Origin of the sequence: Acinetobacter sp. YH12058 (assembly GCF_013419805.1) — a bacterium.
In the GTDB taxonomy this organism is placed as follows: Bacteria; Pseudomonadota; Gammaproteobacteria; order Pseudomonadales; family Moraxellaceae; genus Acinetobacter; species Acinetobacter towneri.
In genome coordinates, this window is sequence record NZ_VOZL01000008.1 from 57,672 (window position 1) to 107,427 (window position 49,756).

The 49,756-nt window shown below is 42.3% G+C and carries 46 protein-coding genes and 1 tRNA gene (1 of these 47 running past the window's edge); 18 read left to right on the top strand and 29 right to left on the bottom strand.

Annotated features, from left to right (window positions below):
• The 3 genes in view from FTU09_RS06880 to coaE are tightly spaced (at most 9 nt apart) and all read left to right on the top strand, a layout consistent with a single transcriptional unit that may run on beyond the window.
• On the top strand, nucleotides 1-366 hold the final stretch of the coding sequence (locus tag FTU09_RS06880; protein ID WP_179997302.1) for a type II secretion system F family protein. It extends 861 nt beyond the left edge of the window; only the last 366 of its 1,227 coding nucleotides appear in the window; its start codon lies beyond the left edge, outside the window; it ends in the stop codon at nucleotides 364-366.
• On the top strand, nucleotides 366-1,226 hold the full coding sequence (locus FTU09_RS06885) for an A24 family peptidase (RefSeq protein ID WP_180079879.1): 861 nt from the start codon (nucleotides 366-368) through the stop codon (nucleotides 1,224-1,226). The genes FTU09_RS06880 and FTU09_RS06885 overlap by 1 nt, the downstream gene beginning before the upstream one ends.
• A 9-nt stretch (nucleotides 1,227-1,235) precedes the next feature.
• Nucleotides 1,236-1,835, top strand: a complete 600-nt coding sequence (gene coaE / locus FTU09_RS06890; protein ID WP_179997300.1) for a dephospho-CoA kinase — start codon at nucleotides 1,236-1,238, stop codon at nucleotides 1,833-1,835.
• A gap of 5 nt (nucleotides 1,836-1,840) precedes the next feature.
• Here the strand turns inward: coaE and FTU09_RS06895 are convergent, their stop codons facing one another.
• From FTU09_RS06895 to FTU09_RS06905, 3 genes are all read right to left on the bottom strand, one after another.
• The gene (locus tag FTU09_RS06895; protein ID WP_004975858.1) at nucleotides 1,841-2,770 is read right to left on the bottom strand and encodes a DMT family transporter; all 930 of its coding nucleotides are present in this window, start codon (nucleotides 2,768-2,770) and stop codon (nucleotides 1,841-1,843) included.
• A 43-nt stretch (nucleotides 2,771-2,813) separates the two neighbouring features.
• Nucleotides 2,814-3,563 (bottom strand): 23S rRNA (guanosine(2251)-2'-O)-methyltransferase RlmB, encoded by a 750-nt coding sequence (gene rlmB / locus FTU09_RS06900; RefSeq protein ID WP_004975856.1) that lies wholly within the window; start codon nucleotides 3,561-3,563, stop codon nucleotides 2,814-2,816.
• A 188-nt stretch (nucleotides 3,564-3,751) separates the two neighbouring features.
• Nucleotides 3,752-4,075 carry a pyrimidine/purine nucleoside phosphorylase gene (locus tag FTU09_RS06905; protein ID WP_004975854.1) on the bottom strand — a complete coding sequence of 108 codons (324 nt, stop codon included), beginning with the start codon at nucleotides 4,073-4,075 and terminating at the stop codon, nucleotides 3,752-3,754.
• Nucleotides 4,076-4,568: 493 nt separating this feature from the next.
• Between FTU09_RS06905 and recN the strand changes: the two genes are divergently transcribed.
• The 4 genes from recN to FTU09_RS06925 all read left to right on the top strand — a co-directional run bounded on the left by recN (nucleotide 4,569) and on the right by FTU09_RS06925 (nucleotide 8,265).
• Complete coding sequence (gene recN, locus FTU09_RS06910) at nucleotides 4,569-6,230, top strand: DNA repair protein RecN (protein ID WP_180072341.1); 1,662 nt, start codon at nucleotides 4,569-4,571, stop codon at nucleotides 6,228-6,230.
• A gap of 111 nt (nucleotides 6,231-6,341) precedes the next feature.
• On the top strand, nucleotides 6,342-6,896 hold the full coding sequence (locus tag FTU09_RS06915) for a YqgE/AlgH family protein (RefSeq protein WP_004975844.1): 555 nt from the start codon (nucleotides 6,342-6,344) through the stop codon (nucleotides 6,894-6,896).
• Nucleotides 6,889-7,332, top strand: a complete 444-nt coding sequence (ruvX, locus tag FTU09_RS06920) for a Holliday junction resolvase RuvX (protein WP_104852952.1) — start codon at nucleotides 6,889-6,891, stop codon at nucleotides 7,330-7,332. The genes FTU09_RS06915 and ruvX overlap by 8 nt, the downstream gene beginning before the upstream one ends.
• 150 nt (nucleotides 7,333-7,482) lie before the next feature.
• Nucleotides 7,483-8,265: an IclR family transcriptional regulator gene (locus tag FTU09_RS06925; RefSeq protein ID WP_180060574.1), complete on the top strand. Its 783-nt coding sequence runs from the start codon at nucleotides 7,483-7,485 to the stop codon at nucleotides 8,263-8,265.
• A gap of 89 nt (nucleotides 8,266-8,354) precedes the next feature.
• Here the strand turns inward: FTU09_RS06925 and FTU09_RS06930 are convergent, their stop codons facing one another.
• Nucleotides 8,355-8,972 (bottom strand): alpha-ketoglutarate-dependent dioxygenase AlkB, encoded by a 618-nt coding sequence (locus tag FTU09_RS06930; RefSeq protein ID WP_180079880.1) that lies wholly within the window; start codon nucleotides 8,970-8,972, stop codon nucleotides 8,355-8,357.
• 142 nt (nucleotides 8,973-9,114) lie between these two features.
• On the opposite strand from FTU09_RS06930, the gene FTU09_RS06935 reads away from it, so the two are divergent.
• Nucleotides 9,115-10,917 carry an ABC transporter ATP-binding protein gene (locus FTU09_RS06935; protein ID WP_154321120.1) on the top strand — a complete coding sequence of 601 codons (1,803 nt, stop codon included), beginning with the start codon at nucleotides 9,115-9,117 and terminating at the stop codon, nucleotides 10,915-10,917.
• Nucleotides 10,918-10,966: 49 nt separating this feature from the next.
• Here the strand turns inward: FTU09_RS06935 and pgsA are convergent, their stop codons facing one another.
• The 3 genes from pgsA to uvrC all read right to left on the bottom strand — a co-directional run bounded on the left by pgsA (nucleotide 10,967) and on the right by uvrC (nucleotide 14,478).
• Entirely contained in the window at nucleotides 10,967-11,554 is a 588-nt protein-coding gene (gene pgsA / locus FTU09_RS06940; RefSeq protein ID WP_004975835.1) for a CDP-diacylglycerol--glycerol-3-phosphate 3-phosphatidyltransferase, read from the bottom strand.
• Between the two features lie 105 nt (nucleotides 11,555-11,659).
• Nucleotides 11,660-12,454 carry a thioesterase family protein gene (locus tag FTU09_RS06945; protein WP_096901351.1) on the bottom strand — a complete coding sequence of 265 codons (795 nt, stop codon included), beginning with the start codon at nucleotides 12,452-12,454 and terminating at the stop codon, nucleotides 11,660-11,662.
• A 224-nt stretch (nucleotides 12,455-12,678) separates the two neighbouring features.
• Nucleotides 12,679-14,478 carry an excinuclease ABC subunit UvrC gene (gene uvrC, locus FTU09_RS06950; protein ID WP_004975832.1) on the bottom strand — a complete coding sequence of 600 codons (1,800 nt, stop codon included), beginning with the start codon at nucleotides 14,476-14,478 and terminating at the stop codon, nucleotides 12,679-12,681.
• A gap of 185 nt (nucleotides 14,479-14,663) precedes the next feature.
• On the opposite strand from uvrC, the gene FTU09_RS06955 reads away from it, so the two are divergent.
• Nucleotides 14,664-15,728, top strand: coding sequence for an AAA family ATPase (locus FTU09_RS06955; protein ID WP_180079882.1), 1,065 nt, complete (start codon nucleotides 14,664-14,666; stop codon nucleotides 15,726-15,728).
• 358 nt (nucleotides 15,729-16,086) lie between these two features.
• On the opposite strand, the gene FTU09_RS06960 is transcribed toward FTU09_RS06955, so the two are convergent.
• Entirely contained in the window at nucleotides 16,087-16,503 is a 417-nt protein-coding gene (locus tag FTU09_RS06960; protein ID WP_131260939.1) for a PH domain-containing protein, read from the bottom strand.
• Between the two features lie 114 nt (nucleotides 16,504-16,617).
• Nucleotides 16,618-17,532: a lipid A hydroxylase LpxO gene (gene lpxO, locus FTU09_RS06965; protein WP_178318334.1), complete on the bottom strand. Its 915-nt coding sequence runs from the start codon at nucleotides 17,530-17,532 to the stop codon at nucleotides 16,618-16,620.
• Nucleotides 17,533-18,017: 485 nt separating this feature from the next.
• Between lpxO and fadB the strand changes: the two genes are divergently transcribed.
• Together fadB and fadA are read left to right on the top strand one after the other, a co-directional pair.
• A complete protein-coding gene (gene fadB / locus FTU09_RS06970) occupies nucleotides 18,018-20,171 on the top strand; it encodes a fatty acid oxidation complex subunit alpha FadB (protein WP_179993495.1) in 2,154 nt (717 codons plus the stop codon).
• Between the two features lie 12 nt (nucleotides 20,172-20,183).
• Complete coding sequence (gene fadA / locus FTU09_RS06975) at nucleotides 20,184-21,356, top strand: acetyl-CoA C-acyltransferase FadA (RefSeq protein ID WP_004975824.1); 1,173 nt, start codon at nucleotides 20,184-20,186, stop codon at nucleotides 21,354-21,356.
• A gap of 145 nt (nucleotides 21,357-21,501) precedes the next feature.
• Here fadA and FTU09_RS06980 read toward each other — a convergent pair whose 3' ends face one another.
• Together FTU09_RS06980 and FTU09_RS06985 are read right to left on the bottom strand one after the other, a co-directional pair.
• Nucleotides 21,502-21,774, bottom strand: coding sequence for a hypothetical protein (locus tag FTU09_RS06980; protein ID WP_004975814.1), 273 nt, complete (start codon nucleotides 21,772-21,774; stop codon nucleotides 21,502-21,504).
• A gap of 108 nt (nucleotides 21,775-21,882) precedes the next feature.
• Complete coding sequence (locus tag FTU09_RS06985) at nucleotides 21,883-22,632, bottom strand: hypothetical protein (RefSeq protein ID WP_104852942.1); 750 nt, start codon at nucleotides 22,630-22,632, stop codon at nucleotides 21,883-21,885.
• Nucleotides 22,633-22,885: 253 nt separating this feature from the next.
• On the opposite strand from FTU09_RS06985, the gene FTU09_RS06990 reads away from it, so the two are divergent.
• Nucleotides 22,886-23,587 (top strand): DsbA family protein, encoded by a 702-nt coding sequence (locus FTU09_RS06990; protein WP_004975810.1) that lies wholly within the window; start codon nucleotides 22,886-22,888, stop codon nucleotides 23,585-23,587.
• Nucleotides 23,588-23,759: 172 nt separating this feature from the next.
• On the opposite strand, the gene FTU09_RS06995 is transcribed toward FTU09_RS06990, so the two are convergent.
• Entirely contained in the window at nucleotides 23,760-23,960 is a 201-nt protein-coding gene (locus tag FTU09_RS06995) for a dodecin family protein (RefSeq protein WP_004975809.1), read from the bottom strand.
• A 374-nt stretch (nucleotides 23,961-24,334) separates the two neighbouring features.
• Here FTU09_RS06995 and FTU09_RS07000 point away from each other — a divergent pair, with 374 nt between their 5' ends.
• The 4 genes from FTU09_RS07000 to FTU09_RS07015 all read left to right on the top strand — a co-directional run bounded on the left by FTU09_RS07000 (nucleotide 24,335) and on the right by FTU09_RS07015 (nucleotide 27,756).
• Nucleotides 24,335-24,499, top strand: coding sequence for a hypothetical protein (locus FTU09_RS07000; RefSeq protein WP_019836107.1), 165 nt, complete (start codon nucleotides 24,335-24,337; stop codon nucleotides 24,497-24,499).
• Nucleotides 24,500-24,826: 327 nt separating this feature from the next.
• Nucleotides 24,827-25,006, top strand: coding sequence for a hypothetical protein (locus FTU09_RS07005; RefSeq protein ID WP_104852940.1), 180 nt, complete (start codon nucleotides 24,827-24,829; stop codon nucleotides 25,004-25,006).
• Nucleotides 25,007-25,016: 10 nt separating this feature from the next.
• Nucleotides 25,017-26,516, top strand: a complete 1,500-nt coding sequence (locus FTU09_RS07010) for a hypothetical protein (protein WP_180079884.1) — start codon at nucleotides 25,017-25,019, stop codon at nucleotides 26,514-26,516.
• A 94-nt stretch (nucleotides 26,517-26,610) separates the two neighbouring features.
• Complete coding sequence (locus FTU09_RS07015) at nucleotides 26,611-27,756, top strand: hypothetical protein (protein WP_180079886.1); 1,146 nt, start codon at nucleotides 26,611-26,613, stop codon at nucleotides 27,754-27,756.
• A 141-nt stretch (nucleotides 27,757-27,897) separates the two neighbouring features.
• Here the strand turns inward: FTU09_RS07015 and htpG are convergent, their stop codons facing one another.
• From htpG to FTU09_RS07040, 5 genes are all read right to left on the bottom strand, one after another.
• A complete protein-coding gene (htpG, locus tag FTU09_RS07020; RefSeq protein ID WP_180050049.1) occupies nucleotides 27,898-29,814 on the bottom strand; it encodes a molecular chaperone HtpG in 1,917 nt (638 codons plus the stop codon).
• 94 nt (nucleotides 29,815-29,908) lie between these two features.
• A complete protein-coding gene (locus FTU09_RS07025; RefSeq protein WP_180060566.1) occupies nucleotides 29,909-30,253 on the bottom strand; it encodes a lysozyme inhibitor LprI family protein in 345 nt (114 codons plus the stop codon).
• Nucleotides 30,254-30,428: 175 nt separating this feature from the next.
• Entirely contained in the window at nucleotides 30,429-31,022 is a 594-nt protein-coding gene (locus FTU09_RS07030; protein ID WP_180079889.1) for an OmpW family protein, read from the bottom strand.
• Between the two features lie 572 nt (nucleotides 31,023-31,594).
• Entirely contained in the window at nucleotides 31,595-32,971 is a 1,377-nt protein-coding gene (locus tag FTU09_RS07035; RefSeq protein WP_179989533.1) for a Na+/H+ antiporter family protein, read from the bottom strand.
• Nucleotides 32,972-33,062: 91 nt separating this feature from the next.
• Nucleotides 33,063-33,953: an alpha/beta fold hydrolase gene (locus FTU09_RS07040; protein ID WP_180079895.1), complete on the bottom strand. Its 891-nt coding sequence runs from the start codon at nucleotides 33,951-33,953 to the stop codon at nucleotides 33,063-33,065.
• 120 nt (nucleotides 33,954-34,073) lie between these two features.
• Here FTU09_RS07040 and FTU09_RS07045 point away from each other — a divergent pair, with 120 nt between their 5' ends.
• Nucleotides 34,074-34,559, top strand: a complete 486-nt coding sequence (locus FTU09_RS07045) for a DUF4442 domain-containing protein (RefSeq protein ID WP_180079891.1) — start codon at nucleotides 34,074-34,076, stop codon at nucleotides 34,557-34,559.
• A gap of 208 nt (nucleotides 34,560-34,767) precedes the next feature.
• Entirely contained in the window at nucleotides 34,768-35,619 is an 852-nt protein-coding gene (locus FTU09_RS07050) for an alpha/beta hydrolase (RefSeq protein ID WP_096902328.1), read from the top strand.
• 102 nt (nucleotides 35,620-35,721) lie between these two features.
• On the opposite strand, the gene FTU09_RS07055 is transcribed toward FTU09_RS07050, so the two are convergent.
• The 12 genes from FTU09_RS07055 to FTU09_RS07110 all read right to left on the bottom strand — a co-directional run.
• The gene (locus FTU09_RS07055; RefSeq protein ID WP_004975789.1) at nucleotides 35,722-36,078 is read right to left on the bottom strand and encodes a hypothetical protein; all 357 of its coding nucleotides are present in this window, start codon (nucleotides 36,076-36,078) and stop codon (nucleotides 35,722-35,724) included.
• A gap of 111 nt (nucleotides 36,079-36,189) precedes the next feature.
• Entirely contained in the window at nucleotides 36,190-36,750 is a 561-nt protein-coding gene (locus tag FTU09_RS07060; RefSeq protein WP_179989537.1) for a hypothetical protein, read from the bottom strand.
• A 151-nt stretch (nucleotides 36,751-36,901) separates the two neighbouring features.
• Nucleotides 36,902-41,101 (bottom strand): DNA-directed RNA polymerase subunit beta', encoded by a 4,200-nt coding sequence (gene rpoC / locus FTU09_RS07065; protein ID WP_096902331.1) that lies wholly within the window; start codon nucleotides 41,099-41,101, stop codon nucleotides 36,902-36,904.
• 157 nt (nucleotides 41,102-41,258) lie between these two features.
• A complete protein-coding gene (gene rpoB / locus FTU09_RS07070; protein ID WP_131260966.1) occupies nucleotides 41,259-45,347 on the bottom strand; it encodes a DNA-directed RNA polymerase subunit beta in 4,089 nt (1,362 codons plus the stop codon).
• Nucleotides 45,348-45,654: 307 nt separating this feature from the next.
• On the bottom strand, nucleotides 45,655-46,026 hold the full coding sequence (gene rplL / locus FTU09_RS07075) for a 50S ribosomal protein L7/L12 (protein WP_004975779.1): 372 nt from the start codon (nucleotides 46,024-46,026) through the stop codon (nucleotides 45,655-45,657).
• A gap of 48 nt (nucleotides 46,027-46,074) precedes the next feature.
• A complete protein-coding gene (rplJ, locus tag FTU09_RS07080; protein WP_096902333.1) occupies nucleotides 46,075-46,581 on the bottom strand; it encodes a 50S ribosomal protein L10 in 507 nt (168 codons plus the stop codon).
• Nucleotides 46,582-46,902: 321 nt separating this feature from the next.
• Nucleotides 46,903-47,598 (bottom strand): 50S ribosomal protein L1, encoded by a 696-nt coding sequence (gene rplA, locus FTU09_RS07085; RefSeq protein ID WP_004975774.1) that lies wholly within the window; start codon nucleotides 47,596-47,598, stop codon nucleotides 46,903-46,905.
• A gap of 3 nt (nucleotides 47,599-47,601) precedes the next feature.
• The gene (rplK, locus tag FTU09_RS07090) at nucleotides 47,602-48,030 is read right to left on the bottom strand and encodes a 50S ribosomal protein L11 (RefSeq protein WP_004975771.1); all 429 of its coding nucleotides are present in this window, start codon (nucleotides 48,028-48,030) and stop codon (nucleotides 47,602-47,604) included.
• Between the two features lie 116 nt (nucleotides 48,031-48,146).
• Nucleotides 48,147-48,680, bottom strand: a complete 534-nt coding sequence (gene nusG, locus FTU09_RS07095) for a transcription termination/antitermination protein NusG (protein WP_004975770.1) — start codon at nucleotides 48,678-48,680, stop codon at nucleotides 48,147-48,149.
• A 7-nt stretch (nucleotides 48,681-48,687) separates the two neighbouring features.
• Nucleotides 48,688-49,128, bottom strand: coding sequence for a preprotein translocase subunit SecE (gene secE, locus FTU09_RS07100; RefSeq protein ID WP_004975769.1), 441 nt, complete (start codon nucleotides 49,126-49,128; stop codon nucleotides 48,688-48,690).
• A gap of 73 nt (nucleotides 49,129-49,201) precedes the next feature.
• A tRNA-Trp gene (locus FTU09_RS07105) sits at nucleotides 49,202-49,277 on the bottom strand.
• A 51-nt stretch (nucleotides 49,278-49,328) separates the two neighbouring features.
• Nucleotides 49,329-49,756: EF-Tu/IF-2/RF-3 family GTPase (locus FTU09_RS07110; RefSeq protein WP_218951312.1), on the bottom strand; the 428-nt coding region annotated here is incomplete at its 5' end.

Below are 49,756 nucleotides of genomic sequence, written 5' to 3' on the forward strand. Positions count from 1 at the left end.
GCTGGTGTACCCTTAATTGATGCTTTGGAATCGACCGCTGGGGCAACCAATAACGTGGTCTATGAAGAAGCGGTGATGAAAATCCGTGATGATGTCGCGACAGGACAGCAGCTACAATTCGCCATGCGTGTCACCAATAAATTCCCTTCTATGGCGGTGCAAATGGTAGCCATTGGTGAAGAATCAGGTGCGCTAGATGCCATGCTAGATAAAGTCGCAACCCACTATGAAAACGAAGTCGACAACGCAGTAGATGGCTTAACCTCAATGATGGAGCCGTTGATTATGTCTGTCTTGGGTATTTTAGTGGGTGGTTTAGTTGTCGCCATGTACCTTCCAATCTTCCAAATGGGTTCTGTGGTTTAATGCAAGAATTAATCGCGTACTTTATCCAAAATCCAACTGCGCTCTATATCGCAGTTGGACTTTTTAGTTTATGTATTGGCAGTTTTTTGAGTGTGGTGATTTACCGCACCCCAAAAATGATGGAACAGGAGTGGCGTAATGACTGCCAAATGTTATTACATCCTGAACAAGCCATTATTGATGAAAGTAAAATCACCCTCAGCAAACCTGCATCGACCTGTCCCAAATGTCACAACCCAATTCGTTGGTATCAAAATATTCCTGTGCTGAGTTGGTTGGTATTACGCGGTAAATGTGGCAACTGCCAAAACCCGATCAGTATACGTTATCCACTGATTGAGGTATTAACTGCTATTTGCGCTCTGATTGTGCTTGCGGTATTTGGCCCAACCGTACAAATGCTATTTGGCTTGCTACTCACTTATACCTTGATTGCGCTCACCTTCATTGATTTCGATACACAACTCTTGCCAGACCGTTATACCCTGCCTTTGGCTGCACTGGGTTTGGCCGTCAACAGCTATGCCATCTATACCTCACCAACCTCGGCAATTTGGGGCTATGTGATTGGCTTCCTATGTCTATGGGTGGTGTATTACCTATTTAAAATCGTCACAGGCAAAGAAGGCATGGGCTATGGCGACTTCAAGCTCCTTGCCGCTTTAGGTGCATGGATGGGGCCGATGATGTTACCCCTGATTGTGCTGCTATCGTCCTTAGTTGGGGCGATTATTGGCATTATTCTGTTAAAAGTACGTAAAGAAAATCAACCCTTTGCGTTTGGTCCGTATATCGCCATTGCGGGCTGGATTGCCTTTTTATGGGGCGAGCCAATCATGAAAGTATATTTGGGACAATAAGGACAGCACATGCGTTTTGTTTTGGGTCTAACAGGAGGAATTGGCAGTGGCAAGTCTGCAGCCAGTGCGTGGTTTGAGACCCAAGGCATTGTTGTGGTCGATGCAGATGTGGTTGCACGTGAAGTAGTCGAAAAAGGACAGCCTGCCTTAAAGCAAATTCGACAACACTTTGGCGATTGGGTTTTACTTGAGAATGGTGAGCTTGATCGTCGTGCCTTACGTGAACACATTTTCAAAGAACCAAGTGCACGACAAGCACTTGAAAAAATCACCCACCCTGCAATTCGTGAATCGATTATTCAACAATTAAATGCTGCCAATAGCCCCTACGTGGTTTTGGTTTCACCACTCTTGTTTGAAACCAATCAACATCAATTGACCCAACATACATTATTGATTGATGCTACTGAAGCACTACAAATTCACCGTGCCTCACAACGTGATGGTCAAACGGTTGAGCAAATTCATAAAATTATTCAAGCACAAATGCCACGTGCTGAAAAACAACGCCTAGCTGATGACATTGTGCTAAATGATGGGCATTTAGATCATTTGTATAGCAAACTTGAAGTATTGCATCAGCAGTATTTAAAGCGAGCGATGCAGTAAGCAAATTAATCTGACTGTTGTTTTTGCTGTTCAAGTTGAGCTTTTAAGCTGTCAGGTCGGGCCCACCAACGCCAAGGTTGCAAAGCACCAATCCCCATACCCACCAAGCCACATAAAATTGCTAAACTCAAAGGTTCACCCAATAAAGGGACAGCAAGAATCGCAGCGATAAACGGCGCCAAGGTCACAATACTGCCAGTTTTGAATGCTCCCAAACGCTTAATTGCCTCGACATAGCTAAGTGTTGCGATGATCACCACAAACACTCCATGAAAAATAGTTTGCAGCAATAAATGAATCGGTTCAGGTGTGCTGAGTTGTTTCGGGAAAAACAGTACGTAAATCGGGACATAGACGATTGCCGACCAAATTGCGACACCTGCCATAGCATGCCAAGCGGAGAGCTTCCATTGTCTTAATAAAACCGTAAACACACCCCACCAAATAGCGCTGATAAAAAACAGTCCATCCCCAAGTCCAAAGGCAACACCTGTTTCTTGATACATCAGCGCACTCATACCCGCAATGGCGGTCAGCATAATTACAATACTGATCCATGTATGGCGGTCAAAAGGCACTCGAAATAACATCCAAGCAGCAATGGCGGTACAAACAGGAATACAGCCATTCAAAAAAATGGCAGCATGCGCAGCAGGTACATAATGAAAAGCACTATACGCAGTCAGGCAATAGCCCACTCCACCAATCATTGCCAAAATAAAAGGCTCTTTTTTCCATAAAAATGCCGTATCTTTTTTCCAGATAAGAATCGGCATTAAAATACAAAAAGCCAAAGCAAAGCGTAAGGCGGTAATATCCCAAGCACTGATCTGCCATTGTGCATTCAGCCGAGCAGTTAGGGTAAAACCACCCCAAATGCACATGGTAACAAGCACCAAAGCATAACCTTGCTTTTGGGGAGATAGACGAATCACGGTGTTGAAAGCATCAATAAAATAGCAAATACAAAATCAGCAATTAAGCCTGACGCTGACGACAAGCTTCATACAAGGCCATACCTGTTGCAACACTGACATTCAGACTTTGCAGATTTCCTGCCATTGGAATAAATACGGTTTGATCACATTGTGACTGGGTAATTGGGCGTAAACCTGTATCTTCTGCGCCCATCACCACGCATACTGCTGTGCCTGTAAAGTCAAATTGCTGAATTGGCAAAGCTTTTTCATCCAGCATCGTACCCACCACGCGCACATTAAACTCTTGTTTCAAATGCGCCAAAGTACGTGCCAAATTGGTCACTTGGATAAATTTGACTTTTTCTGCACCACCTGCAGCTACTTTGCGTGCAGTTGGGGTCAAACTTGCTGAACGATCACGCGGCACAATCACGGCAGTAACCCCCATCGCAGCGGCAGTACGGATACACGCACCCAAGTTATGCGGGTCGGTGACTTGGTCGAGCGCCAAAAGTAAAGGCTTGCTATCAGCCTGCAACAAGGCATCCAAGTCTTTTTCATTCAGAGTTGGATGTGGGCGTACTGCAGCCACCACTCCTTGGTGAAAAGGCAAACCTGCCAGTTTTTCCAAGCTGTCACGGCTGGCTTTTTGCACACTAATGCCAAATGGTTCGGCAAGTTCTAAAATCTTTTGTAAACGCTGATCATCACGCCCTTTTAAGGTAAAAAGAGTTAAGACGCGCTCTGGCTCAAGCTCCAATAATGACTCCACCGAGTGAACGCCATAATAATATTCAGGTTTTGCCATGAACGACCTCTAATTAATGCACCAATAAACCAGCGAAAACGAAAAATCCTGCAAAGCTGACTTTACAGGATTTCAATAAGATCTAGTTTAACCGATTCGGGTGAAAATTTCTTGATTCAATTCCGCTTGATTGAGTGCTCAAGCAGGAGAAAAATGAAATCTTAATTCAATACCCTATTATCGGCTGATTAGCCTTCTAAGTGGCACACGTAATCGAGCACTTCATCGGTTTCGATGCTGAAACGGCTATTGCCAGGCACATAGAACGATTGACCCGCGCGGAATAATTCACTTTCTTCGCTATCGGCAATTTTGACACGACATTCACCTGAAATAATTTCCATACGTTCAGGTACATGCGTTTCGAAAGTCAAGGCTTGTTCAGTCGGTAAAATTACCCCTAAGGTTTTTTTGGTACCGTCTTCAAATTGCACCGTGTGACTGATGCATTGCCCACCAAAATAGACATTCGACTTTTTCACAACTGATACATGATCAAACTGAGCTGACATGCGTATTCTCCAGGTAACGCGTTTTTATATTTTTGACTGATGTAGTTTAATTCTGTCCTCAGAACTAATCAATCTGTGTTTACAGTGGGCTTTGCGTAAATTGAACAATGTTTCAATACGCAGCATGCAACACGCTGACAGCACAGTCTAAGCCAATGCCAGAGGCATGCAAAGTACTCTGCTCTAGATTCTTCCCCACTAAAGTGCTAAATCTGAATGTGAAACAGATCACAAATAGTATGTGTATCATTTAAGTTTCACCCGATCAGGCAGCACCTAAAAACTTCCTAAGCGAATATACTGCAATTTGATGACTATCAAATGAAATGGTCAACGAGTCTTGCGTTTTATATAGGATGCTTATCGGGTACATTTTTTGTTGTTTGTGCTGCAATTTAAGCTAGAATTAAACAGACGAAAATAACAGCCTTGTTATGGCATTTCCAAAACTTAACTCTCTTTCACTGACACTTTTCGCAGCTTGGATGCGTTTATGCTGACTCATTTAACACTGATTAACTTTGCCCTTGCCGACCACTTAGCACTGGATATTGAAACAGGTTTTAACGTTCTAACAGGGGAAACAGGTGCCGGTAAATCCTTACTATTAGATGCACTCTCTGCCTGTTTAGGTGAACGTACCGATACCAATTATGTGCGTTTTGGCTCAGATAAAGCCGATGTGACTGCGAGTTTCAGTTATCAGGACAATAGCCCTGAAGCACAATGGCTAAAAGAACATGAATTAGATGATGAGTCTGGTGAAATCCATTTACGTCGGGTAATTTTTGCCACAGGGCGCAGCAAAGCATGGATTAATGGTCGTCCAAGCAGTTTGGCAGAGCTGAAAGAAATTGGACGCTTACTGGTACAGTTATACAGTCAGCACAGTCAGCAACAATTGCTCGAACCGCCTTATCCAAAGCACTGGCTTGATCGTTATTATAATTTTTATACCCCTGCCCAAGCAGTACGTGATGCTTATAGTACCTGGCAAAAAAATATCCGACAGCATCAGGCGGCGCTGGATGCACAGGCAACTCGCAAGCAGCGCATCGAAACTCTAAACTTACAGCTCGAAGAACTCGAAGAACTGGTACAAATCGATTATAAGGAGATTGAACAAGAGTTTGATCGCCTAAGCCATCATGAACATATCATGCAGGATTGCAGTTATAGCTTAAATGCCTTAGACGAAGCCGAGCAAAACATCACTCAGGAAATTGCTTCGATTATTCGCCGCTTGGAATCGCATGCGGGGCGCAGTGAGCAATTATCGGAAATTTATAATTCATTGTTAAATGCGCAAAGTGAATTAGATGATGCGACAGCCAATTTACGTCAGTTTATTGATCGTCAAAGCTTTGATCCAGAGCGCATGGAAGAACTGAATCAGAAGCTGGAAGTTTTTCATCGTTTGGCACGTAAATACCGCACTCAGCCTGAATTACTGAAACAAGAGTTCGATACTTGGCAAGCCGAACTCACGGCTTTACATGAACTGGAAGATCCTGAAACTTTGGCAGAACAAGTAGAAGTGGCACATCAGGACTTCTTAGCCAAAGCACAACATTTAGATGATATCCGTCGTGAAGCAGCTGCACCGCTCGCTAAACAACTAACCGAGCAAGTTAAACAATTGGCACTGCCTGAGGCACATTTTGAATTTAAATTTGAACCTTTAGAGCAGGTTTCTGCGGAAGGGTTAAGTTTTATTCAATTATTGTTTACCGCCAACAAAGGTATTCCTGCACAGCCATTGGCACGCGTGGCTTCTGGTGGTGAATTATCGCGGATTGCCTTGGTTATGCAAGTCATGAATGCCGAAAAAACCGAAGCCGAAGTCTTGGTTTTTGATGAAATTGATGTCGGGATTAGTGGTGGTACCGCAGAAATTGTGGGGCGCTTACTCGCAGGTTTGGCGCAACACGTTCAAATTTTATGTATTACCCACCAAGCACAAGTGGCAGCACAGTCTGATCAGCACCTTTTGGTGAAAAAGCGTCAGACCGACCCTGCCAGCAGCACCATTGTTGAATTAGAAGAAGATGCGCGTATTTTAGAATTGGCACGCATGACAGGCGGCGTTGAAATTAATGACACCACCCTGCAACACGCCAAACAATTACGCCAATTGAAGTTTCAACAGGCTTAAAAACCAACGCTGTCACAAAAAGAGCTTGGTGAAATCACAAAGCTCAAGTAACGTGTATCCTAAAGGAATAGGTTTTTCTAGAAGCAACTGTTTTTAAGGAGAATTGCTTAGGTGACTAAACAATATCTGACGCATCGCTGTCTCATAGCCCCGCCCGATATGAATGATGAGTTTTTTGCAAACACCGTCATCTATTTGGCACGTCATGATGAAGACGGTGCGCAAGGCATTATTATCAACCGTCCATCGGGTATCCAAATCAAAGAATTACTCAATGATTTAGATATAGACGCAGATAATGTGCATCCTCACGAAGTTCTACAAGGTGGTCCATTACGACCTGAGGCAGGTTTTGTTTTACACACAGGGCAGCCAACTTGGCATTCATCTATCGCTGTTGGTGAAAATGTCTGTATCACCACCTCTAAAGATATTTTAGATGCGATTGCCCACAACGAAGGCGTTGGACGTTACCAAATTGCCTTGGGCTATGCCAGTTGGGGCAAACAGCAACTGGAACAAGAAATTGCCCGTGGCGATTGGCTCATTTGTGAATCGGACATGGACTTGATTTTCAATTTACCTTATGACGACCGTTGGGATGCCGCTTATCGTAAAATGGGCGTAGATCCAACATGGTTATCTTCCGAGATTGGTCATGCCTGAAACAACACAAGCCCAAACCATTATGGCATTTGACTTCGGTACGCAAAAAATGGGCATGGCTGTGGGGCAGGCACTGATTGAAAGTGCGACCCCTCTCGCCCTCTTTCCCATGAAAGATGGCATTCCGCAATGGGAAAACTTGCTAAAAATTATCAAGCAACATCAGCCACAATTATTTCTAGTGGGCTTACCTTTAAATATGGATGATAGCGAGTCAGAACTGTCTACCCGTGCGCGTAAGTTTGCTAGACGCTTACGCCATCAAAGCAATATCAACACCCTAATGGTCGATGAACGCCTAACCACACGTGAAGCACGTGATGAGCTTGATCATTATCAAGCCCAAGGGCGTGGTAAAAAACTCGCTGCCGATAGTCTTGCCGCAGCACTATTGATTGAAAGCTGGTATCGTGAGCCTCACGGCATTCAGCCTTAAATCCTGTTTCTGAATAGATAACAACGACAAACGAAAGAATTGGGAGATTGATCGTTAGAATGCCTAAGATCATCTTTAAAAAGTCTATTGGTCTGGCGATTTTTTGATATAAAGTGACACCATCCTTTTGGTGTGAATGGGTAAATCCGCATGGCACTGTCTAGCTTTGGCAAGATTCTCACAGTCTTAGACTTATTTTCAACCGCACGTCCTGTCATTAATGTAGATACCATTAGTGAGGAACTTGGTTTATCTAAGCCTACCAGTTACCGCTATTTAAAAGAGTTGGTTTCAGCAGAGTTGTTGCAGCGCATGAGTGGCACATCGGGAGATTACACCCTTGGGCCAAAAATTGCGGTATTGGATTTTATCTCTCGCACGACCGATCCATTGGTCACCATCAGTATTCCGTTTATGAAAAAAATTGCGGAACGTACTGAATTTTGCTGTTTGCTGACCCAACTCAATCAAGATTCCTGCATTGATGTGCATCACGAAATCTTTAAAGATACGCCTTTGCTGTCTTATGGTCGCGGCTGCCCACGTCCTGTTTATGTCGGCTCATCGCCAAAAATTATTATGGCACATCTGCCTAAAGCTAAAATTTTAGACTATTACCAACGTTTTTCTAACGAATTGGCACAAGTCAATTTTGCACAAGATGAAGATGACTTTTTGCAGCAAATGCGCAAAATCAAAAAACAAGGCTATTATTTTTCTAACGGCGAACTCGATGCAGAAATTGCAGGTTTATCTGTACCGATTCGTTTTTCATCGAAAGATGCGCCTTATGCCTTGACGCTGTTGGCATCTAAAAACCGTTTTGAATTTGTCAATTTGCAAAAGCTGATTGAAATTTTGCAGGACAATGCAGAGCAAATTGAAAAACAGGTGGAAGTACTGAATACCAGTTTTAATATAGAGCTCTCTTAAATTTTTAGGTTATCGACACATTAAAGCACTGAATTTAAATACAATTAAAATTTATTTCTGAATAAGGATTTAGAGTGCTAAATCAAGTCTTATTCAGTAGCCGCGTGAAAATAGCGAAAGGTCAGATTAATTCTGGGTTGTATAATTTTATTGGACTTCATTAAGGCATGTTTCCAATGGTGTTGTGTCGTGCCACGCATGACCAACAACTGACCGCTGTGCAACAGTAGCTCAACCTTGTTGGCGCGGTGTTTATGCTGAAAACAAAATTTACGGGTTGCCCCCAAACTCAAAGATGCAATGACAGCGTGTCTGCCTAAATTCGGCTCATCATCACTGTGCCAACCCAAGCCCTGCGTACCATCTTGATATAAATTGGCCAAACATGAATTAAAGGGATGCCCGACCCATTGTTCAATTTGCTGTTTCAATCGCCACAAAGCAGGCTGCCATAGCAGTGCCTGCTTAACTGCTCCCGAATAACGATATTGATACTGCTCATCGCCATACCATGCCACTTGGCGCTGTGTCCGATAATACTGACCAAAGAGCAGACCTTCATCAGGCTGCCATGCCAAATGTTGCAGAAAATACTGCAAATAACGCTCACTATGCTCCGCACTCAGCACCAAACCATAGTCCTGCACAATGCCGTCATAAGGCAGTACGTTGTCACAACGCTCAGGTGCAAACAATTCTAGATTCATGGTCATTCCTATGCTGAATAGCTTATTGTTTAATCTAAAACAAGGATCAGGACTGCTCACAAAATGACACAGCTTTTTGGCTTGTGAGTCGTGAAGTTCATCCTTAGACTTAAAATCATCGTTCTTATAACAATAATAGCTTATGAATTTATGGCATTTATTTCAAAAATTGCGTCCCTTCGTTCGACCTTATCAGCTCTTGGTGATTGCTACCTTAGTTTTAACGCTCATCGGCTCATTAACAGCTCAAGTCAATGCACTAACTTTACAATACGCTGTTGACCGTATTAACGCCTTAATTGAGGCAGGACAAGGTCTGTCTGCAGGCTGGCACATTTTAATCACCATTTCAGCCATTTTGCTGGGTAAAGAAATCATCAATGCCTTTGTGCAGTTTGGACAGAAGTTTTATGGTGAAAAACTACGCATTTTTGTGTCACAAGATTTGGCACAGGGCATTATTGAGAAATTTTTGCGTTATCGACTGGCCTTTTTTAATCAGGACAACAACCAAGCAGGTAAATTACAAACACGTATAGATCGTGGCATTGGTTCGCTCACCCGCTTAGTGCAAATTTTCTTTATTGATATTTTGCCACTCTTTACCAGTGCAATTGTGGCTTTGGGCTTAATGTATTATGCCAATTTTTATGTGGGCTTGGTCGCGACACTCATTGTGCCTATTTATTTTTGGCTGACCTATCAGCAGGCACAAAAACTAGGAAGCTGGCGACGTAATTTACGTGATGGACGTGAGAAAAAAAGCCAAGGGATTCTCAGCATCATCAACTCAATTACCGTGATTAAATCATTTAACAGAGAAAGCATCGAAGCAGAAAAACAACTCACCCTGCAGAAAAAACTGACCCACAATCAAATGCAGACCCGCCAAACCAGTTTTTTATTTGATGGTTTAAAAAGCTTTATTGAACAAATTGGCGTGGTGCTGATTATTATTTTAACTGCTTATTTTGTGTTAGATAGACAAATGAGCATCGGCATGATCATGTATCACGTGTTGCTGTTTGGCAATGTTTCTGCCCCAATTCGCTCATTGCATCGTATTTATGATGAAGTCAATGATGCAATGATCTATTCAGAAAGCTTCTTTCAAATTTTGGAAGCCGAGCATGAAATTGAGCCAAGTGGTACGCTTAAACCAGTTATTCGAGGGCAGTTTGATCTGCAACAGGTAAACTTTTTTTATCCGAATGGACATCATGCACTCAAAGACATTCAAATGCAGATTCAGCCCAATAAAATTACCGCATTGGTGGGATTGTCGGGAGCAGGAAAATCTACCCTGATCAGTTTATTAGATAAATTCTATGAACCACAACAGGGAACAATTCAGCTCGATGGGATTGATATTAACCACATCGACACTCAATATTTGCGTGACCATATCGGCTTGGTTTTGCAAAAAAATCATATTTTCCAAGGCTCTATTTTTGAAAATATTCGTTATGGCAAAACTGATGCAAGCTTGGAAGATGTGATTCTGGCAGCCCAAAAAGCCTCTATTCACGAACAAATTTTGCAATTGCCTCAGGCTTATGACGCAGATGCCCTCATGCTTTCAGGCGGTCAACAACAACGGATTGCCCTTGCACGTATGTTCCTGAAAAATCCACCTATTATTTTTTTAGATGAACCGACTGCTAGTCTGGATGCCATTGCAACCGAACAAATCAAACAAAGCCTCGATGAAATTAAACAAGGGCGTACGGTCATCATCATTTCACATAGCTTATCGCAAATTATTGATGCCGATTACACCTATGTCATGAAAGATGGCAGGATTGCAGAACACGGCGAACATGATGCGCTTTATCATCAAAATGGGGTTTATAAAGAAATTTTTGATGCGATGGCAAAAAGTTTAAATATTGAAAAAATTGCCAAAACTTATGAGGATGATGCCGAGGAAGAAACCCATAGTTAATCAAAAAGTGCTTCAATCAGAAGCACTTTTTAATGAAGAATCACGATATTTAAGGTTGTTTCAAATATGGCCATGCCGCTTTTAAATAAATAAACATCGACCAAAGCGTTAGAATTACAGCAGTATAGAGCAACAAATAAGCCACCATTTCCAATGGTTGCCAGTTCAATAAGAACACTGAAATCGCAATCATTTGGAATGCTGTTTTATATTTCCCCACTGTAGACACCGCCACACTGGTACGTGCGCCGAGTTCAGCCATCCACTCTCGTAAGGCAGATACGGTAATTTCACGGGAAATAATTACAATCGCGGCAAAAGCCATAGAAATAGTCGGTTGCCATTGCACTAAAACAATCAATGCCGCAGCGACCATAAGTTTATCGGCCACAGGGTCTAAAAAGCGCCCAAATGCAGAGGTCTGATTCAAAGTACGTGCCAAATAGCCATCAAACCAGTCGGTCACAGCAGCAATCACAAAAATAGACGTCAAAATAATATGACGCGTCATGCCACCATCATAACCATTTACGCCCATTGCAGGCGGCCAATACGCCACCAACAAAAAAACAGGAATCAAGGCGATTCGAGCCAAAGTTAATATATTTGGAATGTTCAGGATACGACCTGTTGTCATAGACACCGCCAATGTTTCCCCTCTTTACGCTGCATATTCACAAGTTTTTTGAGGATTTGTCATCGTGAATAGGCTTCACTTTATACGAAATGCTAGTAGGTGTCACTAGGCAAACACGGTGATGGTCTGTCGGGCAATCGCTATTAGCCGATCCTGATCATCCCATAAGTGCGCATATTCTGTGGCATAACCACCGCTAGCATGATCGGTAAAAACTTTATATTTCATCCAATCTTGCAGCTGATTTTGCAAAGGATTGACATAGGTCACATGCCAAGTCAGTGAACTGGCAGGAGCGAGCTGCTCAAACATCGGCAGTACTCCAGGCGGCCACATATCAAAAGCCACCATCAAATCGGCAATGGTCATGGCACGATTCGTATGCTGTTTTGGGTTAAAACGCATCCAGCCTGCAAAATCAGGTTTATGACTAGCAGTAAACGGATATTGTCCTTCAGACCAAACCAAATCCATCTGCTGAAAACATTCAGGTGCTAAAGGATGATGCTGTGTAACAGGCAATTCCGTTGCAGGTGGAAAATTGGGCGCAGTACGTTCTTGTTGCACCACAATGCTGGATTCACGTGCCGCACCAAAACTGGCAATTAAAATGCTTTGTACTGCATCATCCTGCCATAAACGAACTTCGACACTGGTCACAGATTTGCCTTCACGCAGAATTTCCGCCGTGAGCCGTGCCCGACCTTGTTGCACAGGTCCGACAAACGTGACACTGCTGCTTAGCAAGCGCTTTTTCGGATCGGCAATACAAAGCTGGGCTTTTTGCATCATCAAACCTGCCACCAATCCACCATAAATAGTGCGCCCCTGTAACCACCCAAGCGGGATGTCTATCCATTCTTGCTCGGCAATGGCTTGATAGGTCTGTAGCAACGACATAGCTTTTCCTTAAACAATGTTGTGGTTGATATTACAGGGTTTCGATCTGATGTGAATGTTCAATGACGACAGAGTCAATGCACTTTTTTGCTATTTACCTTTGTAGAAAATACTGCTTTTTATGCAGTAAATAGGGTCTGTTGACAATTCGTCTATGTTTGCGACGTGAGAGATATATCTCGCAAGATTTTTAGCTAATATAAGGCATGAGGCAGGAAATTTAGTCATTCATGCAGCACTTTATAAATCGTACGCGCCATTACTTCACCCAGTCCAGGCACCAAAGTCAGCTCTTTTTCTGAAGCTTTGAGTACGCCTTGTATACCACCAAAATGAGTGAGTAAATCACGACGCCGTTTTGGCCCCAAGCCTGGAATCACCTCAAGTATCGATGAACCACGTTTTTTATCACGTTTGGCACGGTGCTTGGTAATTGCAAAACGGTGTGCTTCATCACGTACCTGCTGAATCAGATGTAGCGCCTTATGATCTTCAGGCAGCTGAATTTTGCTGCCATCGGTAAAATGTAGCGTTTCTAGACCAGGTTTGCGTCCTTCGCCTTTGGACACCCCAATCATAAAGGCATCCAATCCTAACTCCTGCATGACCTCCATCGCCATATTCAACTGCCCTTTACCGCCATCAATCAGCAATAAATCGGGCAGCATGGCTTTTTTATAACGGCGCGTTAAAGCTTGGCGCATGGCAGCATAGTCATCTCCAGCCTGAATATCCTGAATTGAAAATTGTCGATAATCACGTTTGCGAATACCACCACTGTCAAATACCACGCAAGATGCCACAGTGTCTTCGCCCATAGTGTGCGAAATATCAAAACATTCAATCCGATCAATCGGGCGTCCAACCACTTGCTCTAACTGATGAAAACGCTCATTTAATTCAAAGTGATTGGCGAGTTTACCTTTAATGGCATGCTGCACATTCATTTGTGCCAATTCTTGCCACTCGGCACGGGTTTCACGCACTTTATGTTTAATTTGAATTTTTTTATCGAAGTGTTGCTGTAAGGCTTGTTCCAACTCTTTGCAATCTGCCACTTCCACATTAACAATCAATTCCGCTGGAATTTCATCGGCCACCTGAAAGTAAAAGTTGGCAATAAAATCGGCCAACATTTGCCCCAAATCATCGCCCAACATATCAGGAAAATAGCTTTTACCACCCAGCATTTTGCCATTGCGCACATGCATAATTTGCACACAGGTCACACCTGCCTGATAAGCAATTGCGATAATATCGGCTTCGCCTTTGAGTTTATAAATGGCTTGCTGTGCCTGCACATCACGCAACAAAGCCATACGGTCACGGTAAAAGACTGCTTTTTCAAATTCCAACGCTTCGGCTGCAGCTTCCATTTTAGCAATCAATTGCTGATTCAGTTCTTTACTATCGCCCTGTAAAAATCGAATCGAATTATTAACATCTTCTTTATATTCTTCGGGCGAAATCAATCCTACACACGGTGCCGAACAGCGTTTGATCTGATATTGCAAACACGGACGCTGCCGTTGAGCAAAATAACTGTTTTCACACTGCCGCACATTAAACAGTTTTTGTAACACCACCAAAGTATCGCGGGCATTGTACGCACTCGGATAAGGCCCAAAAAACTTGCCTATCTGATGCTTGCCTTTGCCGCGTCCACTGGCAATACGCGGATAAGGCTGATCTGCCGACACAAAAATATAAACATAGGACTTATCATCGCGCAGCATAATATTGTACGGTGGACGATGCAGCTTAATCAGATTTTGTTCAAGCAATAACGCTTCAGTTTCGGAACGCACCACCAAAGTTTCAATATCATAAATACGCGCCACTAAAGCCTGCGTTTTAGGATGCTCGATGGTTTTGACAAAATAACTCGACACTCGGTTTTTTAAATTTTTGGCTTTGCCGACATATAACAACTCCCCGTCTTTACCCAACATACGGTAAACCCCTGGCAATTGGGTCATATTTGCCAAAATTTTCTCGATATGCTCACCTGCGTTTGGGTTCACGAGTCATCCTATTCTTGCTACATTCTTTACATGATGTGCTGCTTTATCTGATTTTTTCAAGCTTTATCCTGTGGCATAGCGCATGATCTATCCACTAAAACGATCAGCTCAGTGCTAAAAACGATCAGTCGGCAACACAAGATTTGCTATGCTCAGGCATCTTGTCAGCAGAAGGAAAGTGCAGGATGACGACCGCACCACACGGCATACCGACCATTCAATCCGCAACGTCCCAGCCGATCAGTACACATCAGTATGTATCCGCCAAAGACCGTTTGATTGGCAAGCCGCGCTTTCATTTTGAACCTACACAAGTCATGCAATTGTTACGTCAACGGATTATTGGACAAGATGCAGCGCTGAATGAAATCGAAAAAATGCTGTATGTGGTCAAGGCCGATTTCTCCAGCACAGAGCGACCACTTTCAGTGACTTTAATGCTTGGCCCGACAGGTGTTGGCAAGACCGAAACGGTGCGCCTGATTGCCGAAGCCATTTATGGTCGCCCCGATGCCTTCTGCCGCATTGATATGAATACCTTGGCGCAGGAACACTATGCGGCTGCACTCACAGGCGCGCCTCCTGGCTATGTCGGCTCTAAAGAAGGCCATAGTTTATTTGATGAAACTACGATTGCAGGTTCGCACACCCGCCCAGGCATTATGTTATTTGATGAACTGGAAAAAGCCTCAAGCGAAGTGATACGTGGCTTAATGAATGTGCTAGATACAGGCAAACTGACCCTGACTGCAGGCACCAAAACCATCGACTTTCGCAATTGCATGATTTTTATGACCAGCAATGTGGGTACTCAAGCCGCACAACAATACTTAGATAAATTGAATCTGTTGCCGCAAAAAGTACAACAACTGTGCTTAAAACGCATGCCCACACAACGGATCATTGAAAAAGTCATGCAGCGTAAATTTGACCCTGAATTTTTAAATCGGATTGACCGTAGTTTGCATTATCAAGCGGTATCTGCTGATGCCCTGCCGCAATTGGTTGAAATTGAATTGGAAAAGTTAAACCATCGCCTGCAGCATCAACAGCGCCAAGTCGAACTCACTGCAGCAGCTAAAGCCTATTTTTATCAGGGGCATGATATTCGTTACGGCGCGCGGCATTTGGGGCGTAAAATTCGTACTGAACTTGAACCCATTTCAGCTTTATATTTTTTAAAGTATCCTGAAAAATCGGAAATATGTGTAGATTGCAGTGCAAATCAATTGCACCTCAAAATAGAATAAGCCCGCGACTTATGCTGCGTGAATCTTGAGAATGCCGCTCTGCTCATCCTCAAAGTTTTGATGCTTATTTTTGCTTAAAAAGCCTAGGGTCTGTTGACAATTCGTCTATGTTTGCGACGATGCATATTTTTTAGCTGATATAAGGCATGAGGCAGGAAATTTAGTCATTCTAAATGACTGACTCATAACGCAATAGCAGCAAAAAATATGCTCGTCCTGAAAGGCTGTGGCTAAAACTTTCTCAGATTGCGTTATGAAACTTGGCAATAGTCTCGCTATTCCCTGCGTTTCATGCCTGATCTGCTCAGTTTTAGCCTACAGCGCAAGCCATTTATGAAATGTCAACAGACCCTAGGGATTAGTCGGTAATTTCCATTCCCAAGGCTTGACTAAATTTGGTCTGATCTTTAGGTGAAACCAATACAAATTTTGGCTGCCCCGCTAGAAGATAATCAATTTTTAAACGCTTCAGCGACAAAGCAGGTGACGCTACCGAATTATTGGTTTTAGATATTTTTTGAATACTGTCGCGTGGAATGTCCCATTTTAAAAACATGCAACGGATCTGCAAGCGTTCTGCATCGACCTGATAGCGCGTATTGAACACAGGCCACCACAACACAAAAATGGTAATGAAATACACCCCTGTGTGCACAGGAAATGCTGGCATCGTGCCTTTGGCGTACATGGTCAGCAATAACTGAATCAATAGACCAGACATACAAATCACAAAAGCCAAAACCCACCAATCTTTTTTAGAACGAAACGTTTGCATAAAAATTCCCCTATTTACTTCATTCTATACATAAAAGTAGGTCTGGATTAAAGCTCGTTGCTGAAATTGCTCAAAAATGTCATAAAAAAACGCCCCGAAAGGCGTTGTAATACTCTAAAACACATAAGGGCGAATAAAAATTAAGAAGAAAATCCCGAGCATTAAAAACCATTTTAAGAAATAGTACACACGACTATTTTTAGCTTTTAAAGCCTTGGCTTTTAAACGCACTTGATAGACATAGCCAAAGACTTTATTTAAGCCACCCGTCTGATCGCCTGCTTCATTCGGAGAGCTTGCTGCGGTCATCACATTTTTGCCAAACCAGTGATTAAACTTTTGCATCCAGCGAGATTTTAACGGACGCTCGACATCGGCAAAGAAAATAATACGGTTTTGAGAAGTGCCATTTTCAGCATAGTGAATATAGGTTTCATCAAACACCACACTTTCACCATCACGCCATGAATACCGCTCACCATCGACATCAATAAAACAACGGTCATCATTTGGTGTCATCAATCCCAAGTGGTAACGCAATGAACCTGCGTACGGGTCGCGATGACGCACTAAACGACTGTCGGGCGCTAGTTCAGTAAACATCGCCGCCTTAATGCTAGGCAAAGTTTTTAATAATGCTGTGGTTTTTGGACATAATTCTGCTGCTGATGGATGCGCGGAGTCATACCATTTTAAGTAAAAGCGCTTCCAGCCTGTTTTAAAGAATGAGTTAAAACCCAAATCATCGTAAGTACTTGAAGCTTTAATACCACCCTGTTCATATAAAGCTTTGGCTTCATCACGAATCATTTCCCAATTGTCATCCAAAACCTTTAAATCTTGAAAGTGCTGGGTGTCGATATACGGTTGATTTGGTACTTTAGAGAACAAATACATTAAATAGTTGATCGGTGCGAGGATGGTAGAATGGTCAAAAAACTGACGATAAAAACTATGACGCACCTTGCCGCGCTGTTGAATATACAGCGCTGAAGCGATAAAAATCGCCAAAATAATCCACTTCAACATAGAACAACCTAAATTGCTGAAAACAGCTAAAATTCAAAATGTCGCATATTCTACTCAATTTCAGCGCATGAGGTCATAGCAGAAAATAGAACACAGCATTGCAAATCGCTATCCCCCCTATCCAGCTTCACGCTTTAAAACATCACCATCCAAACGATGGATTTACTTTTCTGTCCAAAACAACCCACTGATAACATCTATTTATCAAGCTTTTCTAAATCGAAAATGCAATACAACCTGATTAAAAATAAAAGAGAAAACAATCACTTTCATCTTGCTTTAAACATAGGATTTTAAAATCGGGTCAAAAAGCAATTCCGCGCTATGAGAAAAATCATGACCCTTGCGTCACGGCTTGATACAACTTGCTATATTTTTTTTCGATATAGTTATCGTAAGATTAGCGAGGCATATATGTGTGCAGGACTATCGCACACGCTTCATAACATCAACTTAGAAGTCCTCCAAAATAAAGGAGATCAGGCATGATCCACGCTGGCAATGCCATTACCGTCCAAATGCTTTCGGACGGAATTGCAGAATTCCGCTTTGACTTACAAGGTGAGTCGGTCAACAAATTTAACCGTGCAACGATTGAAGACTTTAAAGCTGCGATTGAGGCTGTTAAAGCAAACAATGAAGTGAAAGGTTTAATCGTCACTTCTGCGAAATCAACCTTTATCGTGGGTGCAGACATCACCGAATTTGGCGCAAACTTCGCTCAAGGCGAACAAGCCATTGTGGATTGGGCATTGCCTGTTCACGACATCTTCAATGCTTTTGAAGATTTAGAAATTCCTAAAGTTGCTGCAATCAATGGTATGGCATTGGGCGGTGGCTTTGAAATGTGTTTGGTATGTGACTACCGTGTCATGTCAGACCAAGCACAAGTGGGCTTACCAGAAATCAAACTCGGTATTTTCCCAGGCTTTGGTGGTACGGTTCGTTTAAGCCGCGTTATTGGTATCGACAATGCGGTTGAATGGATGGCAATGGCCAACCCTAAACGTCCTGATGCTGCACTTAAAGACGGTGCTGTAGATGCTGTAGTTGCTGCAGATCAATTACAAGCGGCTGCGCTTGATTTGGTTAAACAAGCCATTGCAGGTCGTTTGGACTGGAAAGCAAAACGCCAAGAAAAATTAGACCCAGTGAAATTGAACCCACTTGAACAAATGATGGCGTTCAACACTGCAAAAGGTGCGGTATTAGCCAAAGCGAATCCTGCACAATACCCTGCACCAAAACTCATGCTTGATTCTTTACAAGCAGGTGCAAGCTTGCCACGTAATGACGCACTCAAAGCGGAAGCGGAAGGCTTTGCTAAAGCTGCGGTAACGCCACAAGCAGGCGCGTTGATTGGCTTGTTCATCAACGACCAAGTGGTGAAGAAGACCTCGAAAAAATATGAAAAAGGTGCGCATCCTGTTAACCAAGCGGCTGTACTCGGCGCGGGTATCATGGGTGGTGGTATTGCTTACCAAGCGGCAAGCAAAGGCACACCAATTATCATGAAAGACATTGGCAATCCACAATTGGCATTGGGGATGTCTGAAGCAAACAAATTGCTGACCAAGCAAGTTGAACGTAAAAAAATGACACCTGCCAAAATGGGTGAAACTTTGGCACGTATCCGCCCAACTTTAAGCTATGACGAGTTTAAAGAAGTAGATATCGTGATTGAAGCCGTGACTGAAAATCCGAAAGTCAAAGGCATTGTGTTGGCTGAAACTGAAAAATCAGTACGTGAAAACACCATTATCGCGTCAAACACATCAACCATTTCGATTACACGTTTGGCAGAAAACCTACAACGTCCAGAAAACTTTGTCGGCATGCACTTCTTTAACCCAGTGCACATGATGCCATTGGTAGAAGTGATTCGTGGTGAAAAAACTTCACCTGAAGCGATTGCGACTACTGTGGTGCTTGCTCAGAAAATGGGTAAAACACCAATCGTAGTGAATGACTGCCCAGGCTTCTTGGTGAACCGCGTATTGTTCCCTTACTTTGGTGCATTCGACTTGTTACTTAAAGATGGCGCAGACTTCCAGCAAGTTGACAAAGTCATGGAAAAATTCGGCTGGCCAATGGGTCCTGCTTACCTGATGGATGTTGTTGGTATCGACACGGGCGTTCACGGTGCAGAAGTCATGGCAGAAGGTTTCCCAGACCGCATGAAGCCAGACTATAAAGGCTCAATCCAAGTCATGTACGAAAACAAACGTCTTGGTCAAAAGAATGACGTAGGTTTCTACAAATATGAATTGGATCGTAAAGGCAAAAAAGCCAAAGTGGTCGACCCAACTGCGTATGAGCTTGTAGCATCTGTAGCAACATCTGAAAAACGCGAATTTGATGCACAAGAAATCATTGACCGTATGATGCTTGCGTTCTGTAACGAAACTGTACGTTGCTTAGAAGACAACATCGTGGCGACACCATCTGAAGCAGATATGGCGATGATTATGGGCGTAGGTTTCCCTCCATTCCGTGGTGGTCCATGCCGTTACATCGACCAAACAGGTGTTGCTGAATATGTTGCGCTTTGCGACAAGTATGCACACTTAGGAAAAGCTTATGAAGCGCCACAAATGTTGCGTGACATGGCTGCTAACAACAAAAAATTCTACGGTTAAGGAGCAACGTGAATGGCTACTTTAAATCCACGTGACGTTGTCATCGTTGATGGCGTACGTTCTGCAATGGGTAAAACCAAAAACGGTATGTTCCGCAATGTACGTGCTGACAGTCTATCGGCTGAATTGGTTCGTGCTTTAGTTGCTCGTAACCAGTTTGATGTCAACGAAGTTGAAGATGTGATCTGGGGCTGTGTTAACCAAACCCTAGAACAAGGTATGAACATTGGTCGTAATATTGCTTTATTGGCTGATCTTCCAAAAACAGTAGCGGGTCAAACTGTAAACCGTCTGTGTGGTTCTTCAATGCAAGCGATCCACACCGCTGCGGCACAAATTGCAACCAATCAGGGTGATATTTTCATCATTGGTGGTGTAGAGCACATGGGCCATGTGGGCATGATGCACGGTATCGACATCAACCCTGCTGCATCGAAGCACTATGCCAAAGCCTCAAACATGATGGGCTTAACTGCTGAAATGTTGGGTCGCATGAACGGTATTTCTCGTGAAGAGCAAGATGCCTTTGGTGTGGAATCACACCGTCGTGCATGGGCTGCAACGCAAGAAGGCCGTTTTAAAAACGAAATCATTGGCATTGAAGGTCATGATGCAAACGGCTTTAAACAACTATGCGACATCGACGAAGTGATTCGTCCAGATGCTAACCTTGAAGCATTCCAAGCTTTACGTCCTGTATTTGATCCGAAAGGCGGTACCGTAACTGCGGCGACATCTTCAGCATTGTCTGATGGTGCTTCTGCGATGTTGCTTATGTCTGCTGAACGTGCACAAGCATTAGGTTTGAAACCACGTGCGGTGATTCGCTCTATGGCCGTTGCAGGCTGTGATGCAGCAATCATGGGTTATGGCCCAGTACCTGCAACGCAAAAAGCACTTAAACGTGCGGGCTTGTCAATTGCAGACATTCAAACCTTTGAATTAAACGAAGCGTTTGCTGCACAAGGTCTATCTGTTCTAAAAGGCTTAGGCATTTATGATCAGCAAGATCGTGTGAACTTGAACGGTGGTGCAATTGCACTCGGTCACCCATTGGGTTGTTCAGGTGCGCGTATCACCACCACGTTATTGAACGTGATGGAACAACAAGACACGCAAATTGGTCTTGCGACCATGTGTATCGGTCTTGGTCAAGGTATCGCGACAATTATTGAGCGTGTGTAAAAAGTCTTCGTAATAAAAAAATCCTCGCATCATGCGGGGATTTTTTATTTTGTTGTTTTGAGCTGTTCTAATTTTTAAATTTTATTCTTTTGCATTGTTATCTTGAAGACTAGATGGCTGATCAGTTGTGATTTACCTGCACGGCTTAAACCAACAACTCCCCCATCAACCAGGTCATATAGCGTTCTTTATCCATAAAGTCTGGGGCGCTGCCTGTATCCAAGCAATAATATTGTTGATTAAATTCAATCACAATTTGTTCAGTCTGATGCCAATCTTCAACCAAACGAAAGTGCTGATTAAAGAAGTAACGGTTCTTGCCCCAATTATTTAAATTTTCGAGTTTCGGGTAGTTTTTATTTTCTAAGAATTGCAAATACAGTTGTTGAATATCATCAAAGACTTGAATGCTGTTCATATTGGACCTGCCTAGCTGAGCAATTAAATCAACAGGCACAGTTTAGGCAAGAGATTTGAATGGCAGATGACATTCTTTTGACAATTTGATGTAAGGATTTGCCAGACCTTACAACTTGCTTTCCAGTGCCCGCTGATGCTGCTGAGTGATCTCTTGCATTTGCGTATTGAGCTGCACCATCTCTTGATATACCGCATTAAATTCTTTCAAGGCTGCATCTTCATAGAACATGAAGGTATTGTTTTTGAGCTCCCATTTATTGTTTTTTAAAATTGCAAACAACACATACGCCTTACCCAAATTTTTCTTTTCCAATTCAAATAATGCGTGTCCTTGGTCATTATGGCGGCTTTCTAGCAAAGATTCTGCTAAATGACGGCGCAAATTATGATTGATTTCAAGATTCTCAATCTGCTCCAAAGCCATCGCTTCATGCTGTTCTAAATGTTCCTGATACAGCTCTACCATGGCACGTACTTGCACCAACATGGCTTCGGTATCGGCATAGTCTTGTTTTTTATCTGCAGCAAGTCGTTGAGGATCTAAAAACTGATCCCAATTCAAGGCTTTTAATTCACGTAAATAGCTATTGCGCGCTTCGGCACTTTGCACCATGTGACTCAAGACAAAACTCGCCATAATTTGATAGTCGCCATCTAAACGATTATCTTTTAAGTCAATTTGAATCGGCTTAGACCAATCCTGTGCCTGTACAAAAATTTGTTCGGCTTTTTCATAAATCACATTTTGATAAGCATGCAATTGAGTGACTTGTTTTTGCTGCTGTTGATATTGATAAAACATCCCGCCAAAAATCAGCAGCGTTGCACATCCTATAATTAGCACTATACGTCGCATGCGTGCCCTCTTATTTTTTAGTATTTGCAATATCTTAGCGTGAAGCCTGTCACATTTGTATAGCATTTTATGCTTATTTTCTAATGCAGCCATTAGAATATAGTGAAATAAATCAATTCATTTATACCTTTATATGATTCTGTATCCATGACGCTATTTGACCAGATGCTCAAAAATAAGTTTAGCATCGCTTTATGCTTTAAATTTTATGTAACATCCCCATCTTAGTAAAAAACAGAATTTGAGATTGTTCATGCGCGTTGATATTTGGTCAGATATTGTTTGCCCGTTTTGCTATATCGGCAAAAAACGTTTAGAGGCTGCTGCTGAAGAAGCAGGTGTAGAATTAGAAGTGCATTGGCACAGTTTTGAACTCGATCCAGATGCGCCACCGCGTCAGGAAGTGTCCAATTCAGAGCGTTTGGCACAAAAATATGGGCGCAGCCTTGCCGAAGTAGAAGACATGCAGCGTAATATTGCCGAAATGGCAAAAGCTGAAGGCATTGACTTTCAATGGGAAAATGCCAATTCAGGCAATACCTTTAATGCCCATCGTTTGGTGCATTTGGCGCAAAGTAAAGGCTTGGGCAGCGAAGCCAAAGAAGCTTTTTTCTATAGCTATATGACTCAAGGTTTGGCAATTGGCGAGCGTGAAACACTAGAAGATGTTGCATCACGTATTGGGCTGAACCCTGTAGAAGTGGATGATGTTTTGGATTCTGACGAATATGCCGACTTTGTAAAATTTGACCAAGAAGTTGCACGTGAACAATTAAACGTCACTGGCGTACCGTTCTTCGTATTTGATCAGCGTATTGCTTTAGCAGGTGCGCAGCCACGCGAAGTTTTTGTGCAAGTTCTGCAAAAAGCCCTTGAAACAGCAAGCGAGCTAGAGCTTGAAGATGCAGCAAGCTGCGATGCAGAACAATGCGATGTATCTGAACCTAAAGCTTAAGATTGAAATACAGACAAGGCTGAATAGTGTTCTTCCGGCTGATTAGACGCACAAAAAAATCCCATTACGGGATTTTTTTGTGCTTTTAAAATGGGTCAAAGTTCCAGCTTTGCCCCGCAACCATGCTTCGGTTAGTTGTCATCTTACTATGCTTCGTTAATGAAGCGAGGTGTTATTCAACCAAGAAGCTGATTTTTAAATTGACCCGATACTCCGTGATTTGATTGTCTTTAACCACCACTTTTTGTTCGTTAATCCACGCCCCTTGGACATTTTTAATTGTTTCTGTCACTTTAGCGATTCCAGTCTGAATCGCGTCTTCAAAACTTTTTGTACTGCTTGAATTAACTTCAACTACTTTTGCAATTGCCATGATTTTCTCACTGTCCTTTATCGTTATTGGAATTCCATCATAGATTAAAAAAACCGCATTTTTAGACTGTTTAACCAATCACAGCCAAAACATTACATGATTTCACACTGTCAAAAACTGTCACCATTCACCCGCATTTCAGACTTATCTAAATACAAATTTTGCAGACATCTCAACCATTTAAGCCTACACAAAAAACTAGAGCTAAAACTCTAATATATTGTTTTATATTGCTATTTTTAAAATAATTGCCGAAATGATCATTTTGTAAATTTTAAACTTTGTTATGATTCATGTGAATTTTTTATTTCGTTTGATCTCCCTACGATGTCTATTCTTCTGCCTAGACATTAACACTTTGGATGGATATTCCCATGAATATGTTTAAATCTGTTTTGATGGTTTCACTTTTAGCAATTGCTGCAAATGTATCTGCTCAAATTGTGCATGTACCTGATTTTCCAACTCAAAAAGTGAATACAGAATCGGCTGCATCTGAAGCTGTTGTAAATGAACCAACTTCGCAAAAGGCAGCTTAAGTTACGCGTTTTATCCACTAATTTTAGCTGTATTAATCTCTCCCATTTCTCTCCCCAAACAGCAGTCTAAAGCAGGCTGCTGTTTGTTTTTCTAATGCTAAATTTGCTTTAAATCGTCCATGCAACATCTAAAAACTGTGTTCTACCCAATTGCTAATACTTTTTTGGCACTGCGATTTAAATTTTTTTGATTATTTTTCATATAAAAAGCGCATTTTTTGTCAATAATGTCTAAAAAAGCACAAAAGCTGACAATTTTTAGCATGTATTTTTTAATTAAATCCATATAATTAAAGTGATTTTTTTTCATTGCTATAGCAGATGCCTATGCAACAACTTCAAGCACTTATACAAAGAAAAATTCCACCTCAAGCGATTGAGGTCAACCATTTAATAGAATTAGCCAAACACTATCCTCAACCACAATCGGCAGAATATAAATTGATTGAATTGGCTCTGAATATTGTCTTGGCAGATTATTTGGAAAAAGCACAACAACATATTTAAGTATGCATCAATGAATACACTAGAAAAATCACTGTTGATTAAAGAATTACGCGACTTAATTGATGCTTTAACGCATAAAAGACTCAGTCTGTATGAAACAGCCAAAGCCAAAGCACGCATTAAAGAAATTTTTATGCTGTGCGATAAACCGATTTTTCAAAAACAGTTGCTCACATTTAAAGCCTCACAAAATCCAATTCAAACTGCGGTAACTTTTGCAGAACAAAGTTTATATGCACAATCTTTTCGTGGCGTATTTACACAACTTGAAGCACTTGAAACAGTACTTTATCAACAGCCTGAAGCAGGTTGGGCGATTTTGTATCAACCGAGAGCAGGTTGGCAAATTTGGTTAATTCCTGCTGCAGACCGCACTGCTCTGCTAAGCGAATTTCAAGATTTAGAGCAGGTCTATCGCTGGATGTTGGAACAGCAGCAACAGTATCACTGCCTTCAAACCGATGCAGAACTGAAACAAGCTGCAGTTCTAGAAGCTGCGCAAACTCAGCCAGTCTTTGTCACTGCAGACTTGGAAGAAAATAAAGCTGTAGATTCGCCAATTCAATTTGAATTCATTACAGACCACATCGCTACAGAAGAAGTTGCCTCGTCTGATACTCAAGTTGTGGACGTGGCTAAAGATGAACTTACAATTGAACCGACAGCAGACCAAACGATCATTTCCAACGCAATACTGAATACAACTCAGCCTGACACAACGACAATAGATACTGCCCCACCAATAACAGCTGTCACGCCAAAACCAAACGCCAACTCAGCTTATAACCTATTGTTAAACCAATATAGCTGCCCAATTTCTGCGCTCAATCTTAGTCAAAATGAGTCAGCACAGTTGTATCGGGTCTTTTTGCCTGAAGCGCCAGAAGTCACGCAATATGCCGATGTGTTAGTGCATTTGTCTGATCCCGAAGAAGATCAGCAACAGGTGTTGGCGCGTGCGGTATATTTGGCAGAACAAACCAATACGCAAGGACGCTTTATTAAATATGTGGTACTGCTTGGCGCATTAGATCAAATGCAAGCGATTCGTTTGACTCAAAACTTTTGCCAACAGTTTGAACATGAAATTGCAGCAATACGTGAAATTTCTTGGGAAAAATTACAAGAACATTTATTTGATTTCGATCAGCTTTTTCAATGCTATAGTCATGATGCTCAAATCGTGTGGCAGCAAGAGCATTATTTTCCTTTCATTCCGATACAGCACATTCAAACTACTAAGTTTATTCAGTTTGAAGAAAGTGAAGCACAGAGTCATACCCCTTTGATTTTACTGAAAGAACGACAAAAAATTCGTGTGATTCATGGTCAAAAGCGCTTACAACTGTCCCGTACTGAACAAGCTATACCGCACATTTTATTAGATCGACAACAAGGTATTAGTTGGCAAATGATTCAAAAAGTCATCTCCCAATTACAGCAACCGATTGATGCTTTGCAGTTATGCCAAGCACTTCAAATGTATCAAGAAAAAGAGGTTTCTGCCTAAAAACTGCCGTTTATATTATGATTTTGTAGCCAAGTCTTGCTTTTATCTCATAGATTTTCAACACTAACAAAAATGGCTTAAAGATCAGTAAATAATGTCAAGAATAAAGCACACATCGCCTTTTATATTAAGCTGTCTCTTAAGTGGGGTCGCAGGCATCACTTTTGCACAAGAATCAACTCAAGCAGTGGATCAAGCCCATACGTCACTGCCACCTTATGAATTGCCTGTCGCTCCGCCAAGTGCAGTAGATAAAAGCAGTTTTTATTACACGATTCCACGTTGGATTGATGCTACACCGACGGTGTTACCCGAACAATCCAATGAACCCATTGTACCTGCCACCGCAGAAACGGAACATTTAACTTGGTTCGATCAACGTCAAAAAAATATTCGCAACTGGGCAGATAAAACAGCACATAAACTGGATAACTGGTTTGGTGAACCAAGTCCTGAACAGCCTGCCTCAGCCACTTTGCGGGTTTTGGTCGATAGCAGTTGGGATAAGCATAATGAATATGAAGTCAAACCTCGTATTCGCGGGAAAATCAAACTGCCTACGCTTGAAAATAAACTCAGTGTGGTCTTTGGTGATGACTCGCTCGATAACGAATTGCAAAATAACGTCGCCATTACCAACGAAAACCCAGCGCATGATGCAGACAAAACTGTAGACAGCAAACGTAGCCGTGAAGACAACAGCTCTTTAGCTCTGCGTTGGTCTAATTTTGCCGAACGCCTGCCTTTCGAGACTGATGCCGATTTAGGGGTACGTTCTGGCGATGATATTTATCTGCGTTTAAAAGCCTCTAAAGACTGGACTTTGGAAAATGATTTCTCTTTTCATGCCGAACAAATTTATCGTTATGGCATCGACAGTGAAAATTATCTCAGAACCAACTTGGAGCTCACGCACGCACGCCCCAATCAGGCTTTCTTGTCCAATCAATTTAGCCTGACCTATGCCGATGAACAAGATGATGATTTGGTTTGGGACAACTACACCTTTAGACAACATCAATTCTTTGCAGGCAACCGCTTTAACTATGGCATTTATACAGGCGGTTATTATCACGATGATGACTTACGTTTAAATCGTTGGGGGCCATTTGTCTCTTGGCGTCAACCATTTTTACGTGAATGGTTCTTTATTCAGGGCGATGTCAATTATTTAAATGATGATCGCGCAGATCGTAATCATTATCTCGGTGCTTTAGTGCGTTTAGAAGCCATTTTCTAAACAGGTAACATCTACAATCAAGCCAAATTAAAAAAACCAAGTCTTGCGAACAGGACTTGGTTTTTTTGCAAGATGATCTTGCAAGATGACGATGCATTATTTGTACAACGCATCATCGATCATGTTCATGCGAAAGCAGACTTACTTTAACAGTAAGCTATTAATACGTTTCACATATTCCGCTGGGTCTTCAGGCAAGCCACCTTCAGCAATCACAGCTTGATCAAAAATCACATGCGCCAAATCATCAAATTGATTGGAGTCCTGTAATTTTTTCACCAAAGGATGCTCTGGGTTGATTTCCAAAATTGGCTTCATATCAGGTACAGCTTGCCCTGCATCCTTCAACATACGAATCAATTGTGGTGACAGTTCACCTTCACCTGTTACCAAACAAGCAGGGGAATCAACCAAACGTGTAGTCACACGCACTTCTTTGGTTTTACCGCTTAAAGATGCAGACAATTGCTCAACCACAGGTTTAAATTGTTCTGCAGCCGCGTCTAAAGCTTTCTTCTCTTCAGCATCTTGTAGATCGCCTAAATCAACCGCACCTTTAGATACGTTTTGCATTGGCGTGCCATCAAACTCCTGCACAAAGTTCATCGCCCACTCGTCTACGCGTTCTGCCATCAACAACACTTCAATGCCTTTTTTCTTAAACAACTCCAACTGTGGAGAATGCTTTGCTGCGTTCAAGTTGTCTGCCGTAACGTAGTAAATGGCTTTCTGACCTTCTTTCATTCGCGCTTTATAGTCCGCCAATGAGGTACTGATGTCATCATTACTTGAAGTAGCGTAGCGTAATAATTTCAGGATACGTTCACGGTTGCCAAAGTCTTCGCCTAAGCCTTCTTTTAAAACTGAACCAAATTCTTGATAGAATTGCTTAAATTTTTCTTGGTCTTTTTCATCTTCAGACTTGGCTAAATTGTCCAACATGGTCAACACACGACGGGTATTGCCTTCGCGGATGGTTTTAACATCACGGCTTTCTTGCAATAACTCACGGCTCACGTTCAATGGCAAATCGGCGCTATCCACCACACCTTGCACAAAGCGCAGATAATTTGGAATCAGGTTCTCTGCCTCATCCATAATAAATACGCGCTTCACATACAATTTAATCCCCGCTTTGGCTTCACGAGTAAAAATGTTGTGCGGTGCTTTACTTGGCACATACAACAACTGGGTGTATTCAGTACTGCCTTCAACACGGTTATGCGCCCATGCCAATGGTGCGTCAAAATCATGACTGAGGTTTTTATAAAATTCGATGTACTGTTCTTCACTAATTTCGTTTTTATTGCGCGTCCACAACGCACTGGCCGAGTTAATTGCTTCCCATTCATCAGTTTTCACATACTGACCTGCTTTCGGCGTTTCACCTTCAGCTGCTTCTTCTTGCTGCCACACTTCTTTCTGCATTTGAATTGGCAAACTGATGTGATCAGAGTATTTATTGATGATCTGCTTAACTTTGTAGCTTTCTAAATAATCCAGTGCATCTTCACGCAAATGCAAAATAATATCGGTACCCCGTTCTGCTTTGTGAATTTGCTCGACATCAAACTCGCCCGTACCCGCACTGCTCCAACGCACGGCTTCATCTGCAGCCAATCCCGCACGGCGTGATTCAACGGTGATTTTATCCGCCACGATAAAACCCGAATAGAAACCCACACCAAATTGACCAATCAATTGCGCATCGGCTTTTTGATCGCCCGTTAATTTAGACATAAAGTCTTTGGTGCCGGATTTGGCAATGGTACCCAAATGCTCAATTGCTTCCTGTTGGCTTAAACCAATGCCGTTATCTGAAATGGTTATGGTTTTCTGATCTTGATCTAAACGAATACGCACACGTAAATCAGGATCATTTTCATAATATTCAGGATGATTGATACCCTCAAAACGTAATTTGTCGCAGGCATCTGATGCGTTAGAAATCAGTTCACGTAAGAAAATTTCAGGGTTGGAATAAAGAGAATGGGTCACCAAATGTAATAACTGCGCCACTTCGGCTTGGAAACTGTGTTTTTGGCTTTGCTCGCTCATTCATCACTCCTTAAATTCATAAACATGGTTATTGTTGGATGTGTTAATGAATTGGAGTGATTACCAGATTTTTCAAGCCTAAACCCAGAAAAATTTAAAAAGGCGCACGTTGATAGACCTGATTTAAATGATACTCTAATTTCTGCTGACGCAAATTATACACTTGGGTTAAACAATCGACGGAAGCGCCACAACGATCACGCAACTCTAACCAACGCAGTTGTTCATCACGAATTTGTGAGCGCGTCCCCATAGCGACCAAACGGCTGACGATACGATAGGTGGTGGCCATTTTCACATCGGCATCATTGACCGCACGATGTTCACAAATGGCATGTTCCGTTTGTGTTTTGGCTTTCTCACAAGAAAAACTTGCCGCATGCCCCGCAACACTTAGCATTAAACCAAGACACACTAACCAACCATATTTGATCGACATGAACGAATTCCTTCTTTATTGTTCTTTACTTTATCTTTCAGACTGTAAATGAACATGGCATATGCTCTCAATTTTTTCATTCGCTACATTTGTTATTTTTTTGCAATAAAAAAAACCCCACCCTAAAGATGGGGTTGCGCTGATTTTTATTATTATAAAGAGCTACATTTTATAATTAGAATTTGTAGCTATAACCGATGGTGTATACCATTGGGTCGATGTCTAAATCGAATTTATGGTTACCTACATCAACTAAAGTTACTTCAGGACTCAATTGTGCATAACGTGCATCAACGAATACGCCCCAGTTTTTCGCATCGGCTGGCTGAAAGTTAAAACCGATTTGACCTGCAAAACCAAAATCTTCTTTAACTTTAACTTTACCTAATGCATCTGATTTTTCATCCCATGCAACAAATGCTGTACCACCCACACCGATATATGGCGTAAAACCAGTTGAATTTTTAAAGTGATATTTAGCAGTTAACGTTGGCGGTAAATGCTTAATCTTAACAGCAGAATCACCATTCACTAACACATCGTGGCTAATTGGCGTAGCCAACAATAATTCTGCAGAAATATTGTCATTAAAGAAATATTCTACAGATGGTGTAAATGCATATTCATGATCAGCCTCAACATTAAGACCTAATGTTGTACTATCTTGAGTTGGAGAAATAACCGAGCCACCAACTTTAACTTGCCATTGACCTGCCATAGCAGAAGCAGACATTCCCATTAATGCAATTAGAGCAACTTGCTTTAACATTTCAAAACCACCTTTAGAATAAAAATCTTAACGCTTAATTAATATTAAACACGACCACTATTAATATGCAACACATATTAAACATAATATTTTAATTATTTTATAAGCTATTCATTATTATATAAATTTATTTTAAATAGACCAAATTACTTGGTTTTAAAATCCGAGTTAATTAATAGAGTTTATATTATTATTTCCCGACTATATTACTCAATTTTATTTTAAAAATATATTAAAAGATTTATTTAAAATACATCTTATATTTATTTAAAAACTAACACAAATTTATTTTAAATAGATTAATTCACTCAGACTTTCTATTTTTAAATCATAGAAAATCAATAAAATTATCCAAATTAAATAAAGAGAATTAAAATCATCTTCATTCTAATATTAGAAGTTGATGACAACGAAAAATGGATCATTTTGTTAGAGAGTTTGAATTTTGTATTGGGTTTCAATCGGCAGATGTAAGGATGAACTTGAGGAAGATTCTTCTTGTCGTTTTAGCACGATGCTGCAACGTGCCCAGTCTATTCTGAACACGTGCGCTTAAAAATTTTGGTGATAATTTACAGCACCATCGCTGCAATCCAACCAAAAATCATCAATGGAATATTAAAGTGAATAAAAGTCGGTACCACACTGTCCTTCATGTGGTCGTGCTGCCCATCCATATTTAAACCCGAAGTTGGCCCCAAGGTTGAATCCGATGCTGGAGAACCCGCATCTCCTAAGGCTGCTGCTGTACCAATAATCGCAATGGTTGCTGCAGGGCTAAAACCGAACTGCAAACATAAAGGCACATAAATAATCGCTAAAATAGGCACGGTAGAGAAAGATGAGCCAATCCCCAAGGTGATTAACAAACCAATCAATAACATTAAAAATGCAGCCAAAGCTTTGCTATTGCCAATCCATTCCACCGACGCTTCTACCAAAGCAGGCACTTGATTAGTCGCTTCAATCACTGAAGCGAAACCTTGTGCAGCAATCATAATAAAGCCGATGAGTGCCATCATACGCATACCTGTAATGATCACATCATCTGCTTCTTTCCATTTGAAAATTCCCGCACAGCTTAAAATGGCAACACCCACCAAACCTGCCAGAATCATCGAATCTGAATACAATTGCACCGCCAAGGTTGCAATAATCGCAAACACTGCCATCCACAAGGTAAATTTTGCAATCTGAGGCGCTTGTAGGGTTGGCGCGGCGGTATTTGCATTGAGCTCACTCGAAATGCTTTGGGTACGCTCTACCTGCACATCTTGATAATGTCGAGGCTTACGATAGCTCACAAACAACGCGATCAATAGCCCAATAAACATCCCAAACACAGGAATAAACATGGCAGCAGGAATATCTTCATTTTGAATGGCAAAACCATACGGAGCACCAAAGGTGTTGATATTGTGCGCCAAAATATCATTCAGAAAGATTGCACCGAAACCCACAGGAACAAACATATAGGTGGCAACCAAACCAAAAGTCAGCAAACAAACCACTGCACGACGGTCTAGGTTTAAATGATTGAAAACACTTAATAAAGGTGGAATCAATACAGGAATAAATGCAATATGTACAGGGATTAAGTTTTGTGAAAATACCGCTGCCAAAGCCACAGTAAAATAAATCAGATATTTAACGCGGTTCTGTACCTTAGTATTACTGCTACCTGTTAAAGTGCGAATCAGCTTATACGCCAATAAGTCTGGCAAACCTGAACGTGCCAAAGCCAAAGCAAATGCACCTAAAATACCGTAAGCAAGAGCAATTTTAGCGCCACCACCTAAACCATTATTAAACGCATCTAAAGTGCCTTGTAAGCCTAAACCAGCCAGTAAACCACCTGAGACTGCACCAATAACCAAGGCAAAAACCACAGGCACACGAGCCAACGACAATCCGAACATGATTGCAATGGCAGCAAGAATTGCGAACATAAGAGATGAAAATTCAAAAAAGAAGCTATTTTATCAGAGATTATGCAGATTGGAGTTGACCAAACATTCAACTCCGACAAGCGTTTCTGATTTAAATTGCTGCAGCATGTGAATTTGCATGACCTAAAGCAAAATCACGGATGGCAGTAGCAACTGCTTGCGGCTGACTAAGAATCGCCCAGTGATTAGCTGCCAATTCCACACGTTGAAAATCATCTACCCAAAGCGACATTTCATCAATCAATTCAGCACCCACAAATTGATCATATTTCAAGACAATAGCTTGCACAGGACAAATTGCATAACGTTGACGCGGCTTTAATAAACGTGGGATAAAATTGGCACGATATAAATTGACGCCATAGCGCCCATCTTTGCGGATATTAGGATTGATCGCAATATCTTGATCGCGTTCTAAGCGCATCACTACCTGACGCCATTGTTCAGGTTGAAAGAACTGCCAAACTGTAGGCGCAAGTGCAGGAAGTTGAAAGGCAGCAATATACCAAGATTTACGCATTTGTTTGAAAAATTTAATTTTATTTTCAGAAAACTGCTTACGCATCCAGAACGCTGCATGATCCAAACATGGGCCTGAAATACTGCTGTACGATAAAATTCGTCCCTTTAATTCTGGATCCGTCACTGCTTCCCAAGACTGAATTGAACCCCAGTCATGAGCTGCCAAGTGAAATGCACGCTGCCCCAAAACGGCATTAGCAACAGCCATTAAATCTGCAGCCAATTGAGCCAAGCTATAGACACGAATGGATTTAGGAATGGAGGATTGTCCCGCACCACGTACATCGTAACTCACCACATAAAAATCTTGCACCAACACGGCAATCACTCGTTCCCAGACTTCTTGGTTATCTGGATAGCCATGCAGCAAAATCAATGCAGGTGCTGTTTTTTCACCCCAAGTTTTGACATAAAGCTGTTGATAATCTGAGGTTTCAATCCATTGCGTTTGTGCTTGCATAAACATCCTGTTGTTTATTGTTGACATGATTGCTCTTGAGAATAATAAAATATGCCATTGGCTTGCTCAAATTTCATACTAATATAAGAAAAATCTACTTAAGGCTCTATAAAATTTCCCATGAACCTCATCAAAAAATTGCAGCAACTTCCTATCGTTTCTAAATACTTTTTAAATCGGTACCCACCCTATCGCGGTGCAGGTATTGAAATTGATCAAATCGATTTAGCCAACCACCATGTCCGTGTCAAAATGCCACTCACCCGCAAAAATCAAAATATTGTCGGGGTGCATTTTGGCGGCAGCCTCTATTCCATGGTCGATCCCTTTTATATGTTAATTCTGATGCATCACTTGGGTTCAAAATATATTGTTTGGGATAAAGCTGCGACGATTCATTTCCTAGCCCCTGGGCGCAGTACAGTCTATGCCGATATTCGCCTGAGTGCCGCTGAAGTCGACGAAATTAAACAACTCGCAGAAGACTATGCGCCTGTTACACGTCAATATACGCTCAATATTGTCGATGAATCAGGCGTACGAATCGCAGAAGTGCATAAAACGTTATATATCCGACGTAAAAAGCCCAAAGCCGTAGCAACGTAATTTTTAGCTCACATAAAAACGCAGAATCTAATGATTCTGCGTTGTTGGTAATATTATTTTAATCAAAAGACAAAAAGATCAATGTCACCGACAAACTTCTCTACTCTTTTTGAGCAGGTATGAATTAATTAACGTATTACTGTTGATACATCAGTGGATCATAAAAATTATAAACATTGATAGTATTTAAAATTAAAGGATCATTAAAATGAAAAAAAATCTTGTGCCAATCTTTTCCCTACTTTGTTTCTATTCATCGACATCCCTCCATGCTTTGGTGCCGAATACATTTACCAAAGTCCAGACTTTGAAAAATGTGGCTTATGGATCTCATCCTCAACAAGTGATGGATGTCTATTTCCCTGCCAAAGTACTCACAGATCAAACACCAGCCCCGCTCATGATGATGGTCCATGGCGGTGCTTGGAAAATGGGTGATAAAAATCATGCTGCTGTGGTCAAAAATAAGCTGAGTTACTGGACCAAGCAAAACTGGATTTTTGTGTCTATCAACTATAGATTAGTTCCAGATGTGACCGTACAGCAGCAAACTCAGGATATCGCCCAAGCGCTTATTTATATCCAAAATCAGGCACCGCATTGGCATGCTGACTCAAAACGCTTGGTGCTGATGGGACATTCTGCGGGCGCACACCTGGTCAGTCTATTAACCGTTCGCCCCCATTGGCTGGCACCCCAGCCACAGCCTTGGCGTGCTACAGTTGCTTTAGATAGCGCGGCTTATGATATAGAAAAGATAATGCAAACACGTCATGCACGTTTTTATGATCAAGCCTTTGGTGATCAACCTTCCAACTGGAAAGCCCTTTCTCCGATAGCTCAGCTACATCAAGCTTTACCTGCATTTCTCGCGGTGTGCTCAACCATCCGTGCAGATCAACCCTGTACTCAAGCTCGACAATTTATTCAACAAGCACAGAAATTCGGAACTCAAACCCAGTTATTGCCTGTCCGACTTTCACATGCTGAAATCAACAAGTCATTGGGACAAAATAATGCTTATACTCAAGCAGTCAATCAATTTATCCAAACGCATTAATTTTTCAGCTAGCGCATAAAAAACGCAGAATCATAAGACTCTGCGTTGGATGTACTGAAATATAAATACTTCAGTAGGATGGCATGGCTGTTCGTATTCAGATTAACGCTTTTGCTCGATGGCTGCACCAGCACCACCACCAACAGCACCACCGATTGCAGCGCCTGCATTACCACCTATCACTTCTTTACCTAAAATTGAACCAATCGCACCGCCAATTCCACTATAGGTTGCGTTACGGTTAGAACCATCTTGGGTTTTACTTCCAACTGCTGCACCTGCACCTGCGCCTGCTGCTGCACCAACACTACCACCTACGCTGTTACCCGCTGCGCCACCAACGGCACCGCCTAATGCTGCAGCACCAATACGTTGGTCATTAGAACTCATGCTTTCACAACCCGCCATAAGCATGGTCGATACTGTGGCAATTGCCAATACACTCAATACTTTTTTCATGGTGATCACTCCCCCTCGGTCTATTCGCTCTCAGCTTAGTGCATATTGCGGTAACAACTTTGAAAAAACTGTTACCAAGCACAGCAAGATGAAGGTATTTCTGTAAAAGACTTAAGGCTGAATAGATGATTCAGCAACATCTTCTTCCAAAAGCACGACATCTCTTGTGGTTTGTCCATCTTCAGTAAACACAGCATGAGAAACTGTTTCTTTGCTTTCAGGCGTTTTGACCCGATCCAGTTTTAATGTGCGATGAATTGGCGCCTGCCCCTGCTTATATTCCATGCCTTCTGCATCAATCGTTTTCACTTCAGAAATGACTTTACCATCCTGCTTTAGGGTTTTATTCAACTCAATTTTTGAGGTTGGTACAATCACCCCACCTTTTTGAATCACAGGAATACCCAATTGTTTCTCTGAAAACTGTGCTTGATCATCATCAAAAACAACTTCCTTTGCCACAATATCTTTACCCTGATTGCTCACTTCAAAAATCGTGGCTTCTACATGGCGTATAGGCTTTTCACCTGTCACTGTACGAATCACTTCAGTTTTTAGAATAGGCACAATGGCTTTGTCTTTCACCACAATGCTGTTTGGCATTGGTGCAGCCGAAACAGACACACTCAGTAGCATTGCCGATAAACACAGTGTCAGTCCTCTAAATTGCATAAGCTATCCCCTTAGTTTTCTTGATATTTTTAAATTGTTCTTAATTCACTATATGCAATATTGCGGCTTTATTAAAGCAAAATATGCAACTAAAACGTTGGCAAAAAAAAGACGCCTCGAAAGGCGTCTTTAAATGATGCTTTAAAACGAATTAGAGATCGTTAAATTCATCGCTAAATGCTTGGCTTAATGCTTGATCTACATCAGAGAAATCATTCACTAATGCCAATTCAGCAGCTTCAGCTTCTTGACGACGACGCTCTAAGTGGTAAGCAAGACCCGTACCTGCTGGGATCAAACGCCCCACAACAACGTTCTCTTTCAAGCCACGTAAATCATCTTCTTTACCTGTTACAGCCGCTTCAGTTAACACACGTGTAGTTTCCTGGAACGATGCAGCAGAAATGAACGAGTCTGTTGAAAGCGATGCTTTGGTGATACCCATCAATTGACGTTCAAACTTCGCTGGGAACTTGTTTTGTGCAAGTACAGCTTGGTTTTCTTGTACCACGCGAATGTAATCCACTTGTTCGCCTTTGATGAAGCTCGTATCGCCACCATCGGTGATTTCAACTTTACGCAACATTTGACGCACGATGACTTCAATGTGCTTATCGTTAATTTTTACACCTTGTAAGCGGTAAACGTCTTGAACTTCGTTCACGATGTAGTTGGTTAATGCCACTTCACCTTTCAAGCGTAAGATGTCATGTGGGTTTTGTGGACCATCAGAAATGGTTTCACCACGGTTCACATGCTCACCTTCAAACACGTTGATGTTACGCCATTTTGGAATCAACTCTTCGTAAATCTCAGAGCCATCATCTGGTGTAATCACTAAACGGTTCTTACCTTTGGTTTCTTTACCAAAGCTCACGATACCTGACACTTCTGCAAGAATCGCATGCTCTTTTGGTTTACGTGCTTCAAATAAGTCTGCAACGCGTGGTAAACCACCGGTAATATCACGAGTACGTGAAGATTCTTGTGGTACACGACCAATAACGTCACCCACACCGATATTTTCGCCATCACGGACAGAAAGAATCGTGTTCTGTGGCAAGAAGTAGAACTGTTCGCCACCATCCACAGTGTCTAATACCACAGCAGGACGTAAGTCTTTACCTGACGCAGGACGTGAAGTCACTGGCAAGATTTCAACTGTGGTCATACCTGTTGCATCATCAGTTTTCGAGGTTGCAGTCACGCCATCAGCAATTTGGCTGAAACGGATTTTACCCGCAACTTCGGTCACAAGTGGATGCGTGTGTGGATCCCAAGTCGCCACAATACCGCCAGCTTCTACCGCTTCGCCATCTTTGAGCAAGATTGACGCACCGTATGGCAGTTTATAACGCTCACGCTCACGACCTAACTCATCGGCAATACCAATTTCACCTGAACGTGAAACAGATACCAAGTGACCTTTAGCGTGTTGTACAGTTTTCACGTTATGGAAACGTACTGAACCTTTGTTACGCACTTGTACGCTATTGGCTGCAGAAGTTCGGCTTGCCGCACCACCCACGTGGAATGTACGCATGGTTAACTGTGTACCTGGCTCACCAATCGATTGAGCAGCCATTACACCCACAGATTCACCTGGATTCACCAAGTGACCACGTGCTAGGTCACGACCATAACACTTCGCACATACACCAAAGGTCGATTCACAAGATACCACTGAACGTACTTTTACTTCATCGACACCTTGCTCTTCTAAGAAGTTAGCAAGTTTTTCATCAATGAGTGTGTTACGTGGCAGAATAACTTCGTCTGAACCCGCTTTCTTCACATCTTCTGCAGTTACACGACCTAATACACGCGTACCAAGGTTTTCAATGACATCACCACCTTGAATGAATGGTGTCATCACTAAACCGCCATAAGTACCGCAATCTGGCTCAGTAATTACCAAGTCTTGTGCAACGTCAACCAAACGACGTGTCAAGTAACCTGAGTTCGCTGTTTTCAATGCGGTATCGGCCAAACCTTTACGCGCACCGTGAGTTGAAATGAAGTACTGAAGTACCGTCAAACCTTCACGGAAGTTCGCTTTAATTGGCGTTTCAATGATCGAACCATCTGGTTTCGCCATCAAACCACGCATACCCGCCAACTGACGAATCTGTGCCGCACTACCACGCGCACCTGAATCCGACATCATGTAGATCGAGTTGAATGATTTTTGCTTCTCGTCTTCACCCTGTTTGTTTTTCACAGTTGTGAATGACAAGTTGTCCATCATCGCTTTAGCAACTTGGTCGTTGGTACGTGCCCAAATATCGACCACTTTGTTATAACGCTCACCCGCAGTTACGAAGCCTTGCTCGAACTGTTGTTCAATTTCACGAACTTCAGTTTCTGCTTTTTCAATAATTGCTTGTTTTTGTGGTGGAATAACCATATCTTCCATACCCACAGAAACACCTGAACGTGTCGCTTGACGGAAGCCCAAGTACATCAATTGGTCTGCAAAAATAACCGTGTCTTTTAGACCTAATTTACGGTAGCAAGAGTTGATTAACTTTGAGATGTTCTTTTTGTTCATCTCTAGGTTAATTTGCTCGAAGCTTAAACCTTCAGGCACAACTTCCCAAAGCAAGCAGCGACCTGGTGTCGTATCTACAACAATAGTTTGTTGCTCACGCTCACCATTTTCATTGATTACGGTTTGGTGTACACGTGCTTTTACGCGAGCGTGTAAGTCAACTTGACCCGTTGCAAGTGCACGGTTTACTTCGTGCGTATCTGCAAACACCATGCCTTCACCTTTGGCATTGATTGCATCACGCGTGATGTAATACAAGCCCAACACCACGTCCTGAGATGGTACGATGATTGGTTCACCGTTCGCAGGAGACAAGATGTTGTTGGTGGACATCATTAACGCACGCGCTTCTAATTGCGCTTCAAGCGTTAATGGTACGTGTACCGCCATTTGGTCACCGTCGAAGTCGGCGTTAAACGCAGCACAAACGAGTGGGTGTAGACGGATGGCTTTACCTTCAATCAGGATCGGTTCAAATGCTTGAAGACCCAAACGGTGAAGTGTAGGCGCACGGTTCAACATCACTGGGTGTTGACGAATCACAGAGGCAAGTACGTCCCAAACTTCTGGGGTTTCGCGCTCAACCATTTTCTTCGCAGCTTTAATGGTGGTAGCTTGACCTGAAGCTTGTAGTTTCGCAAAGATGAATGGCTTGAACAGTTCAAGTGCCATTTTCTTCGGAAGACCGCACTGGTGTAAACGTAGGTTTGGACCAACGGTAATCACCGAACGACCTGAATAGTCAACACGCTTACCAAGTAAGTTTTGACGGAAACGACCTTGCTTACCTTTGATCATATCTGCCAAAGATTTAAGCGGACGCTTGTTTGAACCTGTGATTGCACGACCACGACGACCGTTATCTAACAAGGCATCAACAGACTCTTGTAACATACGTTTTTCGTTACGTACGATGATGTCTGGCGCTGCAAGGTCAAGAAGACGCTTCAAACGGTTGTTACGGTTAATCACACGACGATAAAGATCGTTCAAGTCAGACGTCGCAAAACGACCACCTTCAAGTGGAACCAACGGACGAAGATCTGGTGGAAGTACAGGCAGTACATTCATCACCATCCATTCTGGCTTGTTGTTCGACTCTTTGAACGCTTCCATCAACTTCAAACGCTTAGACGCTTTTTTCAGCTTAGTTTCTGAAGTTGTTTGTGGAATTTCTTCACGTAAACGAGCAATTTCAGCTTCAAGATCGATGTCTTTTAACAAGTCTTGAACTGCTTCAGCACCCATTTTCGCAGTGAATTCATCACCATGCTCTTCTAGAGCATTGAAGTATTCTTCGTCATTGAGAAGTTGATATTTCTCAAATGGCGTCATACCTGGGTCAGTAACCACATAAGATTCGAAATATAATACGCGCTCGATATCACGTAAAGTCATATCAAGTAATAAACCAATACGGCTTGGTAATGATTTCAAGAACCAAATGTGTGCAACTGGAGAAGCGAGTTCGATGTGACCCATACGCTCACGACGAACTTTTGCAGTCGTTACTTCAACGCCACATTTTTCACAAATGACGCCTTTGTATTTCATACGCTTGTATTTACCACACAAGCATTCGTAATCTTTTACTGGACCAAAAATTTTGGCACAGAATAAACCATCACGTTCAGGCTTAAACGTACGATAGTTAATGGTTTCTGGCTTTTTAACTTCACCGTGAGACCATGACTTAATCATTTCTGGTGACGCAAGACCAATACGGATGCGGTCAAACTCTACTGGAGCATGACCGTCTGAATCCGTCTTTTTGCGCATGATATCGAGCAAGTCTTTCAATTTTTTTCTCCGTGTGCTGGGAGGCTGTTTTCACATCCCAACTGGGTCACAAATATTGTTTTTTAACTGAGTTTTAATCCCCCTTAATCCCCCTTTTTCAAAGGGGGAAAAGTCCCTCTTTTATAAAGAGGGATTTAGGGAGATTTAATGGAGATGCTTAGTCACCATTTTTCAGTTCAATGTTGATACCTAAAGAACGGATCTCTTTGGTCAATACGTTAAACGATTCAGGCATACCTGGGTCCATATAATGGTTACCATCTACAATGTTCTTATAGATACGGGTACGACCTTCAACGTCATCCGACTTCACAGTGAGCATTTCTTGAAGTGTGTATGCAGCACCGTATGCTTCAAGTGCCCAGACTTCCATCTCACCGAAACGCTGACCACCGAATTGTGCCTTACCACCCAACGGCTGTTGCGTTACAAGTGAGTAAGAACCTGTAGAACGCGCGTGCATCTTGTCATCCACCAAGTGGTTGAGTTTGAGCATGTACATATAACCTACAGTCACTGGACGGTCGAATTTCTCGCCTGTACGACCATCGTACAACACGGTTTGACCTGAACGTGGTAATTCAGCCAGTTCAAGTAATTCTTTAATTTGACCTTCTTCTGCACCATCAAATACAGGAGTAGCCAATGGAACACCTGCACGTAAGTTGCCAGCCAATACCAAGATTTCATCATCAGTTAAGCTGTCAAGATCTTCTTGCTCGCCACCGACTTTGTTATAAATCTTGTCTAGGAACTCACGTAGTTCAGCAATTTCGCGTTGTTGTTTGAGCATTTTATCAATTTGCTCACCCAAACCTTTGGCTGCCATACCCAAGTGTGTTTCAAGAATCTGACCCACGTTCATACGCGATGGTACGCCTAGCGGGTTCAATACGATATCTACTGGTACACCGTTAGCATCGTGTGGCATGTCTTCTACAGGCAAGATGTTTGATACAACACCTTTGTTACCGTGACGACCCGCCATCTTGTCACCCGGTTGGATGCGACGTTTAACAGCAAGGTAAACTTTAACAACTTTCAATACGCCCGTAGTGAGTTCATCGCCTGTAGAAAGCTTACGTTTCTTCTCAGCGAATTTCTCATCAATTTCAAAGCTCTTCTCTTTCAAGAAAGTTTGAATTTGAGTTAAACGCTCAGCAATTGCTTCATCACTTGGTTGAATTTCAAGTAGATCAACTAACTCTAAACCAGACAACACATCTTCAGAAAGTTTGTCGCCACGTTTAGTTGTACCGCCACCGTTAGATTCTTGACCTTTTAATAAGCGGATAATACGTTCACGCGCTGCTTCTTCAAAGATTTTGTATTCTTCTTTCAAGTCTTTGCGGTATGCATCAAGTTGTGCTTTTTCAATCGCTTGTGCACGTTCGTCTTTTTCTAGACCATCACGGGTAAAGACTTGAACGTCAATCACAGTACCTTTAGTACCTGATGGAACGCGCAATGATGAATCTTTCACATCTGCTGCTTTTTCACCGAAGATTGCACGAAGCAATTTTTCTTCAGGCGTTAACTGAGTTTCACCCTTAGGCGTTACTTTACCAACAAGAATGTCGCCTGCAGTCACTTCAGCACCAATGTAAACGATACCAGACTCGTCTAGTTTAGACAGTGCAGCTTCGCCCACGTTTGGAATATCAGCTGTGATTTCTTCCGCACCCAATTTGGTATCACGTGCAACACATGACAATTCTTGAATGTGAATCGAAGTTAAACGGTCTTCTTGAAGTACACGCTCAGAAAGCAAGATCGAGTCTTCGTAGTTATAGCCATTCCAAGTCATGAACGCGACACGCATGTTCTGACCGAGTGCAAGCTCACCGCCATCTGTAGATGGACCGTCAGCCAATACATCACCACGACCTACCTTATCACCCATCTTCACCAAAACTTTTTGGTTAATACAAGTGTTTTGGTTTGAACGTGTGTATTTGATCAGGTTGTAGATATCTACACCTGCTTCACCCGCGATCATTTCTTCTTCGTTCACACGAATGACTACACGTGAAGCATCGACATATTCAATACGACCACCACGGTTTGCAATCACACATACACCTGAGTCATGTGCTACGTTCGCTTCCATCCCTGTACCCACAAGTGGTTTATCAGCGATAAGCGTCGGAACAGCCTGACGTTGCATGTTCGATCCCATCAAGGCACGGTTGGCGTCATCGTGCTCAAGGAATGGAATCAGTGATGCTGCTACAGATACAACCTGCTGTGCAGAAACGTCCATGTGCGTCACGCGCTCTGGCGGCATACGCACGAAGTCACCTTGGTGACGTACAGATACGAATTCTTCTGTTAAATTGCCATCTTGGTCTACGCTTGAGTCCGCTTGCGCAATGATCGTGCCCACTTCTTCAATTGCAGATAAATACTCAACCTCATCGGTTACACGACCATCAACCACTTTACGGTATGGCGTTTCCAAGAAGCCAAAATTATTACATTTTGCATAAACAGAAAGCGAGTTGATCAAACCAATGTTTGGACCTTCAGGCGTTTCAATTGGACACACACGACCATAGTGAGTTTGGTGTACGTCACGTACCTCAAAGCCTGCACGTTCACGTGTCAAACCACCTGGACCAAGCGCAGATACGCGACGCTTGTGGGTAATTTCAGACAACGGGTTGTTTTGGTCCATGAACTGAGACAATTGGCTTGAACCAAAGAATTCTTTGATTGCAGCAGCCACTGGCTTCGCATTGATTAAATCTTGCGGAGACAGGTTGTCTGTTTCAGCTTGTGACAAACGCTCTTTTACAGCACGCTCAACACGTACCAAACCAACACGGAATTGGTTTTCAGTCATCTCGCCCACTGAACGTACGCGACGGTTACCCAAGTGGTCGATATCGTCGACTTCACCTTTACCGTTACGGATTTCGATCAATGTTTTAAGTACATCGGTAATGTCTTCGTTAGACAAAATACCTTCAACTTCACGTGATTTCTGATCTGTACCCACTTCGTAAGGACGACCCAAACGACGGTTGAACTTCATACGACCTACTGGCGATAAATCATAACGCTCAGAAGAGAAGAACAAGTTATTGAACAGATTTTCAGCGGCTTCTTTCGTCGGTGGCTCACCTGGACGCATCACTTTGTAGATTTCTACCAAAGCATCTTCACGACCAACAGTTGTATCTGCACGTAAGGTGTCCGCAATGAACGAACCACGGTCGATGTCATTGGTGAATAGGATGTTAAATTGTTTAACACCACCTTCTGCAAGTTTCACCATGATTTCATGGCTTAACAAGGTGTTTGCAGCAATCACATCGCCATCTTTTAGCTGGATGTCTTCTGCAGTAATACGTTCGTACAAGTACTCATCAGGAACTGAAAGCTTCTCAAGACCAGCTGCTTCCATTTGACGTACGTGACGCGCATTAATGCGTTTACCTTGCTCAACAATCACTTTGCCGTCAGTATCAGTGATGTCAAATTGTGCCATTTCGCCACGTAAGCGTTCTGGGACAAGGTCAATTTGGTAGCTACCCATGTCTAAATAGACAGGTACTTTCTCAAAGAACAAGTCTAGGATTTGTTCATTGCTATAGCCCAATGCACGCAACACTACAGTCGCAAGCAATTTACGACGACGGTCAATACGCACATAAACGAGGTCTTTGGCATCGAATTCAAAGTCTAACCATGAGCCACGGTAAGGAATAATGCGTGCTGAATACAACACTTTACCGCTCGAGTGGGTCTTACCTTTATCATGGTCAAAGAACACGCCTGGTGAACGGTGTAATTGAGAAACAATTACACGCTCAGTACCGTTAATCACAAAGGTACCGTTATCCGTCATCAATGGCATTTCGCCCATGTAGACTTCTTGCTCACGCACATCTTTGATTGATTTCGTTTCACGATCTTTAATGATCAAACGAATTTTTACGCGCATTGGTGCCGCATAAGTTGAGCCGCGAAGAATACACTCACGTACATCAAACTCAGGCTTACCAAGACTATACTCAACAAATTCTAAAGCAGCATTGCCAGAATAACTTTCTATAGGAAAAACTGAACGAAATGCGGCTTGGAGACCGATATCTTCGCGGCTTTTTGGAGTTTTGCCATCTTGAAGGAAAGTACGGTACGAGTCGACTTGAATCGAAAGCAAGTACGGTGCATCCATTACTTGGGGCAATTTACCAAAATTCTTACGGATCCGTTTCTTTTCGGTATATGAGTATGCCATCTGGAGTCCTCGGAAAGTAAACTAAACCCGCCTGCAGAACGGGTTTAGAAGGAATTACGCAGGCCGATATGGCCACCACTCTTTACAAATGCTGCAATTTTTAGTGGTATTAAAACGCTTAACAATATTTTTAAATGTGGAAAAATATTGGTAAGCGTTTGATTTTATTGATTTATATTGTTTTCGATGGTTTTCCCATCATTCAAACAAAAATCGAGCCGATAATTGTAACGCAAAAAGGCTGATGACCCAAGAGCCATCAGCCATTTTTTGGAGTCGATTATAAAAAAATCGACTCCCCTTAAGATTACTTAAGTGTAACTGTAGCACCAGCTTCTTCAAGTTTCTTCTTAAGCTCTTCACCTTCTTCTTTAGAAACAGCTTCTTTGATCACTGAAGGAGCGCCTTCAACGATGTCTTTAGCTTCTTTAAGACCAAGGCCAGTAGCTTCACGAACTGCTTTAATTACAGCAACTTTGTTCGCACCGAAAGAAGTCAACTCAACGTTGAATTCAGATTGCTCTTCTGCAGCAGCAGCGCCAGCGCCTGGAGCAGCAGCAACAGCAACAGCAGCAGCTGATACATTAAATTTCTCTTCAAAAGCAGAGATAAGTTCAACAAGTTCAAGAACAGTTTTTTCAGCAACTGCGTTTAAGATTTCTTCGTTAGTTAAAGCCATGAGAATAACTCCAAATGGAAATTGAATGGTGTGGAAATAAATTTAAGCTTATGCAGCTTCTGACTCGTTTTTCTCTTTGAGCGCAGTAATAAGGCGACCCAATTTCGAAATAGGAGCTTGAAGAACGTTTGCAAGCATAGTAAGCGCTTTTTCTTGGTTCGGAAGATTCGCAATTACGCTAACTTCAGCACCTTGATAAAGTTTGCCGTCAAATGCAGCAGCTTTAAGTTCAAATGCTTTATTCGTTTTAGCGAATTCTTCGAACAAGCGTGCAGCTGCACCCATGTCGTCTTCAGAAGTTGAGAAAGCTAAAATTGTTGGGCCAACAAGGTTGTCGTTCAAGATCGTGAATTGCGTATCTTGAAAAGCACGTTTAGCCAAAGTATTACGTACAACACGTGTAGTAACACCTAATTTACGCGCTTCAACACGTAGAGCCGTTAATTGCTCAACGCTCATACCTTGATAGTCAGCAACAACAGCAGAGAACGCTTTAGAAGCAACTTCGTTAACTTCTGCTACGATCTGTTTTTTGTCTTCGATAAGAAGAGCCATTGTAAAACCTCCTAACGGTGATTTATGTGCTTACGTGAAGCACACTCCCAATTCGTAAATTCATTGCTGAACTTACACGCGGAGGAGGAATAAATCACACCACCGCGTCTACCCAGGCTGGAAGATTAAGAAAGCAGCATAAAACTACTCTCGCCTGAGGTCTTTGACGCTGATAAATTCTCATTTACCAATTCAAAGTCCGCCTGAATGTCCCCCTCTCCTGCTAGGAGAGGGTTAGGGAGAGGTTTAACCCTCATCCCGACCTTCTCCCAGAGGGAGAAGGAGACTTTTCAGGACTTTAAAATTCTTTCTAAGTCAGACTTAGTTAGAAACGTTCTGTACATCAATAACAAGACCAGGACCCATAGTAGAGCTCAAAGTGATCTTTTTGATGTATACGCCTTTAGAAGTTGCAGGCTTTAACTTTTTCAAGTCAGCAACTAAGGTTTCAACGTTTGAACGAACTGCTTCAGCAGTAAAGCCAACTTGACCAATCGCAGCGTGGATAATACCCGCTTTGTCTACACGGTAACGCGCTTGACCTGCTTTTGCATTTTTAACTGCAGTCGCAACGTCAGGAGTTACAGTACCCACTTTAGGGTTTGGCATTAAGCCACGTGGACCAAGAATCGTACCCAACTTACCTACTACGCGCATTGCATCCGGAGCTGCAATCACAACGTCAAAGTCAAGGTTACCCGCTTGAATGCTTTCAGCTAAGTCGTCGAAACCAACTACGTCTGCGCCTTCAGCTTTAGCAGCTTCTGCAGCAGCACCTTGAGCGAAAACAGCTACACGTACAGTTTTACCAGTACCTGCAGGAAGTGTAGTCGCACCACGAACAACCTGATCAGATTTACGTGGGTCAACACCTAGGTTTACCGCAACATCCAAAGATTCTTTGAATTTAGCAGCAGGAAGGTTGTTTAGAACTTCAACTGCTTCTTCCAAAGTGTAAACTTTGTTTGCTTCTACAGCAGCAGCAATGGCTTTTTGACGTTTAGTTAACTTTGCCATGTCTTATAGCTCCACATCCAAGCCCATAGAACGTGCAGAACCAGCAATGGTACGCACACGTGCTTCTAAATCAGCACCAGTTAAATCTGGTTCTTTAGTAGTCGCGATTTCTTCTAATTGAGCACGAGTCAACTTACCAACTTTGTTTTTGTTAGGTACAGCTGAACCCTTTTGAATGCCTGCAGCTTTCTTAAGAAGAATTGCAGCAGGAGGAGTTTTCATGATGAATGTGAACGACTTGTCGTTGTACACAGTGATCACTACAGGAATTGGCAAACCTGGTTCAACTTTTTGTGTAGCAGCATTGAATTCTTTACAGAATGCCATGATGTTAACACCACGTTGACCTAATGCAGGACCAATTGGTGGAGATGGATTCGCTTTACCAGCTGGAACTTGCAGCTTGATATAGCCGTCAATCTTCTTAGCCATTTCAAATTACCTCTGGGTACAAACGCCGCTAGGCTCCCCAATATTTTAAGTAACGATACCGTTACAACAACAATGCCCGATTCATCATAAATCGGGCGTTTTCCAACCACTCAAACTTAAACGGATTTTTCGACTTGACGAAATTCCAGCTCAACCTGAGTAGGTCGATTAAATACATTAATTGTCAACGTTAAACGTGACTTCTCGTATTGAACTTCTTCCACCACGCCTTTAAAGTCGGTGAATGGACCATCAATCACAAGTAATTCTTCGCCTGGTTCAAACATCGTCTTCGGACGAGGTGCTTCACCAGTATTGCGTACACGTGCAAGAATCGCGTCAGCTTCTTTTTGCGTAATTGGGGCAGGCTTTTCTGCTGTACCACCAATAAAACCTAAAACTTTTGGACACTCTTTAACAATGTGCCAAGTTTCATCGTTCATTTCCATTTCAACCAATACATAGCCTGGAAAGAACTTACGCTCTGACTTACGTTTCTTACCATCCTTCATTTCTACCACTTCTTCGGTAGGAACAAGGACTTCACCAAAGCTATCGGCAACAGCGCTACGCTGGATTCGATCATTAAGCGAACGCATCACTTGTTTTTCATAACCTGAGTAGGCATGAATAATGTACCAACGTTTCATAGCTCTTTTACCCGATAATTAACTTGATTGCCCAGCCTAACAAATAGTCAAAACACCACAATACAATTGAAGTGACTACAACAACAATCAATACATGCCATGACGTTGTTACAGTTTCCTGTTTAGTAGGCCAAGTGACTCGACGTAACTCAATACGTGAATCTTTAAGCAAACGAACAAAGCCTTTGCCTTGATGGGTGGCGTATAATAAACCTAAAGCCACAACGATACAAGCCAAAATTACCCCAACACGCACCCAAATATCATTGGCTGGTGCCCAATACGCAGGAAGATGCTGATTCACCATCATCGAAGCGATGAATAAAATCAAAGCGATACCCCACAACACGTAGTCTAATGGAGAACTCGATTGAACAACTTCAGCAGAATTATTTCTTTGAGGGATTGGCGCGTCGCTTAATGCGTCACGCGATTTATCATTCGACATTTTTGTACTCGTCGTAGAATTCGCGACTTATTATATGACTAGATTAGCCGACATCAAGCTTTTTTAAAAAAAGTGGCAGGCCAGGAGGGACTCGAACCCCCAACATTCGGTTTTGGAGACCGACGCTCTACCAATTGAACTACTGACCTACAAAACAGAACGAGAGCCAAAGCTCTCGACCTGTTTAACACATTCTATAATTATGCTGTTACTTTAGCAACAACACCCGCACCTACAGTACGACCACCTTCACGGATCGCAAAACGTAGACCTGGGTCCATTGCGATTGGGTGGATTAATTCTACTGACATTTCAACGTTGTCACCTGGCATTACCATTTCAACGCCTTCTTTCAACTGGATTGCACCAGTTACATCAGTTGTACGGAAATAGAATTGTGGACGGTAACCGTTAAGGAATGGAGTGTGACGACCACCCTCTTCTTTAGAAAGTACGTATACTTCCGCATCGAATTTAGTGTGTGGCTTGATTGTACCTGGCTTAGCAAGTACTTGACCACGTTGTACGTCTTCACGCTTAGTACCACGTAAAAGAACACCACAGTTCTCGCCCGCACGACCTTCGTCAAGAAGTTTACGGAACATTTCTACGCCAGTTACAGTTGTTT

Coding starts and splice junctions, on each gene's coding strand:
- FTU09_RS06885 (WP_180079879.1), top strand. CDS start 366: ATGCAAGAATTAATCGCGTACTTTATCCAAAATCCAACTGCGCTCTAT.
- coaE (WP_179997300.1), top strand. CDS start 1,236: ATGCGTTTTGTTTTGGGTCTAACAGGAGGAATTGGCAGTGGCAAGTCT.
- rlmB (WP_004975856.1), bottom strand. CDS start 3,563: ATGGCAAAACCTGAATATTATTATGGCGTTCACTCGGTGGAGTCATTA.
- FTU09_RS06905 (WP_004975854.1), bottom strand. CDS start 4,075: ATGTCAGCTCAGTTTGATCATGTATCAGTTGTGAAAAAGTCGAATGTC.
- recN (WP_180072341.1), top strand. CDS start 4,569: ATGCTGACTCATTTAACACTGATTAACTTTGCCCTTGCCGACCACTTA.
- ruvX (WP_104852952.1), top strand. CDS start 6,889: ATGCCTGAAACAACACAAGCCCAAACCATTATGGCATTTGACTTCGGT.
- FTU09_RS06925 (WP_180060574.1), top strand. CDS start 7,483: ATGGCACTGTCTAGCTTTGGCAAGATTCTCACAGTCTTAGACTTATTT.
- FTU09_RS06930 (WP_180079880.1), bottom strand. CDS start 8,972: ATGAATCTAGAATTGTTTGCACCTGAGCGTTGTGACAACGTACTGCCT.
- FTU09_RS06935 (WP_154321120.1), top strand. CDS start 9,115: ATGAATTTATGGCATTTATTTCAAAAATTGCGTCCCTTCGTTCGACCT.
- pgsA (WP_004975835.1), bottom strand. CDS start 11,554: ATGACAACAGGTCGTATCCTGAACATTCCAAATATATTAACTTTGGCT.
- FTU09_RS06945 (WP_096901351.1), bottom strand. CDS start 12,454: ATGTCGTTGCTACAGACCTATCAAGCCATTGCCGAGCAAGAATGGATA.
- FTU09_RS06955 (WP_180079882.1), top strand. CDS start 14,664: ATGACGACCGCACCACACGGCATACCGACCATTCAATCCGCAACGTCC.
- FTU09_RS06960 (WP_131260939.1), bottom strand. CDS start 16,503: ATGCAAACGTTTCGTTCTAAAAAAGATTGGTGGGTTTTGGCTTTTGTG.
- lpxO (WP_178318334.1), bottom strand. CDS start 17,532: ATGTTGAAGTGGATTATTTTGGCGATTTTTATCGCTTCAGCGCTGTAT.
- fadB (WP_179993495.1), top strand. CDS start 18,018: ATGATCCACGCTGGCAATGCCATTACCGTCCAAATGCTTTCGGACGGA.
- fadA (WP_004975824.1), top strand. CDS start 20,184: ATGGCTACTTTAAATCCACGTGACGTTGTCATCGTTGATGGCGTACGT.
- FTU09_RS06980 (WP_004975814.1), bottom strand. CDS start 21,774: ATGAACAGCATTCAAGTCTTTGATGATATTCAACAACTGTATTTGCAA.
- FTU09_RS06985 (WP_104852942.1), bottom strand. CDS start 22,632: ATGCGACGTATAGTGCTAATTATAGGATGTGCAACGCTGCTGATTTTT.
- FTU09_RS06990 (WP_004975810.1), top strand. CDS start 22,886: ATGCGCGTTGATATTTGGTCAGATATTGTTTGCCCGTTTTGCTATATC.
- FTU09_RS06995 (WP_004975809.1), bottom strand. CDS start 23,960: ATGGCAATTGCAAAAGTAGTTGAAGTTAATTCAAGCAGTACAAAAAGT.
- FTU09_RS07000 (WP_019836107.1), top strand. CDS start 24,335: ATGAATATGTTTAAATCTGTTTTGATGGTTTCACTTTTAGCAATTGCT.
- FTU09_RS07005 (WP_104852940.1), top strand. CDS start 24,827: ATGCAACAACTTCAAGCACTTATACAAAGAAAAATTCCACCTCAAGCG.
- FTU09_RS07010 (WP_180079884.1), top strand. CDS start 25,017: ATGAATACACTAGAAAAATCACTGTTGATTAAAGAATTACGCGACTTA.
- FTU09_RS07015 (WP_180079886.1), top strand. CDS start 26,611: ATGTCAAGAATAAAGCACACATCGCCTTTTATATTAAGCTGTCTCTTA.
- htpG (WP_180050049.1), bottom strand. CDS start 29,814: ATGAGCGAGCAAAGCCAAAAACACAGTTTCCAAGCCGAAGTGGCGCAG.
- FTU09_RS07025 (WP_180060566.1), bottom strand. CDS start 30,253: ATGTCGATCAAATATGGTTGGTTAGTGTGTCTTGGTTTAATGCTAAGT.
- FTU09_RS07030 (WP_180079889.1), bottom strand. CDS start 31,022: ATGTTAAAGCAAGTTGCTCTAATTGCATTAATGGGAATGTCTGCTTCT.
- FTU09_RS07035 (WP_179989533.1), bottom strand. CDS start 32,971: ATGTTCGCAATTCTTGCTGCCATTGCAATCATGTTCGGATTGTCGTTG.
- FTU09_RS07040 (WP_180079895.1), bottom strand. CDS start 33,953: ATGCAAGCACAAACGCAATGGATTGAAACCTCAGATTATCAACAGCTT.
- FTU09_RS07045 (WP_180079891.1), top strand. CDS start 34,074: ATGAACCTCATCAAAAAATTGCAGCAACTTCCTATCGTTTCTAAATAC.
- FTU09_RS07050 (WP_096902328.1), top strand. CDS start 34,768: ATGAAAAAAAATCTTGTGCCAATCTTTTCCCTACTTTGTTTCTATTCA.
- FTU09_RS07055 (WP_004975789.1), bottom strand. CDS start 36,078: ATGAAAAAAGTATTGAGTGTATTGGCAATTGCCACAGTATCGACCATG.
- FTU09_RS07060 (WP_179989537.1), bottom strand. CDS start 36,750: ATGCAATTTAGAGGACTGACACTGTGTTTATCGGCAATGCTACTGAGT.
- rpoB (WP_131260966.1), bottom strand. CDS start 45,347: ATGGCATACTCATATACCGAAAAGAAACGGATCCGTAAGAATTTTGGT.
- rplL (WP_004975779.1), bottom strand. CDS start 46,026: ATGGCTTTAACTAACGAAGAAATCTTAAACGCAGTTGCTGAAAAAACT.
- rplJ (WP_096902333.1), bottom strand. CDS start 46,581: ATGGCTCTTCTTATCGAAGACAAAAAACAGATCGTAGCAGAAGTTAAC.
- rplA (WP_004975774.1), bottom strand. CDS start 47,598: ATGGCAAAGTTAACTAAACGTCAAAAAGCCATTGCTGCTGCTGTAGAA.
- rplK (WP_004975771.1), bottom strand. CDS start 48,030: ATGGCTAAGAAGATTGACGGCTATATCAAGCTGCAAGTTCCAGCTGGT.
- nusG (WP_004975770.1), bottom strand. CDS start 48,680: ATGAAACGTTGGTACATTATTCATGCCTACTCAGGTTATGAAAAACAA.
- secE (WP_004975769.1), bottom strand. CDS start 49,128: ATGTCGAATGATAAATCGCGTGACGCATTAAGCGACGCGCCAATCCCT.